The 56,300-nt window shown below is 54.8% G+C and carries 55 protein-coding genes and 2 pseudogenes (1 of these 57 running past the window's edge); 22 read left to right on the top strand and 35 right to left on the bottom strand.

The annotated features are described in order from the left end of the window. Together dut and coaBC are read right to left on the bottom strand one after the other, a co-directional pair. Nucleotides 1-106, bottom strand: partial view of a dUTP diphosphatase gene (gene dut / locus ACWYRJ_RS06155; RefSeq protein WP_008502691.1) — the 5' portion only. It extends 353 nt beyond the left edge of the window; only the first 106 of its 459 coding nucleotides appear in the window; its start codon is at nt 104-106; the stop codon falls past the left edge of the window. Then, nucleotides 84-1,295, bottom strand: coding sequence for a bifunctional phosphopantothenoylcysteine decarboxylase/phosphopantothenate--cysteine ligase CoaBC (gene coaBC, locus ACWYRJ_RS06150; protein ID WP_223582511.1), 1,212 nt, complete (start codon nt 1,293-1,295; stop codon nt 84-86). Before coaBC ends, dut begins: the two co-directional genes overlap by 23 nt. Before the next feature lie 172 nt (nt 1,296-1,467). On the opposite strand from coaBC, the gene radC reads away from it, so the two are divergent. The 4 genes from radC to mutM all read left to right on the top strand — a co-directional run bounded on the left by radC (nt 1,468) and on the right by mutM (nt 3,663). Beyond that, nucleotides 1,468-2,136, top strand: coding sequence for a RadC family protein (gene radC / locus ACWYRJ_RS06145; RefSeq protein WP_143344485.1), 669 nt, complete (start codon nt 1,468-1,470; stop codon nt 2,134-2,136). A 218-nt stretch (nt 2,137-2,354) separates the two neighbouring features. Beyond that, nucleotides 2,355-2,591, top strand: coding sequence for a 50S ribosomal protein L28 (gene rpmB / locus ACWYRJ_RS06140; protein ID WP_002436699.1), 237 nt, complete (start codon nt 2,355-2,357; stop codon nt 2,589-2,591). A 22-nt stretch (nt 2,592-2,613) separates the two neighbouring features. Next, nucleotides 2,614-2,781: a 50S ribosomal protein L33 gene (gene rpmG / locus ACWYRJ_RS06135; protein ID WP_003024094.1), complete on the top strand. Its 168-nt coding sequence runs from the start codon at nt 2,614-2,616 to the stop codon at nt 2,779-2,781. Nucleotides 2,782-2,853: 72 nt separating this feature from the next. Then, nucleotides 2,854-3,663 carry a bifunctional DNA-formamidopyrimidine glycosylase/DNA-(apurinic or apyrimidinic site) lyase gene (gene mutM / locus ACWYRJ_RS06130; RefSeq protein ID WP_223580875.1) on the top strand — a complete coding sequence of 270 codons (810 nt, stop codon included), beginning with the start codon at nt 2,854-2,856 and terminating at the stop codon, nt 3,661-3,663. Between the two features lie 2 nt (nt 3,664-3,665). On the opposite strand, the gene coaD is transcribed toward mutM, so the two are convergent. The 7 genes from coaD to rfaQ form a co-directional block, all read right to left on the bottom strand. Further along, on the bottom strand, nt 3,666-4,145 hold the full coding sequence (gene coaD / locus ACWYRJ_RS06125) for a pantetheine-phosphate adenylyltransferase (RefSeq protein WP_111964298.1): 480 nt from the start codon (nt 4,143-4,145) through the stop codon (nt 3,666-3,668). 3 nt (nt 4,146-4,148) lie between these two features. Then, complete coding sequence (locus tag ACWYRJ_RS06120; RefSeq protein WP_149367273.1) at nt 4,149-4,919, bottom strand: glycosyltransferase family 2 protein; 771 nt, start codon at nt 4,917-4,919, stop codon at nt 4,149-4,151. Continuing rightward, nucleotides 4,919-6,193 carry a lipid IV(A) 3-deoxy-D-manno-octulosonic acid transferase gene (gene waaA, locus ACWYRJ_RS06115; RefSeq protein WP_029740803.1) on the bottom strand — a complete coding sequence of 425 codons (1,275 nt, stop codon included), beginning with the start codon at nt 6,191-6,193 and terminating at the stop codon, nt 4,919-4,921. Before waaA ends, ACWYRJ_RS06120 begins: the two co-directional genes overlap by 1 nt. Nucleotides 6,194-6,260: 67 nt before the next feature. Beyond that, nucleotides 6,261-7,250, bottom strand: coding sequence for a glycosyltransferase (locus tag ACWYRJ_RS06110; protein ID WP_455507573.1), 990 nt, complete (start codon nt 7,248-7,250; stop codon nt 6,261-6,263). An 11-nt stretch (nt 7,251-7,261) separates the two neighbouring features. Further along, on the bottom strand, nt 7,262-8,362 hold the full coding sequence (locus ACWYRJ_RS06105) for a glycosyltransferase (RefSeq protein WP_223580886.1): 1,101 nt from the start codon (nt 8,360-8,362) through the stop codon (nt 7,262-7,264). Between the two features lie 2 nt (nt 8,363-8,364). After that, the gene (locus tag ACWYRJ_RS06100; RefSeq protein ID WP_455507572.1) at nt 8,365-9,492 is read right to left on the bottom strand and encodes a glycosyltransferase family 4 protein; all 1,128 of its coding nucleotides are present in this window, start codon (nt 9,490-9,492) and stop codon (nt 8,365-8,367) included. Next, a complete protein-coding gene (gene rfaQ, locus ACWYRJ_RS06095) occupies nt 9,489-10,559 on the bottom strand; it encodes a putative lipopolysaccharide heptosyltransferase III (RefSeq protein WP_455507571.1) in 1,071 nt (356 codons plus the stop codon). The genes ACWYRJ_RS06100 and rfaQ overlap by 4 nt, the downstream gene beginning before the upstream one ends. Nucleotides 10,560-10,709: 150 nt before the next feature. Between rfaQ and ACWYRJ_RS06090 the strand changes: the two genes are divergently transcribed. Next, nucleotides 10,710-11,666 (top strand): polysaccharide deacetylase family protein, encoded by a 957-nt coding sequence (locus tag ACWYRJ_RS06090; protein ID WP_115876706.1) that lies wholly within the window; start codon nt 10,710-10,712, stop codon nt 11,664-11,666. Nucleotides 11,667-11,689: 23 nt separating this feature from the next. Here ACWYRJ_RS06090 and ACWYRJ_RS06085 read toward each other — a convergent pair whose 3' ends face one another. Genes ACWYRJ_RS06085 through rfaD form a run of 6 tightly spaced genes read right to left on the bottom strand, consistent with a single transcriptional unit; the run spans nt 11,690 to nt 17,884 of the window. Continuing rightward, nucleotides 11,690-12,901 (bottom strand): O-antigen ligase family protein, encoded by a 1,212-nt coding sequence (locus ACWYRJ_RS06085; protein WP_111964304.1) that lies wholly within the window; start codon nt 12,899-12,901, stop codon nt 11,690-11,692. Next, nucleotides 12,889-13,797 carry a glycosyltransferase family 2 protein gene (locus ACWYRJ_RS06080; protein WP_249576491.1) on the bottom strand — a complete coding sequence of 303 codons (909 nt, stop codon included), beginning with the start codon at nt 13,795-13,797 and terminating at the stop codon, nt 12,889-12,891. Before ACWYRJ_RS06080 ends, ACWYRJ_RS06085 begins: the two co-directional genes overlap by 13 nt. Nucleotides 13,798-13,802: 5 nt before the next feature. After that, the gene (locus ACWYRJ_RS06075) at nt 13,803-14,912 is read right to left on the bottom strand and encodes a glycosyltransferase family 9 protein (RefSeq protein WP_149367268.1); all 1,110 of its coding nucleotides are present in this window, start codon (nt 14,910-14,912) and stop codon (nt 13,803-13,805) included. Nucleotides 14,913-14,915: 3 nt separating this feature from the next. Continuing rightward, nucleotides 14,916-15,899 (bottom strand): lipopolysaccharide heptosyltransferase RfaC, encoded by a 984-nt coding sequence (rfaC, locus tag ACWYRJ_RS06070; protein WP_455507570.1) that lies wholly within the window; start codon nt 15,897-15,899, stop codon nt 14,916-14,918. Nucleotides 15,900-15,902: 3 nt separating this feature from the next. Then, entirely contained in the window at nt 15,903-16,949 is a 1,047-nt protein-coding gene (gene rfaF, locus ACWYRJ_RS06065; protein ID WP_032661897.1) for an ADP-heptose--LPS heptosyltransferase RfaF, read from the bottom strand. 2 nt (nt 16,950-16,951) lie between these two features. Further along, nucleotides 16,952-17,884 (bottom strand): ADP-glyceromanno-heptose 6-epimerase, encoded by a 933-nt coding sequence (rfaD, locus tag ACWYRJ_RS06060; RefSeq protein ID WP_008502707.1) that lies wholly within the window; start codon nt 17,882-17,884, stop codon nt 16,952-16,954. Between the two features lie 215 nt (nt 17,885-18,099). On the opposite strand from rfaD, the gene kbl reads away from it, so the two are divergent. Together kbl and tdh are read left to right on the top strand one after the other, a co-directional pair. Next, the gene (kbl, locus tag ACWYRJ_RS06055; protein ID WP_115876700.1) at nt 18,100-19,296 is read left to right on the top strand and encodes a glycine C-acetyltransferase; all 1,197 of its coding nucleotides are present in this window, start codon (nt 18,100-18,102) and stop codon (nt 19,294-19,296) included. Between the two features lie 9 nt (nt 19,297-19,305). Further along, nucleotides 19,306-20,334, top strand: a complete 1,029-nt coding sequence (gene tdh, locus ACWYRJ_RS06050; protein ID WP_111964308.1) for an L-threonine 3-dehydrogenase — start codon at nt 19,306-19,308, stop codon at nt 20,332-20,334. Between the two features lie 27 nt (nt 20,335-20,361). Here the strand turns inward: tdh and ACWYRJ_RS06045 are convergent, their stop codons facing one another. Beyond that, nucleotides 20,362-21,276: a hypothetical protein gene (locus tag ACWYRJ_RS06045; protein WP_111964309.1), complete on the bottom strand. Its 915-nt coding sequence runs from the start codon at nt 21,274-21,276 to the stop codon at nt 20,362-20,364. A 15-nt stretch (nt 21,277-21,291) separates the two neighbouring features. Next, nucleotides 21,292-22,497 (bottom strand): glycosyltransferase, encoded by a 1,206-nt coding sequence (locus ACWYRJ_RS06040; protein ID WP_223580892.1) that lies wholly within the window; start codon nt 22,495-22,497, stop codon nt 21,292-21,294. Between the two features lie 205 nt (nt 22,498-22,702). On the opposite strand from ACWYRJ_RS06040, the gene ACWYRJ_RS06035 reads away from it, so the two are divergent. Then, nucleotides 22,703-23,503, top strand: a complete 801-nt coding sequence (locus ACWYRJ_RS06035) for a glycosyltransferase family 2 protein (protein ID WP_455507569.1) — start codon at nt 22,703-22,705, stop codon at nt 23,501-23,503. Between the two features lie 3 nt (nt 23,504-23,506). Here the strand turns inward: ACWYRJ_RS06035 and ACWYRJ_RS06030 are convergent, their stop codons facing one another. The 3 genes from ACWYRJ_RS06030 to gpmM are packed head-to-tail and all read right to left on the bottom strand — an operon-like array spanning nt 23,507 to nt 27,280. Next, nucleotides 23,507-24,439, bottom strand: a complete 933-nt coding sequence (locus ACWYRJ_RS06030) for a divergent polysaccharide deacetylase family protein (RefSeq protein WP_455507568.1) — start codon at nt 24,437-24,439, stop codon at nt 23,507-23,509. Between the two features lie 3 nt (nt 24,440-24,442). Then, nucleotides 24,443-25,702 (bottom strand): murein hydrolase activator EnvC, encoded by a 1,260-nt coding sequence (gene envC, locus ACWYRJ_RS06025; RefSeq protein ID WP_245405367.1) that lies wholly within the window; start codon nt 25,700-25,702, stop codon nt 24,443-24,445. 33 nt (nt 25,703-25,735) lie between these two features. Next, nucleotides 25,736-27,280, bottom strand: a complete 1,545-nt coding sequence (gene gpmM / locus ACWYRJ_RS06020; protein ID WP_133293523.1) for a 2,3-bisphosphoglycerate-independent phosphoglycerate mutase — start codon at nt 27,278-27,280, stop codon at nt 25,736-25,738. Nucleotides 27,281-27,526: 246 nt separating this feature from the next. Between gpmM and ACWYRJ_RS06015 the strand changes: the two genes are divergently transcribed. From ACWYRJ_RS06015 to cysE, 5 genes are all read left to right on the top strand, one after another. After that, nucleotides 27,527-27,958 (top strand): rhodanese-like domain-containing protein, encoded by a 432-nt coding sequence (locus tag ACWYRJ_RS06015; protein ID WP_023309913.1) that lies wholly within the window; start codon nt 27,527-27,529, stop codon nt 27,956-27,958. An 11-nt stretch (nt 27,959-27,969) separates the two neighbouring features. Next, complete coding sequence (gene grxC, locus ACWYRJ_RS06010) at nt 27,970-28,221, top strand: glutaredoxin 3 (protein ID WP_023309914.1); 252 nt, start codon at nt 27,970-27,972, stop codon at nt 28,219-28,221. 32 nt (nt 28,222-28,253) lie between these two features. After that, a complete protein-coding gene (gene secB / locus ACWYRJ_RS06005; RefSeq protein ID WP_003860835.1) occupies nt 28,254-28,721 on the top strand; it encodes a protein-export chaperone SecB in 468 nt (155 codons plus the stop codon). After that, a complete protein-coding gene (gene gpsA, locus ACWYRJ_RS06000; protein WP_115876693.1) occupies nt 28,721-29,740 on the top strand; it encodes an NAD(P)H-dependent glycerol-3-phosphate dehydrogenase in 1,020 nt (339 codons plus the stop codon). The genes secB and gpsA overlap by 1 nt, the downstream gene beginning before the upstream one ends. Before the next feature lie 74 nt (nt 29,741-29,814). Beyond that, complete coding sequence (gene cysE / locus ACWYRJ_RS05995) at nt 29,815-30,636, top strand: serine O-acetyltransferase (protein ID WP_008502718.1); 822 nt, start codon at nt 29,815-29,817, stop codon at nt 30,634-30,636. Here the strand turns inward: cysE and trmL are convergent. The 9 genes from trmL to ACWYRJ_RS05950 form a co-directional block, all read right to left on the bottom strand. Continuing rightward, the gene (trmL, locus tag ACWYRJ_RS05990) at nt 30,633-31,106 is read right to left on the bottom strand and encodes a tRNA (uridine(34)/cytosine(34)/5-carboxymethylaminomethyluridine(34)-2'-O)-methyltransferase TrmL (protein WP_021242431.1); all 474 of its coding nucleotides are present in this window, start codon (nt 31,104-31,106) and stop codon (nt 30,633-30,635) included. The two genes, cysE and trmL, sit on opposite strands and share 4 nt — an antisense overlap. Nucleotides 31,107-31,151: 45 nt before the next feature. Then, on the bottom strand, nt 31,152-32,492 hold the full coding sequence (locus ACWYRJ_RS05985; RefSeq protein ID WP_223580902.1) for an MFS transporter: 1,341 nt from the start codon (nt 32,490-32,492) through the stop codon (nt 31,152-31,154). Between the two features lie 185 nt (nt 32,493-32,677). Further along, a complete protein-coding gene (gene lldD / locus ACWYRJ_RS05980) occupies nt 32,678-33,865 on the bottom strand; it encodes an FMN-dependent L-lactate dehydrogenase LldD (RefSeq protein WP_149367261.1) in 1,188 nt (395 codons plus the stop codon). Continuing rightward, the gene (lldR, locus tag ACWYRJ_RS05975; protein ID WP_455507567.1) at nt 33,862-34,635 is read right to left on the bottom strand and encodes a transcriptional regulator LldR; all 774 of its coding nucleotides are present in this window, start codon (nt 34,633-34,635) and stop codon (nt 33,862-33,864) included. The genes lldD and lldR overlap by 4 nt, the downstream gene beginning before the upstream one ends. Then, complete coding sequence (gene lldP / locus ACWYRJ_RS05970) at nt 34,632-36,287, bottom strand: L-lactate permease (protein ID WP_455507566.1); 1,656 nt, start codon at nt 36,285-36,287, stop codon at nt 34,632-34,634. The genes lldR and lldP overlap by 4 nt, the downstream gene beginning before the upstream one ends. A gap of 271 nt (nt 36,288-36,558) precedes the next feature. Beyond that, nucleotides 36,559-36,921 carry a YibL family ribosome-associated protein gene (locus ACWYRJ_RS05965; RefSeq protein ID WP_095441432.1) on the bottom strand — a complete coding sequence of 121 codons (363 nt, stop codon included), beginning with the start codon at nt 36,919-36,921 and terminating at the stop codon, nt 36,559-36,561. 58 nt (nt 36,922-36,979) lie between these two features. After that, nucleotides 36,980-37,570 (bottom strand): mannitol operon repressor MtlR, encoded by a 591-nt coding sequence (gene mtlR / locus ACWYRJ_RS05960; protein ID WP_115876689.1) that lies wholly within the window; start codon nt 37,568-37,570, stop codon nt 36,980-36,982. Beyond that, nucleotides 37,567-38,715 carry a mannitol-1-phosphate 5-dehydrogenase gene (gene mtlD / locus ACWYRJ_RS05955; RefSeq protein ID WP_455507565.1) on the bottom strand — a complete coding sequence of 383 codons (1,149 nt, stop codon included), beginning with the start codon at nt 38,713-38,715 and terminating at the stop codon, nt 37,567-37,569. The genes mtlR and mtlD overlap by 4 nt, the downstream gene beginning before the upstream one ends. Nucleotides 38,716-38,814: 99 nt before the next feature. After that, entirely contained in the window at nt 38,815-40,722 is a 1,908-nt protein-coding gene (locus ACWYRJ_RS05950) for a PTS mannitol transporter subunit IICBA (protein WP_455507564.1), read from the bottom strand. Between the two features lie 657 nt (nt 40,723-41,379). Between ACWYRJ_RS05950 and ACWYRJ_RS05945 the strand changes: the two genes are divergently transcribed. The 6 genes from ACWYRJ_RS05945 (at nt 41,380) to aldB (ending at nt 48,532) form a co-directional block, all read left to right on the top strand. Beyond that, nucleotides 41,380-41,736, top strand: a complete 357-nt coding sequence (locus ACWYRJ_RS05945) for a DUF3302 domain-containing protein (RefSeq protein WP_024906600.1) — start codon at nt 41,380-41,382, stop codon at nt 41,734-41,736. 2 nt (nt 41,737-41,738) lie between these two features. Beyond that, nucleotides 41,739-42,875 carry an HlyD family secretion protein gene (locus tag ACWYRJ_RS05940; RefSeq protein WP_455507563.1) on the top strand — a complete coding sequence of 379 codons (1,137 nt, stop codon included), beginning with the start codon at nt 41,739-41,741 and terminating at the stop codon, nt 42,873-42,875. A gap of 90 nt (nt 42,876-42,965) precedes the next feature. Continuing rightward, nucleotides 42,966-43,574, top strand: a complete 609-nt coding sequence (locus ACWYRJ_RS05935) for a glutathione S-transferase (protein WP_455507562.1) — start codon at nt 42,966-42,968, stop codon at nt 43,572-43,574. 103 nt (nt 43,575-43,677) lie between these two features. After that, the gene (selA, locus tag ACWYRJ_RS05930) at nt 43,678-45,063 is read left to right on the top strand and encodes an L-seryl-tRNA(Sec) selenium transferase (RefSeq protein WP_455507561.1); all 1,386 of its coding nucleotides are present in this window, start codon (nt 43,678-43,680) and stop codon (nt 45,061-45,063) included. Continuing rightward, on the top strand, nt 45,060-46,907 hold the full coding sequence (gene selB, locus ACWYRJ_RS05925) for a selenocysteine-specific translation elongation factor (RefSeq protein WP_455507560.1): 1,848 nt from the start codon (nt 45,060-45,062) through the stop codon (nt 46,905-46,907). Before selA ends, selB begins: the two co-directional genes overlap by 4 nt. Before the next feature lie 86 nt (nt 46,908-46,993). After that, complete coding sequence (aldB, locus tag ACWYRJ_RS05920; RefSeq protein ID WP_127729157.1) at nt 46,994-48,532, top strand: aldehyde dehydrogenase AldB; 1,539 nt, start codon at nt 46,994-46,996, stop codon at nt 48,530-48,532. Here the strand turns inward: aldB and ACWYRJ_RS05915 are convergent. Further along, the gene (locus ACWYRJ_RS05915; protein ID WP_111964325.1) at nt 48,529-49,494 is read right to left on the bottom strand and encodes a LysR family transcriptional regulator; all 966 of its coding nucleotides are present in this window, start codon (nt 49,492-49,494) and stop codon (nt 48,529-48,531) included. The genes aldB and ACWYRJ_RS05915 overlap by 4 nt on opposite strands. Before the next feature lie 117 nt (nt 49,495-49,611). On the opposite strand from ACWYRJ_RS05915, the gene ACWYRJ_RS05910 reads away from it, so the two are divergent. The 3 genes and pseudogenes from ACWYRJ_RS05910 (at nt 49,612) to ACWYRJ_RS05900 (ending at nt 51,084) form a co-directional block, all read left to right on the top strand. Continuing rightward, nucleotides 49,612-50,352 carry a MipA/OmpV family protein gene (locus tag ACWYRJ_RS05910; RefSeq protein WP_455507559.1) on the top strand — a complete coding sequence of 247 codons (741 nt, stop codon included), beginning with the start codon at nt 49,612-49,614 and terminating at the stop codon, nt 50,350-50,352. 85 nt (nt 50,353-50,437) lie between these two features. Next, nucleotides 50,438-50,625, top strand: a pseudogene (locus tag ACWYRJ_RS05905) (IclR family transcriptional regulator domain-containing protein); the annotation flags it as partial. A 3-nt stretch (nt 50,626-50,628) separates the two neighbouring features. Next, complete coding sequence (locus ACWYRJ_RS05900; protein WP_111964327.1) at nt 50,629-51,084, top strand: 4Fe-4S dicluster domain-containing protein; 456 nt, start codon at nt 50,629-50,631, stop codon at nt 51,082-51,084. Here the strand turns inward: ACWYRJ_RS05900 and ACWYRJ_RS05895 are convergent. From ACWYRJ_RS05895 to ACWYRJ_RS05875, 5 genes and pseudogenes are all read right to left on the bottom strand, one after another. Continuing rightward, on the bottom strand, nt 51,068-52,786 hold the full coding sequence (locus ACWYRJ_RS05895) for a ShlB/FhaC/HecB family hemolysin secretion/activation protein (protein WP_249576505.1): 1,719 nt from the start codon (nt 52,784-52,786) through the stop codon (nt 51,068-51,070). The genes ACWYRJ_RS05900 and ACWYRJ_RS05895 overlap by 17 nt on opposite strands. A 90-nt stretch (nt 52,787-52,876) precedes the next feature. Further along, the gene (locus ACWYRJ_RS05890) at nt 52,877-53,713 is read right to left on the bottom strand and encodes a collagen-like triple helix repeat-containing protein (protein ID WP_223580912.1); all 837 of its coding nucleotides are present in this window, start codon (nt 53,711-53,713) and stop codon (nt 52,877-52,879) included. Nucleotides 53,714-53,742: 29 nt separating this feature from the next. Next, entirely contained in the window at nt 53,743-54,045 is a 303-nt protein-coding gene (locus ACWYRJ_RS05885; RefSeq protein WP_115876677.1) for a hypothetical protein, read from the bottom strand. Between the two features lie 317 nt (nt 54,046-54,362). After that, nucleotides 54,363-55,619 (bottom strand): valine--pyruvate transaminase, encoded by a 1,257-nt coding sequence (gene avtA, locus ACWYRJ_RS05880; protein ID WP_455507558.1) that lies wholly within the window; start codon nt 55,617-55,619, stop codon nt 54,363-54,365. Nucleotides 55,620-55,814: 195 nt separating this feature from the next. Continuing rightward, nucleotides 55,815-56,300, bottom strand: a pseudogene (locus ACWYRJ_RS05875) (alpha-amylase); the annotation flags it as partial.

Genomic DNA, 56,300 nt, shown 5'->3' with positions numbered 1-56,300 from the left:
AGGCGCGCAGGTCAAGACCGGCAGAGCCGGAGGTGGCATAGGTTGGCAGCGGGAATTGCTCGCCAACACGCGGGTCCAGAATCTTAACGTCGATTTTTTTCATCATAACGGGTAACGATCTCGTCCAGTAATTGTTGGCCCAGGAGTTCCTTGCGCTCAAGCGGTAAGACTTTATCTCCATCCTGCCAGAAAAGGTGCAGTGCGTTGCTGTCGCTGTTAAATCCCTGTGTGGCCAGCGATACGTCGTTCGCGCAAATCAAATCGAGGTTTTTGCGGGTGCGTTTTTGCCGGGCATATTCTTCCACATTATTCGTTTCTGCGGCAAACCCAACAACGTATGGACGATGGCTTTTTAGTGCGGCGACACCGGCAACGATGTCCGGGTTTTTCACCATTTTTATTGTTAATTCATCGCCTTGCTTTTTAATTTTAGCCTCGGCGATCGTCTCGGCACGATAGTCTGCAACGGCTGCACAGCCGATAAAAATCTGCTGGCTTTGAGCATGTGCCTGCACGGCGGCTTCCATCTCCAGCGCGGTGGTAACGTCAATTCGCTTCACAAACGCAGGGGTAGGCAGCGATACCGGGCCGCTCACCAGCGTGACGTTCGCGCCGCGCTTCGCCGCTGCGGCGGCAATGGCAAAACCCATCTTACCGGAGCTGTGATTGGTGATATAGCGCACCGGGTCCAGCGGTTCGCGCGTAGGGCCCGCGGTAATCATGATGTTGAGATGTTGCAGATCGTTGACAGGCGAAAAATGGGCGGCGGCCATATCAACAATCGTCAGCGGATCAAGCATGCGACCCGGGCCAACGTCGCCGCAGGCCTGGCTGCCGCTGTCCGGTCCCCAGATAAGCAGTCCGCGTGAGGCCAGCGTCTCAAGATTGTGCTGGGTGGCCACATTACGGTACATCTGCTGGTTCATAGCAGGAACGACGGCAACAGGCGCAGGCGTGGCCAAACAAATGGTGGAAACCAGGTCGTTTGCCATACCGGCTGCCACCCGAGCGATTAAATCGGCCGTGGCGGGGGCGAGGATAACCAGGTCTGCCCATTTACCCAGTTCAATATGGCCCATCGCGGCTTCGGCGGCCGGATCGAGCAGGCTGTCAGAAACCGGGTATCCTGAAACGGCCTGCAGGCTCAGGGGAGTGATAAAGGCTTTACCGCCTTCGGTTATCGCGACCCGCACGTCAGCCCCTCGCTCGCGCAGGCGACGCACGAGGTCCGGCGCTTTATAAGCAGCAATGCCGCCGCTCACGCCAAGAACGATTTTTTTACCGGCCAGGCTCATCATGATTCTTTCCTGTTGGGTTTCACCAGAGAGCAGGCATTTTATCACAATCCCCAAAGCGGGGTGATTTTGTCCTTCGGCCACTTTGCGAGCCGCTACGCAAGAACGCAATGTGGTCGTCGAGCGACGGATTGGCCTGTGGCAGCATGAGGTTAAAAAAGGGAGAAAGGGCATGGAAGAAAAGGATGAGGAGCTGCTGCCGCGCGAAAAACTGCTGCGCTATGGCGTCACCCTGTTAAAAGACGATGAACTGCTGGCGCTCTTTTTACGTACCGGAACGCCCGGAAAAACGGTATTTACGCTGGCAAAAGAGCTGATAGCACATTTCGGTTCGCTGTACGGTTTACTGACCGCCGATCTGGCGCAGTTTAAGCACGTAGAGGGGATCGGCGTGGCGAAATATGCCCAGTTGAGGGGAATAGCTGAACTTGCCCGCCGTTTTTATAATGTCCGCATGGAGAAGGAAGATCCGATCCTGACGCCAGAAATGACGCGTGAATTCCTGCAAAGTCAGTTAACCGATATTGAACGCGAGATCTTTATGGTGATCTTTGTCGATAACAGAAATCGAGTGCTTAAACATAGCTGTCTCTTTGCGGGCACATTGAGCCACGTTGAGGTGCATCCGCGTGAAATTGTGCGGGAAGCGATAAAAGTGAATGCAGCGGGCGTGATCCTCGCGCATAATCACCCCTCTGGCTGTGCAGAACCGAGCAGAGCTGACAAAGAAATCACCGAACGCATTATCAAATGCTGTCAATTCATGGACATTCGTGTGCTGGACCATCTGATAATTGGCCGCGGTGAGTACATTTCTTTCGCAGAACATGGCTGGATTTAGGCTATTTCTCGCGATCCATCGGGATCTTTGTCTGTTCGGGACTTGAGCACACCGCCGAGTCAGCGTATACTACGCCACCTTTGAGAATCTCGGGTTTGGCATTTGGGCCTGGCAATCGAGAGTTCACTTAGAACTATGCGATGACCGGGCTGTAAAGCCTGACGAGGCGCCGATACCCCATACGAAGCTCGAGCTAATTTGATTTTTGGAGAATAGACATGTCCCGAGTCTGCCAAGTTACTGGCAAGCGTCCGGTGACCGGTAACAACCGTTCCCACGCACTGAACGCGACTAAACGCCGTTTCCTGCCGAACCTGCACTCTCACCGTTTCTGGGTTGAGAGCGAGAAGCGTTTTGTCACCCTGCGCGTATCTGCTAAAGGTATGCGTGTAATCGATAAGAAAGGCATCGATACAGTTCTGTCCGAACTGCGTGCCCGTGGCGAAAAGTACTAAGTACTTAAAGAGGAAATAAATCATGGCTAAAGGTATTCGCGAGAAAATCAAGCTGGTTTCTTCTGCTGGTACAGGTCACTTCTACACCACCACGAAGAACAAACGTACTAAGCCGGAAAAACTGGAACTGAAAAAATTCGATCCAGTTGTACGCCAGCACGTACTGTACAAAGAAGCTAAAATCAAATAATTTTAGTCTCCTTGTAACGAAAAACCCCGCAACTGCGGGGTTTTTTGCATTCTGTATCTCAACGGAGGAACCATGCCTGAATTACCTGAGGTAGAAACCAGCCGCCGCGGTATTGAGCCCCATCTGGTCGGCGCGACGATTCTTCACGCGGTGGTCCGCAATGGACGTCTGCGCTGGCCGGTGTCCGATGAGATCCACGCGTTAAGTGACAAACCCGTCCTGAGCGTACAGCGTCGCGCGAAATACCTGCTGCTGGAGCTGCCCGACGGCTGGATTATTATCCACCTGGGGATGTCCGGGAGCCTGCGTATTCTTACCGAAGAACTGCCGGCGGAAAAGCACGACCACGTCGATCTGGTGATGAGTAACGGCAAAGTGCTCCGTTACACCGACCCACGGCGCTTTGGCGCGTGGCTGTGGACGAAGGAGCTTGAAGGGCATAACGTGCTTGCGCATCTGGGCCCCGAGCCGCTCTCAGACGCGTTTAACGCGGAATACCTCAAGGCAAAGTGTGCGAAGAAGAAAAGCCCGATTAAGCCCTGGCTGATGGATAACAAGCTGGTGGTCGGCGTGGGGAATATCTATGCCAGCGAATCGCTGTTTGCAGCCGGGATCCATCCCGATCGGCTGGCCTCTTCGCTGTCGGCGGAGGAGTGCGAGCTACTGGTCCGGGTGATTAAAGCCGTATTGCTGCGCTCGATTGAACAGGGGGGAACAACGCTGAAGGACTTCCTGCAAAGTGACGGCAAGCCGGGCTATTTTGCCCAGGAGCTGCAGGTCTATGGCCGTAAAGGCGAACCGTGCAGAGTCTGCGGCACGCCAGTGATTGCCACGAAGCACGCCCAGCGCGCCACGTTCTACTGCCGTCAGTGCCAGAAATAGGGCTACTTGAGCTTTTCCATCAACGCCTGGTGGACGTTAACCGGCAGGAAATGGGTTACGTCCCCATGATGGCGCGCCACCTCTTTTACCAGCGTGGACGAGATAAACGACCACTCTTTGGAGGGCATCAGGAACACGCTTTCCAGCTCCGGCATCAGGTGGCGGTTCATGTGCGCCAGCTGCATCTCATACTCGAAGTCTGCTACCGCGCGTAAACCTCGGATCAGAATATTGGCCTGCTGAGCGCGGGCGAAGTTAGCCATCAGATCGCTAAACCCGACCACCTCAACATTCGGTAGGTGCGAAATGGCATCGGTGGCGAGCTGCACGCGCTCGTTGAGATCAAACATCGGCTTTTTGCTGGGGCTGGCGGCAATGGCCAGGATCACCTTATCGAACATGCTCGCCGCACGGGTGATGATATCAAGATGACCGTTGGTGATCGGATCGAAGGTACCCGGATAAATCGCTTTTGTGCTCATGGCTCACGTTTTCTCTGAGTAGCCGCGGCAGAGCGCCCACAGCTCGGTGTATTTGTTGAAAGTATACTGGGCATTTACTACCGCGAGTAACCAGCCCTGCTTACCGTCCAGCACGCCACCACGCAGCAGCAGCGTTTTCAGAAACGCGCCCAGCGTATGGGTGAAGATACCCGTCAGCGAGGCCTTCTTGCCGCGCTGGTGACGCTCCTGCGCCCATGCGGTGGCATAGTTAAGCTGTTTACGCTGGAAGCTCGCGAAATCACGGCAGGTCAGGTGCAGCAAATCGCCCGTCAGGGGGATGACCTGGGCGCTATCGCAGCTCAGGGATTCATGAACCAGATTGTCGTTGTACTGATACCGCTCGCGCTCGTAGAGGCGCATCACGCGATCGGGATACCAGCCGCTGTGGCGCATAAAACGGCCAAGGAAGTAGTTGCGGCGGGCAATGCTGTATACGGCGCCAGGCTGGGGCGAAGAAAGCACCGCCTGAATGGCCTGCTGAAGCTCCGGCGTGATGCGCTCGTCAGTGTCGAGCATCAATACATAATCACCGGTGGCATAGCCCTGCGCGCGCTGGCGCTGGATGCCATAGCCTTGCCAGTCCGTATCGGTAAAGACTTTTGCGCCCGCAGCCCGGGCAACGTCTACCGTATCATCCGTACTTCCGGAGTCGAGCACGACAATCTCGTCAGCCCAGGCAACCGACGCCAGGCAGTCCGGAAGCAGGTCGGCGGCGTTTTTGGCGATCATCACGACCGACAGACGCGTTGACATTAGTGGCTCCGCTGAGGCAGATAAGGTTGCAGAAGCTGCAGCAGACGGGTCAGTGCGCCCTGGTTCTGGTGCAGCACTTCGACGGCATGGCGGCCGTACCACAGGCGATAATCTTCGTCAGTCAGAAGGGTCGATACCTCTTTGACCACCGAATCCGCATCGGTCACGGTAATTAAACCATCGGCCTGCTGTAATTTCGCGCAGATGTCTTTGAAGTTAAACGTGTGCGGTCCCATCAGCACCGGAATGGCGTGGGCTGCCGGCTCCAGCGGGTTATGACCGCCGCGCTCGACCAGGCTACCACCGACAAACGCGAGGTCAGCAATGCCGTACAGCAGCATCAGCTCGCCCATCGTATCGCCAATCACCACCTGGGTGCTGCCGGAAGGGATTTCACCGCTGCTGCGCAGCGTGAAGCTGAAGCCGCCTTTCTGGACCATTTCACGGGCATCTTTAAAACGCTCCGGATGGCGAGGCACGAGGATCAGCAGTAAATCAGGGAATTTTTCCAGCAGCTTGCGGTGAGCCTGCAGGATGATCTCTTCTTCGCCATCATGGGTACTGGTTGCAATCCAGACCTGACGACGTGGAGCCCACTGGCGACGCAGCGTGATGGCGCGAGCGGCGAGTTCAGGGGTAACGGAAATATCAAATTTCAGGCTTCCCGTTACCGCAAGCTGGTTGCGTTTCAGGCCCAGAGAGATAAAGCGTGCTGCATCTTCTTCATTCTGCGCGGCAATCAGCGTGATCTTACTGAGCAGGCGGCGCATAAATTTGCCCAGCTTGCCGTAGCCTTTCGCCGAGCGCTCTGACAGGCGCGCGTTGGCAATCACCAGCGGAATTTTACGGGCATGCAGGGCGGAAATCATGTTCGGCCACAGTTCGGTTTCCATCACGATCACCAGCTTCGGGCGCACGGTGTTGAGGAAACGATTCATGGCGCAGGGCAGATCGTAAGGCAGATAAACATGCTGCACGTCTTTACCGAAAGCGGATAACGCGCGCTCCGAGCCGGTTGGCGTCATCGTCGTGACGGTGATTGGCAGTGAAGGGTAGCGGTGACGCAAGGCGCGAACCAGCGGGATCGCCGCCAGCGTTTCACCAACAGAAACAGAATGCAGCAAAATACCGTCCGGTACGACTTTATTGCGGCAGAAGCCATAGCGTTCAGCCCAGCGTTTGCGATACGCAGGCGCTTTCCGGCTACGAAGCAACAGTCTCAGCCACACCAGTGGCTGAATGATGTAGAGCAGAGCGGTATACAACAATTCCAAGCGATTATCCGTTTTTTTTAGTTTCGGCGGGCAAATTCTAAGCATTTAGGCCAGGTAAAGCTATCTCTTATGCCAGATACCGTTTCAAACGGAAATAACGTCTACCCAGCCGCCAGCGCAGACGCGGACTTTTTGCACTTTTCCAGATGAGTTTCCAGATGCCTGTTTCGAAGAATTCTTTAATAATCATTGATTTCTTCTTCTCATCCTTCATGTTGTCGAAGGTGTGAATAATTCCCAGCCCCTCTTTGGCAATTTGCCAGTGGCAGGCAGGGATCCCTTTTACCTTATCCGGGTAACGCTGATTAATGGCGTCGAGCATCTGCAGGATTTTCATGTAGTGACGCGCGGAACGAATCAGCGTGTCGTCATTGTCCGGCATATGGGATACCGATGCAGAGTGAATGTAGTAGTCGTAATAACGTTCACTGGTGTACTGAACCCGCTCTGCCGCGAGCAGCACTTCGGTGGTCCACGGAATATCCTGATGGCGCAGGCCGGGTTCAAAATGGAAGCTGTGTTTACGGATAAAGTCGTGGCGATAGATGTTCAGCCAGGTGACGTGAAGGAATTTGCGAGAATCCAACGCCATTTTTAACCACGCAGGGCCAGCCATGACCCCTGTCGAAGCCAGTTTGTCTTCAGGAAAAATCGGGCGCGAGGGCTTCTTGTTATTCTCCCAGACGTAGTTCCCGTTACAGGTGGCGACATCCAGATCCTGCGTGACGGCCATATCCAGCAGGCGCTGGTACATGCCTGGTTTAAAGACATCATCAATATCCGGGAAAGAGAGATATTGACCCGTCGCAACGGCCAGACCGGTATTACGCGTGATGGATACACCCTGGTTTTGCTGTTCTATGACCTGCATCTGCGGCAGTTCTTCTCGCCATTTCTCGACGATCTCCATCGAGCGGTCAGTAGAGCCGTCATTGACAATGATGACTTCCATGCTGTCGATGCGTTGATTGACAAGGCAGGTAAAGAACTGATCCAGGAAAGCTTCACCGTTATAAACGGCAACCACCACGCTTAACAATGGGGCAGAATTTTGCATAAAAAACCTGATTATTTTTGATTGTCGACCAGAGCAATATATTGCTGGCAAATGGCACTGATACCGAACGACGCGATGGTTGCATCGCCAACGACCGGCGGGGCGGTATAAATATCCGCCAGCGTTTTTGCAAGTGACTCGTCATTTAACTCTGCCAGCCCGCGCGCTAAAGCCCCGGTAAGGATTTCGGCAGGGCCTCCTGGGCAATTTGTACTGACCGGTGGCGTCTGGCAGATAATGGCTTCGACCAGCACATTACCAAAACCTTCGCAGTCAGAACTTAACACTAAAAGGCGTGCCCCTTTAATCCAGGGATAGGGATTGGACTCGAACGGGCGGAAAACCGTTTTGTTTTCAATGCCCAAATCGCGGGCAAGCTGCTTGAGTTTTTGAATTTGAGCGTCAGATCCATTGCCCATCATGACCAGCGTTGTGTCAATTTTACTCAGGGCGAACGCACGTAAGAGACGGTCGTGGCGTTTGTGCTCATGGAAGCGGCCAACATGAATGATGTAATCCTTTCCCTGCATCTCGAAGGGCGCATCCGCCAGACGCTGAATTTCAGGAATATCGAAAGGATTATGGATAACCGCTTTGCGTCGAAGATTGAGTGCCAGCGTCTCGGAAAGATCGTTCAACACGGCGCCTGAGACGGCGACGACGTTGCGGTTTTCGTAGGTATGACGAATTTTAAGATGTTTAAACCAGCGCGAAAGCCCGCTGCGATGGCGAAGATAGGAGAACGAGAACATGCCATGCACGCAGAACCAAACTTTGTTACGTTCAAGGGCGCGGCAGTGCGCCACAATCCGGTCTGTTTTGTGCAGATGAGAGAACACCACATCAAATTTGCCGCTGCGTTCAGCCCGCTCAATAGCTTGATCCAGCAATTGGGCGCGGCGTGGAATTTCCGTCAGCTTTCGCCACGGTTTTTTACATGTGTCCTGAACAACCTGATAATCGATGCCCTCCGGGATGGCGTAGTCGCACACTTTCCGCAGAGAGAATAGAGAGACCTGATGCCCCATATCTATTAATCCGCGGGAGAGTGTAAGAACCGTTTTTTCAGCTCCTCCACCGGGTAAACCATCAATAATCATTAGGATGCGCATTTTTAATCCAGTAATTTTTGATAAAGCGTAATAAGCTGACTTGACAGTTTTTCGGGAGTGGCGTCTTTTACACGTTCACGTGCTGCTCGTCCCATATTGTTATTTTTTTCCAGTGAAGGGATAGCGGCTACCGCTTCCTTCAATGTACTGATATCAAGCGCGTCACAATAAAATCCGTTCTGGCCTTGTTGAATAAACTCTGCACCACCGCAACTCTCTGAAGTAATGACGGGCAAGCCGCAGGCCATCGCTTCAAGAATAACGTTAGGAAAGGGATCATACAGCGTTGGTAACAGTAAACCATCGGATAGCTGATAAAAAGGCAGAGTTTCTTTTTGCACCCCCAGGAAACAGATTTGCCCCTCGCAGCCTAACGAACGGGCGAGGTCGCGATAACGATTTTCTGCTTTATCTTGTCCAACCACAATCAGCCAGGCCGATGTTCCAGCAATAGCGCGTATGGCGCTCGCCAAGCCTTTTCGTTCAAACCCTGATCCTACAAAACAGAACACCACCGCATTGACCGGCAAACCAAATTGTTGGCGCAAAATCGCACGTTGCGTCTCCTGGGCCGGAACGAATCGGCTGGAATCAATAGAATTATAAATCACATGGATTTTATTTGCGTCAATATCAAAGTCTTCAACGATTTCGCGTTTGATCATCTCCGCATTACAAATTACGGCTTTTAACTCAGGTGCCTGATACATGTCCCGTTCCGCACGCATCACGTAGCGGTGATAGCGGTCATACATCAGCATTTGCGCACGCCAGGCAGGTAAAATGCGCGCGCGCTGAAGCAGCCAGCGACGATGCACTCCATCACCCGCGCGATAGATATCACAACCCGGGATGCGCTCATGGCTTTGAACAATATCAAACTGCTGTTGCTGCCACAGCGCGCGCGCGGCTTGTGCAAACCCGCGTTCTCGACTGATGCGGCCCCATTTTTGAGGGTTGCAAATGTGGATATGCCAGTCGTCTTGCTTCTCTCCCTGCCACTCACGCGTGATGACGTTGAGTTCAAGGTTCTGATTGCTCAATGCGGTGAGAGCTCGCGAAACGAAGCGCTCTGCCCCGCCATCAGGGCGATATTTTTGGCGAACAATGGCCAGACGATGGTTTTTCATGACAGATATCTCCTTGCAGCGGAGACGACTCCATCAACAGGAATGGCATCGAGATAGCGTTCTTTCGTTTTAGTATCAATGGCATCCGGATCGGGCAGCGGGCCGTAATCGCCGGCCCAAATCACTTCCCCTTTAACCTGCCACGGTGACCAGAATGTCAGTTTTGATGGACCAAACAATGCCACGCAGGGCGTTTGCAGCGCGGCGGCCATATGCATTGGAACGGAGTCAACGCCAATAAACAGAGAGGCATGATCGATAAGCGAAGCCAGTTGACGCAGCGTCAACTGGCCTGCCAGCGAAACCACGCCGGTTTTGGGTGCGGCAGCGAGAATGCGATCGATCATCGCCAGCTCTTTTTTATCCGGCCCCGCGGTGAGCACAATCGTATGACCATCCTGCTGCAGTGCAGTCATGGTTTGCGCCATCTTGTCTTCGCTCCAGCATTTAAAGAACCAGCGGGACGTCGGCTGGATCACAATATAGCTGTCGCCCACACCCTTCTGCGTCAATCTTTGACGGGCATGATCCCAGTCTTCTTCGGTATAGGCCATGGTTACGGCAGGCTGTGGCGCGATCGGCAATGGTGCCAAAATGGAGAGATTCTGTTCGACCGTATGCAGGGATTTATGGCCGTCGACAGAGACCAGGTCGGTATGACAAAAACGCCAGAACGCACTGTTGCGTTTGTTAAACGCGAATCCGAGGCGAACGGGGGCACCGGTGAAACGGGTAACGATCGCGCTACGCCATTGATCGGCAAGGTTAATCACCAGATGATAATGCTGATTTCTTAACGCACACAACAACTGCCACTCTTTTTGAAGATGCTTTAGCGTGCCCAGCTGTTTCCATTTGCGATCGATTCCATAAATTGTACCGATCGCTGGATGCGCGGCGAGCATATCGCGCGTTTCTTCATACAGCAGGACATCAATCTGCGCCTGCGGCCATTTTTGACGTAACGAATCAATGACGGGAGTGGTCAGCAACATGTCGCCATGATGGCGGAGTTTGATAAGTAAAATGCGTAAATCAGGTGTGTCAGGTAAGTTATTCATCATCATCTTATCGGCGTTGTACTGATGGCAATTCTAATAGACCTGTTAGCGACTTGCACTCTTTCTCCATAATCTCAGTAATTTCCCTGGAAGGGTTTACTCATGCTTTGGAGAGTGCGTAACATAGCGCTAACTTTCCTGTCTTGCGGACTCATTATGAACAAACCAGCGTTTATCATCACAATTGATACTGAGGGCGATAATCTCTGGCAAAATCACCGCGTCATTAAAACGGAAAATGCGCGCTATCTGGCGCGTTTCCAGACGCTTTGCGAGCGTTTCGGCTTTAAGCCCGTGTGGCTGACCAATTATGAGATGGCGATCGAGCCCGTTTTCATCGAATTCGCAAGGGACGCGATCGCCCGCGGTCAGGGGGAGGTGGGAATGCACCTCCACGCATGGAATAGCCCGCCGGAACACGATCTCACGGGAGATGACTGGCGCTGGCAGCCTTATCTGATTGAATTTTCCGATGAGATGATGCGCGAGAAAGTGCTGTTCATGACCCGACTGCTGGAAGAGACCTTCCAGACCAAAATGTTAAGCCACCGTGCCGGACGTTGGGCATTTGACAGTCGCTATGCAAAATTGCTCGTTGAACTGGGTTACCAGGTTGATTGCTCCGTGACGCCACGCGTGAACTGGCGCAATGCGAAAGGCTCCCCGCAGGGTAATGGCGGAACGGATTATCAGCATTTCCCCGACCACGCCTATTTCATGGACTTAGACAATATTTCCCGGGCAGGTAATAGTCCATTACTCGAAGTGCCGATGAGCATTCAGTATAAGCACCCGGCGTGGTTGAACACGTTCAAACAGGGTTACGATCGGCTTCGGGGTAAATACCGTTCCCCGTCCGTCAACTGGCTAAGACCGTCCGGTGGGAATGCGGCGCAAATGATTCAGGTCGCACAGCAATGCCTTTCTCGAGGAAGTGAGTACGTGGAGTTTATGCTTCATTCGTCGGAATTTATGCCAGGCGGAAGTCCTACTTTTAAAGATGAGGCAGCGATAGAAGGGTTGTATCAGGATTTAGAAACGCTCTTTGGCTGGTTATCCGATAAGACGGTAGGGATGACGCTGGCGGAGTTTTATCAATACAAGAAAAAATAATGCCCGCGAGGCGGGCACTATCATTAACGTTGCCTGGTTTGCGAAAAAGGTGTACTCAGCGCAAACACGGTGACAAAGAAAATTAAGGCCTCTGAACTCAATAGTATGACGTCCGTCATGCCGTAGAGTAATAAAAGAAGCAGGGTCGTCAGCAGCAGACCATTTTTGTTTTTTAGTGCGTAAGCGAACATCGATATATAGGCAAAGAGTAATATCGCTAGCCCGGGGATCCCTTGCAGTGAATATTTTTCAATAAACTCATTGTGCAGATGCACTTTGATAAACTCGAGTGCGGCCGCAAGATGTGGATGCCCATTTTTCACATATTGCTGTGTCCATACTTCGCGGTCTTCAACTGATTGCCCTAAAGGATGGGCAAGTCCGTTTTGAATACCCACACTCCACATAGAGAAACGTGCGCCGAGCGAGGTTGCATCATTACCTTTTTGGTAATTTTCAACTTCAATTTGTGTTTGTTGTATCTTTGGTAAAATTAATGGCTTGTAGCTAACGACAACAATGCCCGCCACAATGCATAAGAAAATCAACGTTGATTTAAGGTGTATTCTTCTGAAGTGGTAGAGCGTGAGTATAATCGCCAGGAGTAAATATAATCCCATTGCGGCACGCGTGCCCGTTAGAAGAATGACAAAGTAAGAGATTAAGATAATGAGTCCTGCGGCTACATACAGTTTTATATTTTTTTGTAGATAAAGGCTGTATACAAACGCCAGTGACAGTACAGAGTAAACATAGGCCGACACGGTTGCACGGTTTATGGCCATCTCGATACGCCCCATACCCTGTGATGCTTGCCATAAGCCATAGCCAGTAGCAAGAATAAACCCAGCACCAGAAGCGTATAAGAAATATTTCTGGAAGGATGCTTGATCAATGTAAGACTTAAACCGGTCAAGATAGAATATAAGGATACTCGCCAGAATCAATTTTTTACTTGCACCGAGATAGTCGCTATAAACGTTCAAACCCTCACTATGATACTCATACACCATATACCAGCTAAGATTAAGCAACCCGATTAATAAAATCGGCAATGCGATAGTAAAAGGGCGCACTGTGATCTTTTTATATTCGCAAGCTAAACCGATGATGCTGGCATAAATTGCAATATAGAAAAACTCGCGCTGCTTCCCTGAACTCAGCAGCGCCAGCGCAAGCGAAATAAGGCTCAAAATCAGCGTAAGCTGATAAAGCCGCAGTTTTACTTTTTCCATAATGCCTCAATGACCCTTTTTTTGTAGCTGAAACGTACATCTCTGGAGAAGAAAAAAGAGAAAGAATAAAGAGCGTTTACCCGCTGCTTAACCAGTTTGAGTTGCTGGTCAGTCAGATGCTTGCGGTGGTTACTGTAAATATCAAACCAGTGACAATTCACAAGGTGTCTAAATGATGGCGGAAATGTTTTTTCCATCTGTAGTGTGCATTCAACCAGCATAGCGATTTTACTGGCGTCGAGTCGACTCGACAAACTGTCGCTACGTTTAATGTAATAATAGTGTCCCTGACGCTGATAAACTATTTTACTCGATTGCATCAGCATGCCGGGAAATACGGCGAAATCTTCATAGCAGATCATCGAAGGAATCGGGTTGTTTGCATACAATTTTCGATGCATGAATTGCCCGATGAGATGTGCCTGAAAATCTTTGTGCTGCAGGAACCGCTTTATTGCTTCATGCTGTGACAAAGCAACAGGAGAGAAATCCTGCCAGTCGGCGGTGATTTTCTTAGTGTCGCGAATTTCCAGCAGGCGCGTCAGTAACATATCAGGGTGTTCTTTTTTGAGAAAGGCCACTGCGTCCCTGATGCTGCCTGGTTTCAATCGGTCATCGCTATCCAGCATGGTAATATATTCACCTGAGGCCAGCGAGAGGGCACTGTTTCGAACATGACCTACGTTACGGTACTCAACGTATCGGGATTGGGCATTCGGAAACGCTGGCAGCCATGCTTCAATAATATCCTGCGTTGAGTCATTGGAGCTGTCGTTAAAGATAATGATCTCTACATCGTTGCCCGCACCATCAATTGCGTTTTGCAGGCTTTCCAGGGTTGCGTGAAGCGTATCTTTAGCGTTATGCGCGGCAATAATGATGCTTAGAAAAGCCATAGTAATTATTTTCCCTGAGCATCAAAGGAGTATGCGGTTGCGTTAGTTGTTGATAACTCGCAAATAAAATGTTTGAGGTCACGTAGCGATTCTTCAGTTACAGCGAAGAGTTCTTCTCTGCTCTGTGAGAAGTAATACCGTGTTTCAAAAACGTATGAGCAAATGTTGTCATCATTTCCAATTAGCAATACGTTGCCCAGCGGACGCTGTTCATAGTGGCAACAAGGCCCGAACAATAGGATAACTGGCACCCCAACGGCATCGGCGATGTAAACATTCCCCGAGTCAGAGGCAATATAACAATCCATTTTAGAAATGGCCCACGGCAGCTCTTCAAGCGAGATTTTGCCAATCAGATTAATAAAGTTGGGCAGTTCACCATAAGCGCGGGTGATATCGTCCATCCACGATTGTTCATTTGGGGCGCCAAAAACATAAAATTCGCAAGGCAGGTCAGCGAGACGATCGGCAATTTGCTTCCAGATGACCGGCGGAACGGTTTTCGCTTTATTCCCGGCGGCTACGCTGATGCCAATGCGTATCACGCCGGGTTTATCAAGGATTGCCGGATAGGTTGCGGGTTTGAAAAGTGGCTTTGTGGCGTGCTTTGGCGAGTCTTGCCAGGTTAAGGTGCGATCGGCCAGTTTGAGATAGTTCGTGACCGAAAGAGTCTTCTTACCATGTTCAACAATACCGTCTGCCGTGGCATAGAAAATACCGTGATACCATCTGCGCGTGTAAGTGCTTAAAAACTGTTTGTTTTTAGCATTACACACGGAGGCGAAAAAGAGATTTACGCTGTTAGGTTGCAGGAGATAGACATTGTCATAGCGATTCATGATCCGGCAGGCAAAGACCAGTTTTCGCCACAGGTTACGCTTATGCTGCTCGATGAAAAAAATTTCATCGATCGTCTCATCATGCTTCGCCAGCGCACCCACGCTACGACTGATGAGTACGTCGCTTTTTTGAAGGTATGCCAGAAGGGGCGTTGCATTAACAAAATCGCCGATTTTAGCTGTCTGGATGACCAGGTTTTTACCTGTCTCTTTGCGGAACAGCTTTCGGATAACCTTCACCGGAAAAAGTAAAATCAGCAGAAATACGTAACTCATGCGTTAGATATCCCTGTTGGAAAGCCAACGGCTGCCCTGTAAAAATGAAAAAATAGCATCTGCGCTGATATCCTTCGTTTGCTGGGTCGGGCTGACCATCTGATGCTGGTTCTTACCGTAACCCCCGATCAATCCGGGATCGGTCGGACCAAAAATCGTAATATTCGGACGATCCAGCGCCGCGGTTAAATGGCTTAAACCGGTATCAACGGAAACAACAGCATTCGCCCCCGCCAGCTGTGCAGCAACCTGCGCCAGCGTGAGTTTCGGCAATACCTCGACGTGCGAAAATCCTGCAGCCAGACGCTCTGCACGCCGCCGCTCATGTTCAGCGCCCCAGGGCAGTTTAATATGGATGCCGGTAGGTTGCATTAGTTCAATCAGGCTTCGCCAGTGCGTTTCCGGCCAGTGTTTATCGTCGCGAGTTGTGGCATGCAGGAACACAAGATAAGGCTGAGCACAGGGATCTGTATTGCGCAAAAAGTGCTGTGCAATGGCGTAGTCGCCCTGGGTTTCCGGTTTGGCATAGCCCAGGCTTTTTGCGAAAAGCTCGCGGGTACGTTCGACGGCATGCTGTTGCTTTGCGATGTAGTGGCGGCGGTTATAGAACAGGCTCGCCAGCGGTTCGCGGGCGGTGTGCCAGTCCATGCCGTGCTTTATGCCGCGTGCCAGACGCGTCACCAGCGCAGCGCTTTTCACCAGCCCCTGGGCGTCGATGATAGCGTCGTAATATTGTGCCTGCACCGCCTCACGGAAGGCTTTGCGTTCGGCTTTAATTGGCGCGGAGAACCACGCTTTGCGCCAGCGGCGAATCGCCACCGGGATCACGCGGTCAACCGCTTCATGCCAGGTGGGGATCTGTGCGAAACCTTCTTCCACTACCCAGTCAAAACGAATGCCGGGAATGGCCCGCATGGCGTCCGTCAGTGACGGCAGCGTATGCAGAACATCGCCCATCGAAGAGGTTTTAACGATCAGTACCCGCATTCGTTATCCTTCTTCGCTCAGCAGCAGTTCGTTAAGTTCTTCGAGAACGCGCTCTGGGGTAATGTCGATCAGGCTCTGATGATAGCCTTCTGCGGCATCGCCTTTGCGCACTTTGTGGTAGCCGGTGATCAGGCGAATGACGCGCGCTTTATGAGAAAGCGGGGGCGTGAAGTCCGGGCTACTTGGGCCATACAGCGCCACAAGCGGGCGGTTGAGCGCGGCAGCGACGTGCATCAGGCCAGAATCGTTACTTACTACAGCCTTACAGGCGGCAATCAGAATAACCGCCTGTTCAAGCTGCGTTTCTCCCGCCAGGTTGCGGCACCAGGCCTGCTGTTCATTACTCAGCGTCGCGAGAATTTCGTTGCCTGCCTCGTGGTCCTTTGCCGAGCCGAACAGGACAATCTGGTAGCCTTCGTCAATCAGCTGTTTCGCCAGCTCCGCATAATGATAGTGCGGCCAGCGTTTTGCCGGGCCGAACTCGGCGCCAGGGCAAAAGCCAATCATCGGGCGTTCAGACGAAAGACCAAACGCGTTACAGGTCTGGGATTTTTCACCGTCGTTAACCTGAAGCTGTGGCCAGAGCAGCGGCTGCGGCAGGTCTTTCGCACTGCGCATCACGCCTTTGTCATAGGCCAAAGCCACGTAGCGTTCCACCATCAGCGGCCAGGCCTCTTTATCCAGCACCCGTGCATCGTTCAGCAGGCCGTAGCGCATTTCGCCGCGCCAGCCGGTACGGTGCGGTATCCCCGCAAAAAAGGGCACCAGGGCGGATTTAAAGGAGTTTGGCAGGACATACGCCCGATCGTAGCGCTTCTCGCGCAGGCTATGTCCGAGTTTGCGGCGTTCGCCGATTTCCAGCGCCCCGTGGCCAAGCGGCATCGGGATGGCTTCATTCACTTCCGGCATACGCGACAACAGAGGACGGCACCATGCAGGTGCCATCACGTCGATTATCGCCTGGGGATAGCGCGCCTTGAGCGTGCGATAGAGACTTTGCGACATCATCATGTCGCCCACCCATGACGGGCCGATCACCAGAATCTTCATACTTACGCGTCGCGGTTCAGCCAGGCCATATATTCCGTTACGCCTTCGGCAACGGTCTTGAACGGCTTGTCATAACCCGCTGCGCGCAGGTTAGTCAGATCGGCCTGCGTGAATGCCTGATAACGGCCTTTCAGCTTGTCAGGGAACGGAATGTACTCAATGCTGCCTTTTTTGTGATACGCCAGCGTGGCGTCAGCCACTGCCTGGAAGGACTCCGCGCGGCCGGTCCCCAGGTTGAAGATGCCGGATACGCCGTTTTCCCAGAACCACAGGTTCACTGCGGCAACGTCGCCTACGTAGACGAAATCACGCTTAAAGCCGTCACTGCCTTCGAACAGTTTCGGACTTTCACCGTTATTCAGCTGGGTGTTCAGGTGGAACGCTACGCTTGCCATACTGCCTTTGTGGCCTTCGCGCGGTCCGTAGACGTTGAAGTAACGGAAGCCTACGATCTGCGAGTTCGCTTCCGGCAGAACCTGACGCACGTACTCGTCGAACAGAAACTTAGAATAACCGTAGACGTTCAGCGGCTGTTCATACTCGCGGGACTCGATGAAGTCCGAGGTGCGGCCGCCGTAGGTTGCAGCAGAGGAGGCGTACAGGAACGGAATTTCACGCTCCAGGCAGTAGTGCAGGATCTCTTTGGAGTACTGATAGTTGTTGTCCATCATGTACTTACCGTCCCACTCGGTGGTGGAAGAACATGCACCTTCGTGGAAGATGGCTTCGATCTCGCCGAACTCTTCGCCTGCCATAATCTGGATAAGGAAGTCTTCTTTATCCATGTAGTCAGCGATGTTCAGATCCACCAGGTTGACGAACTTGGTGCCGTCTTTCAGGTTGTCAACCACCAGGATGTCGGTGATGCCTTTGTCATTGAGGGCCTTAACAATATTGCTGCCGATAAAGCCCGCGCCGCCGGTAACGATGATCATAACTGTAACCTTTGAAGTGTGGAGCCCGGGGACAATCCCGGACGCTAATGTCTCTATCATATCATTAGTATGGCTGCCCTTCAGCCATTCACCTTCACAGCGCAGGGGTACGCGTGATTTATGCTGCAAAAACGACAAGAGATGACGTGTCATCTCGTCATGAACTATAGGTTTGGGTAATATGTCCCGAAATTTGCCGAGTCTGGAGAATTGCAATGCGTGGTGATTTTTACAAACAGTTAAACAGCGACCTCGACACCGCACGTGCGGAAGGGTTGTTCAAGGAAGAGCGTATTATCACGTCTGCCCAGCAGGCGGACATCACCGTTGCCGACGGCAGCCATGTGATCAACTTTTGTGCGAACAACTACTTAGGTCTCGCAAATCACCCTGAGCTGATTGCCGCTGCAAAAAACGGCATGGACACCCACGGTTTCGGCATGGCCTCCGTACGCTTTATCTGCGGTACGCAGGACAGCCACAAGCAGCTTGAGCAAAAGCTGGCGAGCTTCCTCGGAATGGAAGACGCGATTCTTTACTCCTCCTGCTTTGACGCCAACGGCGGTCTGTTTGAGACCCTGCTCGGTGCAGAAGATGCGATTATCTCCGACGCCCTGAACCACGCTTCCATCATCGACGGCGTACGCCTGTGTAAAGCGAAGCGTTTCCGCTACGCCAACAACGATATGGTTGAGCTGGAAGCGCGCCTGAAAGAGGCTCGTGAAGCGGGTGCTCGCCACGTGCTGATCGCCACCGACGGCGTGTTCTCCATGGACGGCGTGATCGCCAACCTGAAGGGCGTGTGCGACCTGGCGGATAAATACGACGCGCTGGTGATGGTCGATGACTCTCACGCGGTCGGTTTTGTCGGCAAAAACGGCCGCGGTTCCCACGAATACTGTGACGTGATGGGCCGCGTGGACATCATCACCGGCACGCTGGGCAAAGCGCTCGGCGGCGCGTCCGGCGGCTATACCGCCGCGCGTAAAGAGGTGGTTGAGTGGCTGCGTCAGCGCTCCCGTCCGTATCTGTTCTCCAACTCCCTGGCGCCGGCGATTGTTGCCGCCTCCATTAAAGTGCTGGAGATGGTGGAGTCCGGCGCTGAGCTGCGCGACCGCCTGTGGTCCAACGCCCGTCTGTTCCGTGAAAAAATGAGCGCCGCAGGGTTTACCCTGGCCGGTGCCGACCATGCGATCATTCCGGTGATGCTCGGCGATGCGGTCGTCGCGCAGCAATTTGCCCGCGAACTGCAGAAAGAAGGGATTTACGTCACCGGGTTCTTCTTCCCGGTGGTGCCAAAAGGTCAGGCGCGTATCCGCACCCAGATGTCTGCGGCGCATACGCCTGAACAAATTGAACGTGCGGTAGAAGCCTTTACCCGCATTGGTAAACAGCTGGGCGTAATTGCCTGAGGACGTGTGATGAAAGCGTTATCCAAACTGAAAGCGGAAGAAGGGATTTGGATGACCGACGTGCCGGAGCCGGAAGTCGGTCATAACGATCTGCTGATCAAAATTCGTAAAACGGCTATCTGCGGTACTGACGTTCACATCTATAACTGGGACCAGTGGTCGCAGAAAACCATCCCGGTACCGATGGTTGTCGGTCACGAATATGTCGGCGAAGTGGTGGGTATCGGCCAGGAAGTAAAAGGCTTCAAAATTGGCGACCGCGTCTCCGGTGAAGGCCATATTACCTGCGGCCACTGCCGTAACTGCCGCGGCGGGCGTACTCACCTGTGCCGTAATACCATCGGCGTGGGCGTGAACCGTCCGGGCTGCTTCGCGGAATATCTGGTGATCCCGGCCTTTAACGCGTTCAAAATCCCGGACAATATTTCTGACGATCTGGCCTCCATTTTCGACCCGTTCGGCAATGCGGTGCACACGGCGCTCTCCTTCGACCTGGTTGGTGAAGACGTGCTGGTCTCCGGCGCGGGCCCAATTGGCATTATGGCGGCAGCCGTGGCGAAGCACGTGGGTGCGCGCAACGTTGTGATCACCGATGTGAACGAATACCGTCTGTCGCTGGCGCGCAAAATGGGCGTCACCCGTGCGGTGGATGTCTCGAAAGAGAGCCTGAGCGACGTGATGGAAGAGCTGGGCATGACCGAAGGCTTTGACGTGGGTCTGGAGATGTCCGGCGCGCCACCGGCGTTTCGCACCATGCTCGACACCATGAACCACGGTGGCCGTATTGCGATGCTGGGTATTCCGCCATCGGATATGTCCATCGACTGGAACAAGGTCATCTTCAAGGGACTGTTCATTAAGGGCATCTATGGCCGCGAAATGTTCGAGACCTGGTACAAGATGGCGGCGCTGATCCAGTCCGGTCTGGATCTGTCCCCGATTATCACTCACCGTTTCTCCATCGATGAGTTCCAGCAGGGCTTTGACGCGATGCGTTCCGGCCAGTCAGGGAAAGTGATCCTGAGCTGGGATAAGTAATCAAAAAGGGGCCTGAGGCCCCTTTTTTTATTGATTCTTTTTCTCTTCGTCCGTCAGGTAGCGCACCTTGCGGGTGTAGTCCTGACCTTTGAACAGCAGTTTGTTATCCGGTGATTCAAGATATTTTTGCCATTCTGAGAGAGGGAAACCGCCGTGCGCGCCAATCACCTCTTTCGGAACTACGGCTTCCTGCCCGCCGATCTTCTTGGAGACCGGCCAGTTCATCCAGTCACCCAGGTTAACCGTTTTTAAATCCAGCATGTCCAGCAGCGCGGCGAGCGGCAGCTGATCGGTCGGCGGCTGCGTGTCGTCCATCAGTTCCCAGGTATCCTGGAACAGCGTCAGCCACAGCGGGCAGATACGGCGCCAGGTTTTTTTAGTTGCCGCAAGAAACGCGCCGTTAACGTGATCGACCAGATAAGGGCGCACCGTCTCCTTGTAATACGCCGGCACTTTCTCCGCAGGCGCACCGTCCAGCTTGGCAATCATTTTACCCTGACGGAAGCTGGAGTAGATGTGCATATCGGCCATGTTGATCTCTGGCATCTTCAGCAGATTGAGATCGGAATCGATCATCAATATCCCTTCACCGCGAGCCTGTAGCGGGGCGTTAAGCTTCACCAGACGGCTGAGGTAGATCTGCTTATAGCGGTAACTTTCCTCACGAACGGGAAGGTTAAGCGTCACTACGCGGGTTTTAGGCGGCAGTATCCCAAAGGCGGATTCGGGTTGATCGCTGACGATGACGATTTCGCTCACCCCGGTGGCATAACGTTCCGCGAAGGTGGCAGAGAGTAATGCTTCTTCGACGAAATCTGCGCCGGTACACGGAATCACAATAGAGTCCACCGCAGCAAGCGCGCCCGTCACGGGAAGAGAGCTGTAAGGAATGTTGTGTCGCCCGGTGATATGACGATAGCGAGCATTAAGAAATTTAAACATAGTTATCTCGTTTGGTCAGCGCGCGCCAAGCACGGCTTCGACACCGCTGACGTAGTTTTCAATGGCGTAGTTATGACAGACGTTCTGGTAAGCAGCTGCCGCCAGTCGAGCCCGCAGTTCCGCGTCTGCCCAGATATTGTCCAGATGTTGTGCAAGTTGTGAAACATCGCTCCAGGGGAAGAGCAGACCTGTCGAATCATGGTCAATCAATTCTGCCGTGCCGGTCACCTGAGAGCCAATCACGGGGATATTGAGAAGCATCGCTTCCAGCACCACGCGCGGTAGCCCTTCGCTTTTTGAGGCGAGGATAAAGGCGTCAAACGTAGCGAGGTAATCAAACGGGGTGTTCTGAAAACCGGTGAAGATGACGTGATGTTCAATTCCCAGCGCTCGGGCCTGTTCCGCTAAAGCGCGGCGTTCGGCACCTTCGCCGACCAGCACCATTTTCCATTTCGCCTGCGGATGCTTCTGGCTGAACTGTGCCAGCGCCTCCAGCGTGTGGTGGTTGGCTTTGCGAGGGATTAAGGATCCAATACTGCCGAACACAAACGTGTCGTCATCGATATTCAGGCGCTGGCGCATCGCACTTCGGTCAGGCAAAGGCTGGTGGATGTCGATGGCATTATTGACCGTCGTACACAGTTCGGGCCGGACGCCATGCTGAAGTAACACGCGTTCAACGCCGTGCGAGACGGCGATGATTTTTGTGGCATGGGCATTAACCAGCTTTACCAGAGGTGGGGTCAAAACAGGTTCAATGCGGCAGTGTTGGATCACCCGCGCCTGCAGGTTCGCCGCCGCCAGATAGCCTTCTTCATTTGAGCCCGGTTGGTTATTCATATAGAGCGTATCGAAACCGCCCTGCGAGAAAAGAGTTTCGATCTTGCTGACGTTAGGCCTGATGCGCCACATAATATCCACGTGACGCGTTAATGCCTTGCGGGCGCTGCGTGAGAAAAACAGCAGGCTACGCCCAGCTTCCTTCAACAATTTGGCCCAGACCGGCTGCGGACGTTGAGGGATCACGATGAGCGGGATCCCGATGCCGTTGAGCACCTGGCCAATCGTCTCACCTTCGGCACGACTATAATCACTGTAAAAACAACAGGTAATATCGAATTTATCGCGATTGATTCGCTTCAGGAGCTCAAGCATACTGTTGGTGCCTCCCCCCCATTCTTTACCCGTATCCAGGAGGAGAATTTTACTTTTGTGCGGCATGTCTGAATCCGTGTGCTACCCTTCATCTGACAGCATTATAAAGAATCTGTTGAAATAAAATAGATTTTTCTATTTTATTGCGCTTCAGGATTAGAGAAAATTTCAAGCGCGTTTATTTTAAAAGTGTGATTCAGGACTTTAACCATCTCTACTCATTTATATAGTATTAATAATATTAATTTAGGCTGCTATTGAGAGTGGGAAAATGTTTAAAATAACGGTCTGCTTATTAACGTTTAATTCTGAGAGATTGTTGCATGATGTTATTCCGCCTCTTTTAAAAATAGCGGATGAAATGGTCGTGGTCGATTCTGGCAGTACGGACAAAACACGATATATTTGTGAAAGCTTTGGACTGCTCCCGGTCTATAAAAAATTTGGCTGGCATGGCGAGCAGATGAACCATGCCATATCCTTAGCCAGCAATGACTGGGTCCTGTGCATCGACAGCGACGAAATTCTTGATCAGGAAACGGTTAATGCCATTTTAAGGTTAAAAGCAGGTGATGAGCCTGAGCCCGGAACGGCATGGCGAATATGCCGCCACTGGTTTGTTCTGGGTGAAGAAGTCCGGACGATTTATCCTGTTTCATCCCCTGATTATCCTGTGCGTCTTTTTAACCGTAAACAGTCCCGGTTTAATAACCGACCGGTAGACGATCAGGTTGAAGGTTTTCTCCGTTGTGAACGTATTCAGGGCTATGTAAAACATGATACGTTTCCCACGCTGCACGAGCTTTTTAATAAATTAAATTGTTATACAACCCGCCTGGTTCAACATCAAAAAATACGGCCCTCTGTTGGGCGCGGCGTAATCAGCGCCATCGGTGCTTTTTTCAAATGGTATCTTTTTAGCGGCGCCTGGCGTAAGGGCAAAGTGGGGGTGGCAACGGGACTGTATGCCACAGCCTATAGTTTTTTGAAGTATTTCAAATCCTGGTATCAGCATCAGGAAAAAAAAGAGTCCGTTGCTAACGAGCAGACGGACTCACAGATTGCGAAATAGGCGTCAGGCTTTCTTGCCCCATCCCTGCCACTGCTGCTGGACGTATTTCACCAGCGTACTGTTACTGATGCTGTCTCCGATGACGGAGAAGAAGCGTGTCGCATAGACCGGTTCAAGCGGCTGCTTCGATACACAGCGCTTCACGCCGCGGAACGGATTACGCGGCGCTGTCGGGACGGGCTGCGCAGAATTCGGTGTAGAGGTATCCACCTGCGGCTCGTTCAGTAGATCGCTCGGACGTACGAGCGTGATATCGGAAGGCAAGGTCGGCAGCATCTGCTGCAGGACGCGAACGGTAGACGGGTGGGGGTGACCGATGGCGATGGCTGAGCCATTGCGGCGGGCCAGCTGTACCGCGCGATTAAACTGCATGCGGATATCGGCTTCGTTCTGGGTATCATCCAGGAACACCTTGCGCTTAATCACCTTTACGCCCGCTCCCTGAGCGGCACGCATCGCCTGGCTGTTGCCGATGGTCATGCTGTCGAGGAAGTAGAGGTTGTAACGCTCCAGCGCCTGCATCACTTTGAGCATACCGTACAGGCTTGACGTCATCGCGCTGCCCATATGGTTGTTCAGCCCTACGGCATACGGCACTTTGTTGTAGGCGTCACGGATGATGCGCTCGATTTCCTCGCTGCTCATGTCCGGGCGCAGGGTATCTTTTTCCAGCGGCTGCTTGCTGAGAGGTGCCATTGGCAGATGGATCAGCACCTGATGGCCGCTGCTGTGTGCTTTGGTCGCCATCTCACGCGCGTGGGGCGCATTTGGAAGGACGGCGACAGAGATGGCCGACGGCATCGCCAGCACCTGATTTTCATAGTGCGGACGATAACCGAAGTCATCAATCACGATAGCGAGTTTACCTGCGTATACCGGTACAGCCAGCGCCAGCGCGCTGACGACGGAGAAAACCATTCGACGAAATTGAAGCAAAACTTATCTTCCCAACCACGGCTGTGGATTGACCGCCTGACCCTGGCGACGAATTTCGAAATAGAGTGACGGGCGGCCCTGACCGCCACTGCTGCCCACAAGGGCGATGGGTTGGCCGGCGCGCACCTGCGTGCCGACGCTGACCAGCGCGCTCTGGTTGTAGCCGTAAAGGCTCATATCACCTTTACCGTGTTCGACCACCACCACCAGTCCGTAACCCTGCAGCCAGTCGGCCAGAATCACGCGGCCATCGGCGATGGCTTTCACTTCGCTACCTTCAGACGCACCGATAACGATCCCTTTCCAACGTAGCTCACCCTGCAGCTGTTCGCCATAGCGATGCAGAATTGAACCACGAACGGGCCAGAAAGCCTGGCCGCGAGGAGAACCCAAACCGCCAGTACGCGACATCAGGGAACGTTCGCTCTCGCTTGGCTTGTAGGTGGTGCCTTTGCGGGACGCTTCCTGCTGCTTGTCGCGAACGGCCTGCGCCTCGCGCGCTTCTTTTTCGGCACGCGCTTTCGCCGCGGCTTCCGCACGGGCGATGCTGTTACGCAGTTTTGATTCGTTGGCGCGCATTTCGCTGAGCTGGCTCTGTCCTTCCTGAATAGAGGACTCAAGGCCGGAAAGGGTTTTCTTACGCTCGTTGCGCGCCTGCTCGAGCTTCGCCTGCTGGGCCTGCTGATCGTAGAGCAGCGTCTGCTGCTGGCTCTGCTTCTCTTCCAGCTCGGCTTTTTGCGTGGTGACCTCTTCGCGCGTCTGCTTCAGTTGCGCGATAGTCTCCTGACGCGCCTGGTTGAGATAGCCAAAGTAGGCCTGCAGGCGCTGGCCGCGCTGGCTCTCTTCGCCGCTGAGGATCAGCTGGAGTCCGGTATGTTCACCCTGGCGGAATGCGGCATCAAGCTGTGCGGCAAGATTGCGCTCCTGCGCATCGCGCTGGCGTTCCAGTTTGGCAATCGACGCGTTCATCTCGTCGATCTGCTTGTTCAACTGGGCAAGGGTGTTTTGCGTTTCACGGAGTTTACGCGCGGCGGCGGAGATCGCCTCTTCCTGTTGCTTTAGCTGGGCAAGAAGTGCGGATCGCTGCTGTTGCTGCTGGCGTACCGCACGCTCTTTGGCGGCGATATCGGCCTGAATGGATTTCAGCTGGTCGCGGTCATCCGCGTGGGCGGATGCGGCGCACAGCAATACGCCAGCGCTGAGTGCGCTGGCGTAAAACAGAGGTCTGACTGATAACCTAAGCGGCTTCACGACCCATGTGATTGAAAAAATCGCCTTTCCCCTCATGGGGAGCGATTATTCCACGATGAACAGCGGCTTACCAGTCATCTCTTCAGGGATCGGCATCCCCATCAGCGACAGCATGGTTGGCGCGATGTCAGAAAGCTTGCCACCCTCCACTGCTTTCAGTGATTTATCACCCACATAAATCAGCGGAACGGGCAGGTTGGTGTGGGCGGTATGCGCCTGGCCAGTCGCCGGGTCGCGCATCTGTTCAGCGTTACCGTGATCTGCGGTGATCAGCAGCTGGCCGCCAACGGATTCAACAGCTTTCGCAACCTGATCAACGCAGTGATCCAGTGCTTCAACCGCTTTCACTGCCGCTTCCATCACCCCGGTATGACCCACCATGTCGCCGTTCGGGTAGTTACAAATGATGGTGTCGTATTTACCGCTCTCGATGGCTGCAACCAGTTTTTCCGTCAATTCTGCAGAGCTCATTTCTGGCTGCAGATCGTAGGTGGCGACTTTCGGTGAGTTGATCAGAATGCGGTCTTCGCCTTTGAACGGTTCTTCAACGCCGCCGTTAAAGAAGAAGGTCACGTGTGCGTATTTTTCAGTTTCGGAAATACGCAGCTGCGTTTTATCGTTCTTCGCCATCCACTCACCGAAGGTGTTTGCCAGCGAGGCTGGTGGATACGCGCATGGGGCTTTGATGTCTGCCGCGTATTCGGTCAGCTGGATGAAGTCGATGTTTACCACTTTCTTGCGGGCAAAACCGTCGAAGTCGCTGTTGACGAAAGCACGGGTGATTTCGCGCGCGCGGTCAGCGCGGAAGTTCATGAAGATCAGCGCGTCGCCATCTTCCATGGCGGCGTCGGCCTGACCTTCAGCGCGAATGACGGACGCTTTGACGAATTCGTCGTTTTCATCACGAGCATAAGCTGCTTCCAGCGCTTCAACGGCGGTCGCGAACTGGAACTCACCTTTTGCCAGGGTCAAAAGGTCATAGGCCTGTTCAACGCGATCCCAGCGGTTGTCGCGGTCCATGGCGTAGTAACGGCCAATAATGGATGCTACGCGGCCTTTACCCAGCGCGGCGAATTTGTCTTCGAAGGCTTGCAGAGAGCCTTTTGCGCTGCGTGGTGGCGTATCGCGACCGTCCAGGAAGGCGTGCAGATAGATTTTTTCCGCCCCGCGTTCAGCGGCCAGTTCAACCATCGCCATGATGTGATCTTCGTGGCTGTGCACGCCGCCAGCAGAGAGCAGGCCCATAATGTGTACAGCCTTGCCAGCGGCAACGGCTTTATCGACCGCGCCAGACAGCGTTGGGTTGGAGAAGAAGGTGCGTTCTTTGATTTCAACGTCCAGACGCGTCAGGTCCTGATACACAATACGCCCGGCGCCCAGGTTTACGTGACCGACTTCGGAGTTGCCCATCTGGCGGTCCGGCAGGCCCACTTCCAGGCCAGACGCGTCAATCAGCGTATGTGGACGTTTTGCCCACAGGGCATCCATGACCGGGGTTTTGGCGTTGAAAATAGCGTTATCCTGGCTATCTTCACGGTAGCCATAACCATCCAGAATCACCAGTACCATAGGTTTTTTAGAAACCGACATTGCGACAACCTCATGCTCAAGAGTCAAAATTTGCGTAATTTTACTACAGCTGAATCGATCAAATAGCCGCAGAAGATCAAAGAAAGCGCAGTGGCAAGGTGCCCTCCAGACCATTTTGAGGCATTTTTTTAGGTGGCATGCCGCAGAAAATGGATTAGGTTATGGTCGCTGGCTGTATTTGCCAGAACGCACAGGTATACTCCTGTCCTGGTTTTTTTATCAATTAGTCGGGAGTAGTTACCCTCCATGCAAGAAATTATGCAATTCGTTAGCCGCCATCCGGTTCTGAGCATCGCGTGGATTGGCCTGCTGGCTGCTGTGCTGTTCACCACATTTAAGAGCCTGACGTCTAAGATTAAGGTTATCACCCGTGGTGAAGCGACGCGTCTGATTAACAAAGAAGATGCCGTCGTTGTCGATCTGCGTCAGCGTGACGATTTCCGTAAAGGTCACATTGCGGGCGCAATCAACCTGTTGCCAGCTGAAATCAAAGCGAACAACGTCGGTGAGCTTGAAAAACACAAAGCCCAGCCGATTATCGTTGTCGATGCGACCGGCATGCAGGCACAAGAATCTGCCAGCGCGCTTCATAAAGCAGGCTTCGAAAACGTAACTGTGCTGAAAGAAGGTATTTCCGGCTGGAGCGGGGAAAATCTTCCTTTGGTGCGCGGTAAATAAGGAGTTCAGTCATGGCCAATATTGAGATCTATACCAAAGCGACGTGTCCGTTCTGCCATCGTGCGAAAGCGCTGCTGAACAGCAAGGGCGTCACGTTCCAGGAACTGCCGATCGACGGTGACGCGATTAAACGCGAAGAGATGATCAAACGTAGTGGTCGCACGACGGTTCCGCAGATTTTTATTGATGCGCAGCACATTGGCGGCTGTGATGACTTGTATGCGCTCGACGCCCGTGGTGGACTCGATCCGCTGCTGAGCTAAGAGACTTTAGGACAATTAAAAAGGGTATTTCCATGTCAGAACAAAACAACACCGAAATGACTTTCCAGATCCAGCGTATCTACACCAAGGATGTCTCTTTCGAAGCGCCAAATGCGCCACACGTTTTCCAGAAAGATTGGCAGCCAGAGGTTAAACTTGATCTGGATACCGCATCTACCCAACTGGCAGATGACGTGTATGAAGTCGTGCTGCGTGTGACCGTTACCGCATCCCTGGGTGAAGAAACTGCATTCCTGTGTGAAGTACAGCAGGGCGGCATCTTCTCTATCGGCGGTATCGAAGGCAACCAGATGGCACATTGCCTGGGTGCGTACTGCCCGAACATTCTGTTCCCGTATGCGCGTGAATGCATCACCAGCCTGGTTTCTCGCGGTACATTCCCGCAACTGAACCTTGCGCCAGTTAACTTTGATGCGCTGTTCATGAACTATCTGCAGCAGCAAGCTGGCGAAGGTGCTGAACAACATCAGGATGCCTGATGAGCACTGTTAATGCGTCAATGACTGTGATCGGTGCCGGCTCATACGGCACCGCTCTTGCCATCACGCTGGCAAGAAATGGTCACGATGTGGTCCTCTGGGGCCACGACCCAAAACATATCGCAACGCTGCAGCGCGATCGTTGTAACGTCGCGTTTCTCCCGGACGTTCCGTTCCCTGACTCCCTGCACCTTGAAAGCGACCTTGCGACCGCGCTGGCGGCCAGCCGCAACATTCTGATTGTGGTTCCGAGCCATGTCTTTGGCGACGTGCTGCGTCAGATTAAGCCGTTGATGCGCCCGGATGCGCGCATTGTCTGGGCGACTAAAGGACTGGAAGCAGAAACCGGACGCCTGCTGCAGGACGTTGCCCGTGAAGCGCTGGGTGATGAGATCCCGCTAGCGGTCATCTCCGGCCCGACCTTTGCCAAAGAGCTGGCCGCTGGCCTGCCGACGGCGATTTCGCTGGCCTCAACCGATCGGGCCTTCTCCGACGATCTTCAACAGCTGCTGCACTGCGGCAAGAGCTTCCGCGTCTACAGTAACCCCGATTTTATCGGCGTGCAGTTGGGCGGAGCGGTGAAGAACGTGATTGCGATTGGTGCCGGGATGTCCGACGGCATTGGTTTTGGTGCCAACGCGCGCACGGCGCTGATCACCCGCGGTCTGACCGAGATGTCCCGCCTGGGCGAAGCGCTGGGTGCCGATCCGGCCACCTTTATGGGAATGGCTGGCCTGGGCGACCTGGTGCTGACCTGTACCGACAACCAGTCTCGTAACCGCCGTTTTGGCATGATGCTCGGACAGGGCAGCAATGTGAAAGACGCGCAGGAGAAGATTGGTCAGGTGGTGGAAGGCTACCGCAATACCAAAGAAGTCCGCGAGTTGGCGCACCGTTTCGGTGTCGAAATGCCAATAACCGAGGAAATTTATCAGGTATTGTATTGCGGAAAAAATGCGCGCGAGGCAGCATTGACCTTATTAGGTCGTGCGCGCAAGGACGAGCGCAGCAGTAACTAGTCGGAACCGTTGTCACCTGAATGACCCAGCCAGCGCAGAACTGGCTGGTCATTAACTATCGTCTGGAGTAAGCAATGCCGTGTGAAGAACTGGATATCGTCTGGAACAACATTAAAGCCGAAGCCCGGGCGCTGGCCGACTGTGAGCCTATGCTGGCCAGTTTCTACCACGCAACGCTACTCAAGCACGAAAACCTCGGCAGCGCGCTCAGCTATATGCTCGCCAACAAGCTGGCATCCTCAATAATGCCTGCTATCGCTATCCGTGAAGTGGTGGAAGAGGCTTACGCCGCTGACCCGGAAATGATCGCCTCTGCCGCCTGTGATATCCAGGCCGTGCGCACCCGTGACCCGGCGGTCGATAAATATTCTACGCCGCTGCTGTACCTGAAAGGCTTCCACGCCCTGCAGGCGTACCGCATTGGCCACTGGCTGTGGAATGAAGGCCGCCGCGCGCTGGCGATCTTCCTGCAAAACCAGGTTTCCGTGACGTTTCAGGTTGATATTCACCCGGCGGCGAAGATTGGCCGTGGGATCATGCTCGACCACGCCACCGGGATTGTTGTCGGGGAAACGGCAGTGATTGAAGACGACGTCTCGATCCTGCAGTCGGTTACCCTGGGCGGTACCGGCAAAACCAGCGGCGATCGCCATCCGAAAATTCGTGAAGGGGTGATGATAGGCGCGGGTGCCAAAATCCTCGGCAATATCGAAGTCGGACGCGGCGCGAAGATCGGCGCAGGTTCCGTGGTGCTCCAGCCTGTGCCACCGCATACTACCGCCGCTGGCGTACCGGCGCGCATCGTCGGTAAGCCAGACAGCGACAAGCCGTCCATGGACATGGATCAGCACTTCAACGGCATTCACCATACCTTCGAGTATGGCGACGGCATTTAACTTCTGAGAATGGCGCCCGGATATCCCAGCTGGCGCCATGCTTCATACACCACCACCGACACCGCGTTCGACAGGTTCATGCTGCGGCTGTCCGGCATCATCGGAATACGGATTTTCTGCTCAGCGGGCAGGGCATCCAGAATCGTGGCCGGCAGGCCGCGGGTTTCCGGGCCAAACATCAGATAGTCACCTGCCTGATAGCTTACGGCGCTGTGCGCTGGCGTGCCTTTGGTGGTCAGGGCGAACATGCGCTGCGGCTGCTCGGCTTCCAGAAACGCGGCGTAATCGTGGTGGCGAATAACGGCGGTAAATTCATGGTAATCCAGCCCTGCGCGACGCAGACGTTTGTCGTCCCACGTAAAGCCCATTGGCTCAATGATGTGCAGACGAAAACCGGTGTTTGCACACAGGCGGATGATATTGCCGGTATTCGGCGGAATTTCTGGTTCGAATAAAACGATGTTAAGCATGCAGCCCCCTTAATTGCGGGGGCAGGATAGCAGAAAAGAGAGCAACTACGCGACGCCGGGTTCCTGCGAGCGGCTATACAGCATTTTGTAGACGGTTGCCGCGGCGGCCACCAGAGCGGGTACGCTGAGGATCATTAAAATACTGTCCGCCTGCCACTGCATCGAAAGAAGCTGGGCGCTGGTCATGGTTCCCGCCACGCCGCCAAAGCGGCCGATCCCCTGCATCCAGGCGATGCCCGTCGCGCGGCACTCGGTAGGGTAAAAGGTGGCGGCCAGGGTTTGCATGCCCGACTGCGCGCCGTTCATCGCGATCCCCATCAGGAAGATCAGCCCGCCAAACAGGGCGATATGATTATGCTCCATGCCGAGTAGCAGGATCAGCCCCATCGTCAGGATAAACCCGCCCGCGACCACCTTGTGCGCTTCCCAACGGTCCATCATCCAGCCCGCGAGCAGGATCCCGGCCGTGCCGCCGAAGGTGAACAGCGAGGTGAGCCAGGCTGACTCCGCCAGCGCATAACCCATCCCCTGCATTAGCGTCGGCATCCAGCTCAGCAGGACGTAGTAAATCACCAGCCCCATAAAATAGGTCACCCACAGCATCAGGGTGCCGGGCAGCCAGGGCATCGAAAACAGCTGCGACACGCTTCCTTTTTTAGACGCGACTTTCTCCTCCGCCAGGAAAAAGCCCGTGACGCTATCCAGCGTGCTGCGGGCGAACCGGTTGGCGATGCGGCGGACCTGCATGACATCTCTTCCGCGCTGCACCAGAAACTTCACCGACTCCGGCAACAGCAGCGCCAGCAGCAGCGTTAAAACCAGCGGCGCAATCGCGCCGGTCAGCAGTACGCTTCGCCAGCCGTGATGGGGGATAAGCCAGGACGAGATCGCGCCGCCGCCCGCCGCACCCAGAGGGAAGCCGCAGTACATGGTGTTAATCGCCATGGCGCGACAGCGCTGGGGGGCAAACTCGGAGATAAGCGTAATGGCGTTGGGCATCGCAGCTCCGAGCCCGAGCCCCGTCAGGAAGCGCCACAGCGTCAGGGTATTCAGACTTTGCGCCCAGGCCGTCCCCAGGCTCGCCAGGCCGAAGAACAGGCACGAAAAGACCAGCACGCGCTTGCGCCCCATCCGGTCCGATACCGGACCGGCGATCAGCGCACCCAGCGACAGCCCCAGCAGCGCCGCGCTCAGCACCGGCCCCAGATCCTGTTTATGAATCCCCCATTCTGCCGACAGCGTAGGCGCGATGTAGCCCATCGCCGCCGTATCAAAGCCATCGATCGCCAGAACCAGAAAGCCCAGCACAATGAGCAGCCAGTGAAATCCTGAAAAGCGACTTTCATCGATCACCTGCTGAATATCCACTTTACCTGAATAGTTCATACGCTCCCCTCTGATGTGATGTTGTTTTTGTGTTCTTGTATTTGCTTGTCTATACAATTGCGGGCGGCAGGTGTATGTCAAATTTTCTTATTAAATATGTTATCTGGATGTTATTTTCGGCATAAAAAAAGCGCCCGAGGGGAAGATCGGACGCGTGAGAAAGGGGTGTTAACGAGGGGAAGAATTTAAGCCGCGTTTCCCTGAGCAAGGGGAGCCAGCGCCGCCGGTAACTTGCTTAACTCCTGCACCAGGGAGTCTCTGCTGATTTCGCCGATCGTTTTCGCACCGGTCAGCGTCATCGCCACCTTCATCTCTTTTTCGATCAGGTTGAGCAGATTCGCCACGCCTGCCTGACCGGCCGTCGCCAGGGCGTACAGATAAGCGCGTCCCAGCAGCACGCTGTCGGCACCCAGCGCAATCATGCGCACCACGTCCAGCCCGTTGCGGATCCCGCTGTCGGCCAGGATGGTAATATCGCCCTTCACCGCATCGGCTATCGCCGGCAGGGCGCGTGCGGAGGAGAGCACCCCGTCAAGCTGACGTCCGCCGTGGTTAGAGACCACAATCCCGTCAGCGCCAAAGCGTACCGCATCGCGGGCATCTTCCGGGTCGAGGACCCCCTTGATCACCATCGGGCCGTCCCAGAACTCGCGGATCCACTCCAGGTCTTTCCACGAGATCGACGGATCGAAGTTGTTCGCCAGCCAGCCGATGTAATCCTCCAGCCCGGTCGGTTTGCCAAGGTAGGCCGAGATATTCCCCAGATCGTGTGGACGACCGTTCAGGCCGACGTCCCACGCCCACTGCGGATGCGTTACCGCCTGCCAGTAGCGGCGGAGCGCCGCATTTGGGCCGCTCATGCCGGAGTGGGCATCACGATAGCGCGCGCCGGGGGTCGGCATATCGACGGTAAAGACCAGCGTGGAGCAGCCCGCCGCTTTGGCACGCTCGAGCGCGTTACGCATAAAGCCGCGATCGCGCAGGACGTACAGCTGGAACCACATCGGGCGTTTGATGGTTGGGGCGACCTCTTCAATCGGACAAACCGAGACGGTAGAGAGGGTAAACGGAATGCCTTTGGCATCCGCTGCAGCGGCGGCCTGCACTTCGCCACGGCGGGCATACATACCGCACAGGCCTACGGGCGCGAGCGCGACGGGCATGGAAAGCGTTTCGTTAAACAGTTTCGTCTCAAGGCTCAGGTCAGACATATTCTTCAGCACGCGCTGGCGCAGAGCCACCTCCGACAGATCCTCCACGTTGCGGCGCAGGGTGTATTCGGCATACGCCCCGCCGTCGATGTAGTGGAACAGGAACGGGGGCAAAATGCGCTGCGCCGCGGCGCGATAGTCACTGGCTGCTGAAATAATCATGCTTTGTTCTCCCTGGAAATATCACTGTCGCCAGGCAGACGGGTAATACGCGCCTGTCGGGCCTGGTCTTCATCGAATCGTTTGATGGTGGTATGCACGAAACCGAGATGCGCCATCATTGCTTTGCGCGCGGCTTCGGCGTCACCGGCCAGAATGGCGTTGAGCACCGCCTCGTGCTGTTCGGTCAGTTGGGCAAACACCGGCGGAACCAGATACATGCGCTGGCGGCTCTGCTTCACGGAGGATTGCAGCAGGTCGAAAAACCCGCGCATGGTCTGGAGCAGCACCACATTGTGCGACGCCTCGGCAATCGCAAGGTGAAAACGGACGTCCGCCTGGGAGGCGATATCCGGGTCGCTGCTTTGCGTGGCCTCAAAGCAGGCGATGAGTTTCTCTTTGTCGGCGTCGGTTGCCCGCATGGCCGCGTGCCAGGCGGTACTGGTTTCGATGGCGTGACGCGCTTCAAGGATGTCGAAGCTGTAGTCCGGGTCGTTCTCCATCAGCGTTTTCAGCGGCTGAACGATGTTTTGCTCGGACCAGTCGTCATTCTGCCAGCGCACAAAGGTGCCGCCGCCGCGACGGCTTACCAGTACCCCTTCGCTGACCAGCGTCGCCAGCGCCTCGCGCAGTGAATTACGCGACACGCCAAGCTGGGCGGCGAGCTGGCGTTCGGCGGGCAACTTCATGCCCGCTTCCAGCTGTTGTTCTTCAATCAGCGCCCGCACGCGAGAGGCAATCTCGTCGGACAGGCGTCTGGGCATCACTATCATGGGATCATCCAGGTTAAGACATAGGCCTGCAGGGTGGTGATCACCCCGACCATGCAGGTGAATATAAGGCTGTGTTTCACGGTAAAGCGGAACAGATCCGACTCTTTACCGACCAGTCCCACCGCCGCACAGGCAATGGCAATGGACTGCGGGGAGATCATTTTCCCGGTCACGCCGCCCGTCGTGTTTGCGGCCACCAGCAGGACGTCCGACACGCCAATCTGCTGGGCCGCCGTGGCCTGCAGTGCGGCAAACAGGGCGTTAGACGAGGTATCGGAACCGGTCAGGAACACCCCCAGCCAGCCGAGGAACGGCGAGAAGAAGGTGAAGGCGTGGCTGGTATGTGCCAGCGCCAGTGCCAGCGTCGATGACAGTCCGGAGTAGTTCGAGATAAACGCGAACGCCAGCACCATGCCGATGGAGTAAATCGGCAGCATCAGCTCTTTAACGGTCGCCGCAAAGGTCTGTACCGCAGCCGCAGGCTTCATGCGCAGCCACACCACGGAAAGAATAGCGGCAAACAGGATGGCGGTCCCGGTGGCGGAGAACCAGTCGAATTTATAGACCGCGGCATACGGCGTGGCGGCGTGCACTACCGGCGGCATACGGGCGACCATCTTGTCGAGAAACGGCACGGAGATATTAATCACCATGTCGTACAGCGCGCCGCCAGGGGCGAACAGAGCTTTAAACGGCGGGATGCTCCACAGCGTAACCGTGGCGGTCAGGAACAGGAACGGCGACCAGGCGCGGATCACCTGGCCTGCGGTGTAGCCGGTGCGGGCCAGCGTTTGATCGACCTGCGAGGCGCCCATGTCGGCGAAGCGGAAAATACGGACCGGCTGCCAGCGTTTCAGGAACAGCGTCAGGCAGACCAGAGAAACCAGCGAAGAGATGATGTCCGGCAGCTCCGGGCCAAGGAAGTTCGAGCTGAGGTACTGGGCGATAGCGAACGAACCGCCCGCCACCATCACCGCAGGCCAGGTCTCCTTCACGCCGCGCCAGCCGTCCATAATCGCCATGATCCAGAACAGGACGATAATGGTCAGGAAGGGCAGCTGGCGGCCAACCATCTGGCCGATCTCGAAGCTGTCCAGCCCGGTGACCTGCCCGGCCACCAGAATCGGAATACCCATCGCGCCAAACGCAACCGGTGCGGTGTTCACAATCAGGCACAGGCCCGCGGCATAGAGCGGGTTAAAGCCCAGACCCACCAGCAGCGCGGCGGTGATCGCCACCGGTGCGCCAAAACCTGCCGCGCCTTCCAGAAACGCCCCGAAGGAGAAGCCAACAATCAGCATCTGCAGGCGCTGGTCCGGCGTGATGGAGAGAATCGACGAGCGGATAATGTCGAACTGCCCGGTTTTCACCGAGATTTTATAGACAAAGACCGCCGCGATGATTATCCATGCAATCGGCCACAGGCCGTAGAAGAAACCGTAGACGACGGAGGCCAGCGCGCGATCGACCGGCATTTTGTAGAAGAACAGCGCCACCATCAGGGCGATGGCAACGGTATACGTCGCGGCGAGGTAGCCCTTCAGCTTGAGCTTAATCAGCGCAAAGAAGAAGAACATGATCGGAAACGATGCGATCAGGCTCGACAGCCAGATATTTCCAGCCGGGTCGTAGTTTTGTTGCCAGAGGCTCATGCAGGTCTCCTGGGGACCAGACAGCCTGCGCTGCGGGTGAGTCTCCGCTCAACTCTGCGTCACAGGTTGTGTAAAAGTGGTCCTGCCAATGTTGTGTTGTAGGGTTAATGACAATGAATGGTTAACCAGATGTTATGAGCTAGCAATGGTTTTGTGAGCGGAAATAATGGAATTGTGAACAGGGGGAGGATTGATTGCGCTATTGGTTGGACCAATTCACGCGAAGGGGAAAAGAGTAGGCCGGGTAAGCGCAGCGCCACCCGGCATGAAATCAGAACGCGGTCTTACAAAAGCCCGTCATCTCTTTCAGGCCCATTTCGCGGCCAAGCTCGGTCATCGGGTGAACCACCACCAGACCACGGACGCTTTTCTTCAGCTTGCCCATATCAGCCTGCTCTTTTTTGGTGATCGCACGGCGGTGCGGCATGTTCATCAGCTTCTGCGCTTCTTTGCTAAGCTTCTGGCCCTTGACTTCGCGCAGGCGCTCGATTTCCGCTTCCAGCTTCGCGGCCTCTTTCTCAAGCTCGGCGTATTTCTCGGCGGAATCGACCAGCGACAGACCCGCCATCTGGTGGCGGATCAGATCCAGGCGGTCGCTCAGGCGTTTAATTTCGTTCTTTTCGACTTCTTTCATGACAAATAACTCTGAAAACGGGGAATTTACAGCGAAGGATACACCAATGTGAGCAGGCTTACTTCTGAAACGCTTTTTTTAAGCTGATTCGGGAAATCAGCTCAGTCAGGGAGAGAACCATCGTGGATCGGACAACCTGTTGATAACGCAGCTTTTGCATCGCGTAGAGCTCAGGGTCGCTGTTATCAAAATGGGGAGCAGGGGGCAGCGCGGTAACGCAGTGCAGCTCGCCGAAGGGCCCCAGAATCTCATCGTCGGTAAAGGTGTACTCGTTACCGTCATGATTGAGCTCTTCTCGCAGCGCCATTAACAGCTCCGCATCTTCATACTCTTGTCGGTTCAGCACGCCAAGACCATAAATCAGCTTCAGACGCACGGATAGATCGCCCAGCGGTCCGTCTCCGTCCAGTAACGGTTCTACAGCATATTTTACCGCGTAGTCGTCTTTGCGAAACACCTGAAGCACCAGGATATTCACCGCCTCGGTTAACAGCTCGACGGCGGCAATCAGGAAACTTCGTACGGTTTTGCCAGCATTCAGACGCTCAAGCACACGATTTTCAAAGGCCTGGGTTTGTTCCATTATTGCCTGCATATCTGACAATCTGTAATCAGGGCGCAGGATTACCTGCGCCGCATTCTGCATCATTTGGTTGCGTTGTATGCGTTAACCGCCTCCGCAACCACGTCGCTGTTGGCGTCCAGACCGGAAATCTGCGCCAGCGCAGCCTGCGCGCCTTTATCATCAATCAGCTGAGCCAGCTCAATCGCCTGTGGGTCCTGCTCGCTGCGGTAGTGCATCGCTGCGGCAATCCCTTTCACCAGGTTGGCATGCGGCAGGCCGTATTCCAGCGTGCCCAGCAGCGGCTTAATCAGGCGATCGCCCGCGCTCAGCTTACGCAGCGGCTGGCGGCCCACGCGCTCAACGTCATCTTTCAGATACGGGTTTTCAAAGCGACCGAGGATTTTCTGGATGTATGCTGCGTGTTTCTCAGCATCAAAACCGTAGCGTTTGATTAGCACCGCGCCGCTCTCTTCCATTGCCCCTTTTACCACCGCGCGGATCTTCTCATCGAGGATCGCGTCACGAATGGTCTGATGACCGGCCAATTTTCCGAGGTACGCGGTTATAGCATGCCCGGTGTTCAGCGTGAAGAGCTTGCGTTCGACAAATGCCATCAGGTTATCGGTTAATTCCATTCCCGGAATAGTCGGCAGGTCACCTTTAAACTGGGTTTTATCGACGATCCACTCGCTGAAGGTTTCCACGGTCACTTCCAGCGGGTCGTTGGTAGCGGATTCGGAAGGCGGAACGATGCGATCCACGGCGGAATCCACAAAACCCACGTGCGCTTCAACCCAGGCTTTGTCTTCGTCTGCCACCGCGTTAAGAACGTGGCCTTTCAGCTGCGTAGTGCCGCGCACCATGTTTTCACAGGCGATGATGTTCAGCGGGGTGTCGATGCCCTGCGCTTTACGTTTTGCCAGGCCTTTTGCAACCGCAGGAGCGATGCGCTCAAGGACGACCGGACCCACGGCGGTGGTGACCAGATCGACGCTGGCGATCAGGTCAATAACGTCTTCACCGATGCTGCTGACCGCGTTGACGCCGGATACCGTCTCAACCTGCTCGTTTTCGCCCACCACATGGACCTGATAGCTATGACGGGCATTCAGGGCATCCAGGACAACCTGATTCACATCGGCGAATGTCAGAGTAATGCCCGCGTCAGCAAGCAGTTTACCGATAAAACCACGACCGATATTACCTGCGCCAAAATGTAATGCTTTCATAGTGTTAACCTTCATCAATGTTTTTACCCGAGAGGGCTGGGGTGAGGAACGTTTTCCCCCTCACCCTAGCCCTCTCCCCGGAGGGAGAGGGAAGAGAACTTATTTGTTAAGCAGAGCCAGCACTTCTTCCACGCTGGTGGTATTGGCCAGACGCTCAATGACGGATTCATCATCCAGGGCGTTGGTCAGGCTGGTAATCACCTGAATGTGCTCGTTGTTGCGAGCGGCGATACCAATCACCAGACGGGCGATGTCGTCTTCTTCTTCACCGAAGCGCACGCCCTGCGGGTACTGACAGAATACGACGCCGGTTTTCAGGACGCGATCTTTCGCTTCAACCGTTCCGTGCGGCACCGCGATGGATTCGCCCAGGTAGGTTGGCGTCAGTTTTTCGCGTTCCAGCATCGCGTCGACATATTCAGGCTGAACGTAGCCGCCTTTCACCAGCTGCTCACCGGCAAAGCGAATCGCTTCTTCTTTGGTGGCCGCGGTACGACCGAGGAAAATATTCTCCGCACCCAGCTTAAACAGATGAGCATTGCTCTCGTCAAAGCTGTCCTGCAGGCTGGAGCGCACTTTCACTTCGTTTTCTTCGTGACGCTGCGCGGCCACCAGACGTTCGGTCAGGCTGGTGTACAGGCCGCTGTCGAGGAAGTTGGTCAGCGAAATGTGCTGTGCCTGCGGCACCTGGCGCATGGCGCGTTCGGTCAGATCGCGGTGCGTGATGACCAGGTCAACATCCGGCGGCAGGCTGTTAATGGCGCTGTTGGTCACGGAGATGTTGGTCAGGCCCGCATCCTGCACTTTCTTACGCAGCACGCCTGCTCCCATCGCGCTGGAACCCATACCGGCATCACAGGCAACGATGATTTTACGCACGTGGCTCAGGTCGTTAGAGACATCACCTGCTGCCAGTGGGGTCGCGCCTTTGGATTCGGCTTTCATGTCGTGCATACGACGGGTCGCCGCTTCGATGTCATCATCTTCTTTCACCTTGCTGGTTTTCAGCAGGATAGAAGAGACCACGAAGGAGACGGCCATTGCCGCAAAAATAGCCGCGAGGTTCGCGAAGTAAGCGCCTTTTGGCGTCATCGCCAGTACCGCCAGGATAGAACCCGGAGAGGCCGGAGAAACCAGACCGCCGCCCAGCACGCTCAGGGTGAACACGCCGGTCATACCGCCGAGGATAACGGCCAGGATCAGACGCGGGTTCATCAGCACGTACGGGAAGTAAATTTCGTGGATACCGCCCAGGAAGTGAATTATCGCCGCGCCGCCAGCAGACTGTTTAGCGCTGCCACGGCCGAAGAAGATGTACGCCAGCAGAACGCCCATACCTGGACCCGGGTTAGCTTCAATCAGGAAGAAGATAGACTTGCCGAGATCGTGAGACTGCTGGATACCCAGCGGCGAGAAGATGCCGTGGTTGATGGCGTTGTTAAGGAACAGGATTTTCGCCGGTTCAACGAAGATAGACGCCAGCGGCAGCATCTCGTGCGCCACCATGAAGTTAACGCCTGCCGCCAGAATTTTAGACAGCACTTCAACCGCAGGGCCAATGCCGAGGAACGCCAGAATGGCGAGGATCATCCCGATGATGCCCGCAGAGAAGTTATTCACCAGCATTTCGAAGCCGGATTTGATCTTACCATCAACCCAGACGTCGAATTTCTTAATCGCCCAGCCGCCCAGAGGACCGGCAATCATCGCACCGAGGAACATCGGCATATCTGCACCGACGATAACGCCCATGGTTGTGATGGCACCCACTACGCCACCACGGTCACCGCCCACCAGACGACCCCCGGTGAAACCGATGAGCAGCGGCAGGAGATAGGTAATCATTGGGCCAACAAGTTTCGCCAGCGTCTCGTTAGGCAACCACCCTGTCGGAATGAACAATGCGGTGATGATACCCCACGCGATAAACGCGCCGATATTTGGCATCACCATGTTGCTGAGGAAACGACCAAAGCTTTGAACTTTGATCTTGAAATCGGATGACATAAAACACCCCTTCTTCTGTTTACGCTAAGGCTTATGGCCCGAGGTTTATTGTTAATGAGGCGGCAGAGGTAGCCGGGCCCTGTTCTGATGCTGTGAAATCTGGCACTGAATCGTTCAACTGTCCAGACAGTGAAAATTTATGTGATTCATGTCACGTAAATGTAGGGGGTGAGGATATCTATGAGGTGATCTGAATCACAAAAACGATGGGCAAAAAAAATACGATGGCGAGAAAAAAAGCAAAACACACCCTTTTGTGTGATTGTTGTCACGTTTTGTTATGGCGTGTTTGTTTCTGGATTGTGACTGATTTCACAAAATATTTTTATGCAGATTTCTCCGCCTGTGATCGACGGCAAACTCTGCATAGCGATTCAGCGCCAGGATGATATGGCACGACACGATAAGCTAAAAAACCACTTTTTATGTGTGGTATGGCGAAAAGTTAAAAGGTGGATTACGCTCATATTGTAAGGTTAAGTCTATTATTATTCAGGATATATTTTGACACGCTTATAAACTTGCATGGAGATATTATAAAAACCCATACTCCCCGGCTCGGAAATAATAAGCACAACCCCGTGTTTATAAAAAATTAATTAGGTTGCGTACCGTTTTATTAATTTAATGAGTTGACGTTGTTTAAGTGAGGAGAATATGTTTCTCAACTATTTTGCGCTGGGCGTATTGATTTTTGTATTTCTGGTTCTCTTTTATGGAATCATCGCTATCCATGACATCCCTTATAATATGGCCAAAAAGCGTAACCACCCGCATGCCGATGCCATTCATACGGCAGGCTGGATTAGCCTGTTTACGCTTCATGCCATCTGGCCATTCCTGTGGATTTGGGCCACGCTGTACCGTGAAGATCGCGGCTGGGGTATGCAAAACCACATCACAAAGCCTGATGAGGTTCCGGGCATGGATGCGCTGGCCAAACGCGTGGCCGAATTAGAACAAAAGCTGGCCGCGGTAAAGCCTGCTGCTGATAAGAACACGCTGGAGCGCTAATCATGGATCTGTTGATTATTTTGACCTACGTGGCATTTGCCTGGGCCATCTTTAAAATATTCCGAATTCCGGTCAACCAGTGGACGCTTGCCACCGCAACATTAGGCGGCGTATTTATTGTTGCCGGACTTATTCTGTTAATGAACTATAACCACCCGTATACCTTTACGGCGCAAAAAGCGGTTATTTCTATTCCGATTACGCCGCAGGTTACCGGGGTGGTCAGCGAAGTGACAGATAAAAATAACCAGCTAATTAAAAAAGGCGAAGTGTTATTTAAACTTGATCCGGGCCGCTATCAGGCGCGCGTCGACAGACTCCAGGCCGACCTGGTAACCGCGACGCACAATATCGACAATCTGAAAGCGCAGCTGTCGGAAGCGGTTGCCAATACCACGCGCGTCTCCGCTGAGCGCGATCGCCTCTATAAAGATTATCAGCGCTACCTGAAAGGCAGCCAGGCGAAGGTCAATCCGTTCTCTGAAAGCGATATTGATAACGCGCGGCAAAACTATCTGGCGCAGGACGCCATGGTGAAAGGCTCCGTGGCTGAACAGGTGCAGATCCAAAGCCAGTTAGACAGCATGGTGAACGGCGAGCAGTCGCAGATTGCTTCGTTACGCGCCCAGCTTGCCGAAGCCAAATACAACCTGGATCAGACCGTGGTGCGTGCGCCGAGTGATGGTTACATCACCCAGGTGCTGATACGTCCGGGGACCTATGCCGCCGCGCTGCCGCTGCGTCCGGTGATGGTCTTTATCCCTGAACAGAAGCGTCAGATTGTGGCCCAGTTCCGCCAGAACTCGCTGCTGCGTCTGAAGCCGGGCGATGAAGCGGAAGTGGTGTTTAACGCGCTGCTGGGCCAGGTGTTCTCCGGGAAGCTCACCGCAATTCTGCCTGTGGTACCGGGAGGAACCTATCAGGCGCAGGGCGCGCTGCAGTCTCTGACGGTCACACCAGGTACGGATGGCGTGCAGGCCATCATAGAACTGAGCCCTGACGCTGAAGTCGATGCCCTGCCGGACGGTATCTATGCCCAGGTGGCGGTCTATTCGGACCATTTCGCCCACGTCTCGGTGATGCGTAAAGTACTGCTGCGCATGACCAGCTGGATGCACTACCTCTATCTCGATCACTAATCCTTCCAGGGCAGGAATGCGACATGCAGACCTGCCCTTTTTTCATCGCTTGATCCATACTGACTTTTTTCCGGCATCAAGGATCAGGCAATGAAACTCATCGGCAGCTATACCAGTCCCTTCGTGCGAAAAATCTCGATTCTCCTGCTGGAGAAGGGGATTGAATTTGAATTCGTGAATGAACAGCCCTACAACGCGGAAAACGGCGTCGCGCAGTACAACCCGCTGGGGAAAGTCCCGGCGCTGGTAACAGATGAGGGAGAATACTGGTTCGATTCCCCGATTATTGCGGAGTATATCGAGCTGCTGGGCGTTGCCCCGGCAATGCTGCCGGCTAACCCAAAAGCGGCGCTGGCGGTGAAGCAAATTGAAGCCCTGGCCGACGGTATTATGGATGCGGCATTAACCTCCGTACGGGAACAGGCAAGGCCCGCTGCCCAGCAGTCGGAAACGGAACTGTTACGCCAGCGGGAAAAAATCAGCCGCAGCCTGGACAGGTGTGAACAGCTTATCCGGGAGGGAAAGATCGACACCGACAGCCTGAACCTGGGGACCATCGCCATCGCCTGCGCGATTGGCTATCTCAACTTCCGCCACGTCTCCCCGGGCTGGTGCGTCGACCGTCCGCTGCTGGTGAAGCTTGCAGACACGCTGTTTAGCCGCGAGAGCTTTGCCCGTACAGAACCGCCAAAGGCTTGACGCGGGTTATAACACTTCGGCGTCGGAGGCGGTACAATCCCTCTACATGTTAACTCCCTCTCCCGTCGGGAGGGGGGAAGATATTTACTCGCCAGGCGCTTTCATGACTACTCATCGTTCGCTGTACAGCCAGATCCCCGCTACCGACCGTCTCCTTCGCGAGCCCCGCATTCATGCTGTTGTTGAGCGCTTCGGCCATACCGCGACGGTGGAAATGTTACGCCTGCTTCAGGACGAAGCCCGCTGCGCGATTCAGGCAGAAAACGCCTTGCCCGACTGGTGCAGTGCGTGGGAGCAGGAAGTTGAACAGCGGCTGGATGAGAAGGCGCAAAGCGCGTTACGCCCGGTGATTAACCTGACCGGTACCGTACTGCATACCAACCTCGGGCGAGCCCAGCAGGCGGAAGAGGCCGTTGCCGCCGTCGTGCAGGCCATGCAAGCGCCTGTAACGCTGGAGTACGATCTGGACGGCGCCGGACGCGGGCATCGCGACCGCGCGCTGGCGGAGCTGCTGTGCCGGCTGACCGGCGCGGAAGATGCCTGCATTGTGAATAACAACGCCGCAGCGGTGCTGCTGATGCTGGCGGCCACCGCCAGCGGCAAAGAGGTGGTAGTGTCCCGCGGCGAGCTGGTGGAGATTGGCGGGGCGTTTCGTATTCCTGACGTGATGCGCCAGGCGGGCTGTACGCTGCATGAGGTGGGTACCACTAACCGTACTCATGCGAAAGACTATCGCGCGGCGGTAAATGAAAATACCGCCCTGCTGATGAAGGTTCACACCAGCAATTACCATATTGAAGGCTTCACCAAAACGGTTGAAGAGGCGGAGCTGGCGGCGATTGGGCGCGAACTGAACATACCGGTGATTGCCGATCTCGGCAGCGGCTCGCTGGTGGATCTGAGCCTTTACGGGCTGCCAAAAGAGCCGATGCCGCAGGAGATGATTGCGGCGGGCGTTAGCCTGGTCAGTTTTTCCGGCGACAAACTGCTGGGCGGGCCGCAGGCCGGGATTATCGTCGGCAAGCGCGAGCTCATTGCGCAGCTGCAGCAGCATCCGCTCAAGCGCGCCTTGCGCGCCGATAAAATGACGCTTGCCGCGCTGGACGCGACGCTGCGGCTCTATCTCCACCCGGAGAAACTGGCCGACCGCCTGCCCACGCTGCGTCTGTTAACCCGTGATGCCGCCTCGATTCGCGCCCAGGCTGAACTTCTGCTGCCGCGCGTCGCCGCGCACTACCCCGATTTTGACGTTCGCATTGAGCCCTGCCAGTCGCAGATTGGCAGCGGTTCGCTGCCGGTGGACAGGTTGCCGAGTGAAGCGCTGACGTTCACGCCGCGTGACGGGCGCGGTAGCCATCTTGAAGCCCTGTCGTCACGCTGGCGTGGCCTACCGACGCCGGTTATCGGGCGGATTTACGATGGCCGAATGTGGCTGGATCTGCGCTGCCTTGAAGATGAAGAGCGATTTCTGGAGATGTTGTTGAAATGATTATTGCCACCGCCGGTCACGTTGACCACGGAAAAACCACGTTACTGCAGGCCATTACCGGCGTAAACGCCGACCGCCTGCCGGAAGAGAAAAAGCGCGGTATGACCATCGATCTGGGCTATGCCTACTGGCCCCAGCCTGATGGCCGCGTGCTGGGCTTTATTGATGTGCCGGGGCATGAAAAGTTTCTGTCCAACATGCTGGCGGGCGTGGGCGGCATCGATCATGCCCTGCTGGTGGTGGCCTGCGATGACGGCGTGATGGCGCAAACCCGCGAGCACCTGGCGATCCTGCAGCTGACCGGTAACCCGCAGCTGACCGTGGCGCTGACCAAAGCCGATCGCGTGGATGACGCACGCGTCAGCGAGGTGCGCGAAACGGTACAGGCGACCTTGCGGGAGTATGGTTTTTCCGATGCACCGCTATTTGTCACCGTGGCGACGGAAGGGCGCGGTATCGACGAACTTCGCCACCACTTACAGCAGCTTTCATCACGCGACCACGCCAGCCATCATCGTTTCCGCCTGGCCATTGATCGGGCGTTTACCGTAAAAGGTGCGGGGCTTGTGGTGACTGGTACGGCGCTGAGCGGCGAAGTGAACGTCGGTGATACGCTCTGGCTGACGGGCGTGAACAAACCGATGCGCGTGCGCGGGCTGCACGCACAAAACCAGCCCGCAGACCGCGCCCACGCCGGGCAGCGGATCGCGCTGAACATTGCCGGGGATGCGGAAAAAGAGCAGCTTAATCGCGGCGACTGGCTGCTGGCCGATGCCCCGCCGGAACCGTCTGAACGCGTCATCGTCTCCCTGCAGGCAAACGTGCCCCTGACCCAATGGCAGCCGCTGCATATTCACCACGCGGCCAGCCATATCACCGGGCGCGTGTCGCTGCTGGAAAACGATCTCGCCGAGCTGGTATTCGATTCACCGCTCTGGCTGGCAGACAACGATCGTCTGGTTCTGCGTGACATTTCTGCAAGGGAAACGCTGGCCGGGGCGCGCGTGGTGGCGCTTAACCCACCCCGACGCGGCAAGCGTAAACCTGAATATCTGCAGTGGCTGGCTGCTCTGGCGCAGGCCAGCGATGATAACGCCGCGCTGCGGGTACACCTCGATCGCGGAGCGGTGAGCCTGCGTGATTTTGCATGGGCACGCCAGCTGAGCGGGGAAGGCTTACGGCAGCTGACTCAGGAGCCGGGCTTTATTCAGGCTGGAGACAGCCTGCTCAATGCCCCGGTTGCTGCGCAATGGCAGCGTAAGATACTGAACACGCTTGCGACTTACCACGAACAGCATCAGGACGAGCCTGGCCCGGGCCGTGAGCGTCTGCGGCGCATGGCGCTGCCGATGGAAGACGATGCGCTGGTGCTGCTGCTGATTGAAAACATGCGCGAAAGCGGGGCGATCAAAAGCCACCACGGCTGGCTGCATCTGCCGGATCACAAGGCCGGGTTCACCGCCGAGCAAGAGGCCATATGGCAAAAAGCCGCCCCGCTGTTTGGCGATGAGCCGTGTTGGGTTCGCGATCTGGCTCGCGAAACCAACACCGACGAGCAGGTGATGCGCCAGGTATTGCGCCATGCGGCGCAGCAGGGGCTAATAGTCGCGATCGTGAAAGATCGTTATTACCGTAACGATCGTATTGTGGCGTTTGCCAACCTGATCCGCGAGCTGGATCAGGCGCGCGGCTCGACCTGCGCAGCGGATTTCCGCGATCGGCTGAACGTGGGCCGCAAGCTGGCGATCCAGATCCTGGAGTATTTCAACCGCATCGGCTTTACCCGCCGTCGCGGTAACGATCATTTATTACGCGATTCGTTATTATTTCCTGAAACTCCGTGACCCCCGTCGTAAACGCCGTTATCGGTTGGCGAGAAAATCGCCAGCCGGAACTACCCTTGTTGTACACCAACAGCAAGGAGACGGTCATGACAAACAATCCTCCCTCATCGCGTATCCAGCCCGGCGAGTATGGTTTTCCCCTCAAGCTGAAGCCTCGTTATGACAACTTTATTGGCGGCGACTGGGTAGCTCCCGTCGACGGCGAATACTATTCCAACCTTACTCCCGTTACCGGCCAGCCGCTGTGCGAAATTGCCAGCTCCGGCAAGCGTGATATCGACCTGGCGCTGGATGCGGCGCACAAAGCGAAAGAAAAATGGGCTCACACCTCCGTGCAGGACCGGGCGGCGATCCTGTTCAAAATCGCCGATCGGATGGAGCAGAATCTGGAGCTGCTGGCGACGGCTGAAACCTGGGATAACGGCAAGCCGATACGGGAAACGATGGCGGCAGACGTGCCGCTGGCCATTGACCACTTCCGCTATTTTGCTTCCTGCATTCGCGCTCAGGAGGGCGGGATCAGCGAAGTTGACAGCGATACCGTGGCGTATCACTTCCACGAACCGCTGGGCGTCGTCGGGCAAATCATTCCGTGGAACTTCCCGCTGCTGATGGCGAGCTGGAAAATGGCGCCCGCGCTGGCGGCGGGAAACTGCATTGTGCTGAAACCGGCGCGTCTGACCCCTCTCTCGGTGCTGCTGCTGATGGAAATCGTTGGCGATCTTTTGCCGCCGGGCGTGATTAACGTGGTTAACGGCGCGGGCGGGGAGATAGGGGAATATCTGGCTACCTCAAAACGGATCGCCAAAGTGGCGTTTACCGGGTCGACGGAGGTGGGCCAGCAGATCATGCAGTACGCCACGCAGAACATTATCCCGGTGACCCTCGAGCTGGGCGGGAAATCCCCGAACATCTTCTTCGCAGACGTAATGGAGGAAGAGGATGCCTTCTTCGATAAAGTACTGGAAGGGTTTGCGCTGTTTGCGTTTAACCAGGGCGAAGTCTGCACTTGCCCAAGCCGTGCGCTGGTACAAGAGTCCATCTACGAGCGCTTTATGGAGCGGGCGATTCGGCGCGTTGAGTCTATCCGCAGCGGTAACCCGCTTGATAACGCCACGCAGATGGGGGCGCAGGTCTCGCATGGACAGCTGGAAACTATCCTCAACTACATCGACATCGGCAAGAAAGAGGGGGCGGATATTCTCACCGGCGGGCGTCGTAAGGTACTCGGTGGGGATCTGCAGGACGGGTATTATCTGGAGCCGACGATCCTGTTCGGTCAAAACAACATGCGCGTCTTCCAGGAAGAAATTTTCGGACCGGTACTGGCCGTGACCACCTTCAAAACGATGGAGGAGGCGCTGGAGATTGCCAACGACACGCCGTATGGCCTGGGAGCAGGCGTCTGGAGCCGCAACGGTAATCTGGCCTATAAAATGGGCAGAGGCATTCAGGCCGGGCGCGTATGGACCAACTGCTACCACGCCTATCCTGCGCACGCGGCATTTGGCGGTTATAAGCAATCGGGCATCGGGCGTGAAACCCACAAGATGATGCTGGAGCATTATCAGCAGACGAAATGTTTGCTGGTCAGCTACTCCGATAAGCCGTTGGGGCTGTTCTAATCACCCAGCTCAGGCCGTCCATGCACGGCCTGAGCAATTTGCTGGCGCAGGCAGTTCAAAACCCCATCCAGTACGTATTGCACGCGCCAGGGCTGGTATTCGCGTTTGCGGAAGATGGCCGTCAGATCGAGCCACCACTCTTCCTGATGCGGGAAGCAGGGGACCAGCATCCCCTGCGTTAATTCTTTTTTCAGACTTTCTTTTGGTGCAAAAACAATCCCAAGATTATTTCTTGCCAGCTCCAGAGCCGTCTGCGTATTGTCGCAAATATAATTACCGGTCACCCGGTAGTCATGCACGTCATCACTGCCATGCACTCGGAAACGCCAGATGTTGGCATCATCAACCAGCATGGAATCAATGAGAATACAGGAGTGATTAATTAAATCTTCCGGTCCCGTTAACGGGTGTTTATTTAAATATTCCACGGTTGCGAAGGCCGTAACGGAATATTGTGTCAGAACGCTGGCAACCAGACTTTCGTCTTTTGGCTGCGCATAAGTAATTAAAATGTCGCAGTCATCCGGAAAGGAAACGCCTTCTGAAAATTCATTCCGGTCCAGGTTGTAGGTTTTCAAAGAGATGCGAATGTCACCGATGTCTTCTATCTGATGGATCACGTGTCGCGCCAGGTAGGTCACGATGCCGGTTGGGGCATAGATCGTCACTTTTCCGCGCTTTTCGTGCTTATAATCCGCAATGAAATTCACAAGCTGGCTGTTCTTATCCAGTGTTGCATTAACGTAAGGGAGCAACGCTTCACCAAACTGGGTCAGGGCAAGCTGGCGCGTGGTGCGCTCAAAAACCTTGAGTCCAACCCGCGTTTCAAAATCAGACAGATATTTACTGACGTTGGCCTGCGCCATGCCCAGCAGGGCGGCGGCATCACCAATGCTGTGGGTGGCTGCAATGACGGAGATAATTTTTAATTCGCGTGGCTTTAGCTGTAATGTACTCATCATGCACACCCATCTATATGATTTTATATATAATATTATATAAACCGCAGCGTTGCATTGGCAATTTTGTAACCATTATTATGCGCCTCGCTTGTTTGGCATTTAAATGGATTACATAGAATGACTATTAAATACAATTTACTCATCGCTGCCACGTTATTTGCATCAACGTCTGCCATGGCTGGTGATTTTTCACTTGGAGCGGGGGCTGTATTTAATGAGTCTCCTTACAAAGGCTATAACGAAAATACTACCGCAGTACCGTTAATTAGCTACGAAGGCGATCGCTTTTATGTTCGCCAGACCACGGGTGGATGGATCCTGTGGAAAGACGCAAAAAATGAACTCAGCCTGACCGCAACCTGGATGCCACTGCATTTCGATCCTGATGACAACGACGACCATCAGATGAAGCAGCTTGATGAGCGTAAAGCATCTGCGTTCCTCGGCGGGGCGTACTACCGTCACGAAAGCTGGTGGTCGCTGAAAGTGGCCGTTTCTGGCGATGCGATGGATGAAAGCGGCGGCGTGGTGGGCGAGGTATCGTACTTCCGTCCGATCAAAATGGAGCGCCTGACCCTGACACCTTCTGTTGGTGTTTTCTACAGCGACGAAAGCTATAACGACTATTACTACGGCGTATCCGGCAGCGAGTCTCGCCGCTCCGGACTGGATAAATACACCGCTGGCGACAGTTGGACGCCATACGTTGGCCTGGCGGCTAAATATCAGTTAACCCAGAATCTGTACCTCAACGCCAGCGCGGTTTACACCGTGTTGCCTGACGACGTGAAGAACAGCCCGATGATCGACCGCGATGACAGCTTCGCGCTAATGACCGGCCTGACCTGGCGTTTCTGATGCGGTAAAGCCGGGGGGCAGGTTCGCCTTACCCGGCCTACGATCGTGCCTGTCGAGCAGTTCCTGCTGCATATCCGGGATCTGAATCGGCCAGCATATGCCTCTCTACTGCTCCGCAATGGGCAAGATCTACATGGCGTTGAGATCCAACCTTTGACGCGGAACACCATCACTGAACTGAGCGCCATGTATGATGAGCTGGTGTTTGATATCCACGGCCGCGTTCCGTATGCGATCTCAAAAGAGCTGGGTTTTAACGTACGAGAGGCGTAACAGATGAACCGATTTATCATGGCGGATGCGGAAAAATGCATCGGGTGCCGCACCTGTGAAGCGGCCTGTGCGGTTGCGCATCAGGATGACTTCACCGCAGAGGCTTTTACCTCTCGCCTGCGGGTGGTGAAGGGGGACGCCTACACTACGGCTGTGGGTTGCCATCAGTGCGAGGACGCCCCCTGTGCCAATGTCTGCCCAACCCATGCCATCAGACGTACGGCAGGCGCCTGGCTTGTTGAGCAGACGCGCTGTATTGGCTGTAAAAGCTGCATGGTCGCCTGTCCATTTGGGGCGATGCAGGTACGGCTGGAGGGAAACAGGCCACAAGCGCTGAAATGTGATTTATGTGTGCAGCGCGAAGGCGGACCGGCCTGCGTGGAGGCCTGTCCAACCCACGCGCTGCGCTGCGTTGATCCTGCCAGTATTCGGGCTGAAAAGCTTACTGCATTTTATTGAAATTCCACGTAAACGTCAGGCTGTAGCGCCAGTCTCTGTTGCGACTGTCTGTCGGAACATCCCCGACGGGTCTTGCCGCCTCAACCGTGATGCTATAGTGGCGGGTATCGCCTACCATCACGCCGGCCGCCACTGACCCGAGCCGCTGATGAGGCAAGCCGGAGGTGTTAAACCAGGTTTGCGCGGTATCGGCCAGGATGTAGGGCTGGATAGTGGCAAGCCAGGTGCTCTCTTTTCGCATCTGCATATAGCGCAGTTCTACCTGCCCGCCGTAGCCGTAGTCACCGCTTGCTTCACTGTCCTGATATCCTCGGCCAAACCGCTGGGCTCCGAAACTAACGCGTTCGGGTTCTGGCAACGTGTTGTTTGACCAGTCCCCCTCCCAGGACGTTGATAGCCGCCATTTATCGGCAAACAGCCAGGCTGCGTCCAGATAGCTTTTCGTGAGCGTAAAATTAATATCGGGCCTGGGGGCCGAGACGATATCGGCACCCATCGCATCAATCCCCTGACGAACGTTGAGTCGGCCGCTGATGCTGGCGGTTGTGAATTGATGTGCACCGTTGATGCCGACTTCCAGGGCGGGATAACGCGCGTGCTGGTTGACGGAGTCAAGGCTATAGGTTTTGCCCTGCAGTCTGGCCTGCAGAGCGTAATCATCCTGGCGGTCGGTGTAATCAAAACCGCTGGTCAGATTAATTTGTGATTTTTGCGTCAGCAGCAGGGGATAGCCAAACGTCACGCCGCCGTTGTATTGCGTTGTTTTTTGCTTCGAATCGACGCTGATATTATTCGGCAAAGAGAGCAGGGGAGAAAAATCTCGCGGCTCTTCATGGTAATAGCTGCCTTTGAGCTGCATCGTCAGCCCTTCATCGTTTAAAAACTGCTGCCAGTTGAGCCCGACATAGTTTTTTCGCGTGTTGCTATCTAACGGCACAAGCGTGGCCACGCCAAGCTGATCGCCATAGCTTGTCATGTTGCTGAGTGTGCCGTTCAGCATCATTAAATCTTGCCCTTTACGGGTATCAATCGTCGAGGCGATATTCCAGCTCCGCTCCTGGTTGCCGGTTATTTGCATCGCCGCCGCGCCATAGATATTGGTTGGCAACTGCGCGTTAGCCGTAACCGGAACGTTCGGGGTGCGCGTCATCAGCTGGCTGTAGCGATCGAACGTATCCTGTGAAAGCGGTTTTTCCGCCATGATTTTTTCGGACAGACGTTTAAGACGTTCAGCGATGTGGGGGTTATTACTGGTGATGTCGCTATGAGCGACATAGCCTTCAACCAGAACAATTTTAATATTGCCCTGCTGGAAATTATTATCGGGCAGCCAGGCATAAGAGAGCGGAAAACCGTCAGCCTTGTAGCGCGCCGTAATATCGTTTACCAGCCCCGTGAGCGTTTTTAGTGGCACGGTTTTTCCGGCGTAAGGTCTGAAGGGCTGAAGTAATTCCTTCAAGGGATAACGCGTGCCGCCAATAAACTGAATGTGATTAATGGTAATGGGCGTTTCAGGCGTCAGCGTTGACTTCGGTTTTTCTATTTTGACGGTCGGCTGTTGAACGGCTTCAGTCTGTTCGGGGGCAACGTTACGAGAAACTTGTGCCGGGTTATCGGGGTTAATAATAGAGGGCAGAGTATCGGCGCGGGCCATGCTCAGCACAACCAGCCCCGTCAGCGAAAAAAGGAAGTGGTGTTTCATCGCGCAATCCCTGTTCGTCATCCCCGGTTGGGGTAAGTGTCGCTGAATAAAGCGCCCCTGAACCAGGGGCGCAGACAGGCAATAAAAGGATTACTGTTTTGGCGTCAGTAGACTCGAGGTTAACGTGTTGAGCCCGTTAATCGGGTTTGTCGTAGATGTGTTTTGGGTTGTGCCTGCATTGGCCGTTACACCCGCAGTCAGCGTATTGAGGGTGGTATTGACCGTTGTGCTCAGGCTATTGTTTGTGGCTGTCACATTGGCATCGGCCGTCAGAGATCCTGTGCCGCTGCCTCCGGTGGTTGATGTGGGTTTCACTAGCGTACCGCTATCCGTGACCGTCTGGCCGACATTTTGAACGACCTGACCGACACCGCTAAGCCCGCTATTGCTGCTGCTAATGTTGGTCCCCACGCCGCTGACGGTGCCACCCACCTGAGTCAGCAGACCGTTGACCGGTGTGCCGAGACCCGTTGTGGTGCCTACGGTTTGCGTCACGCCTTGTACTCCGCCCAGCGTCTTGTTAGCCAGGGTCGTGGTATCGGTTGTTACCTGAGTGACTGCGGGGCTGCTTACCGTGTTGGTGAGACCCGTGCCGGTGTTACTGACCAGTTGCCCGGTACTGTTTACCACGCTGCCCGTCAGGCCGGTTACGCCGCTGACCGGTGTTCCGGAAGTGGAACTCGCCAGACCCGTGCCTACCGTTGAAACGGTATTGCCGAGGGAGGTGACCGACGTGGTCACGCCTTTAACCGTTGTACCCACACCGTTCGGGTTGTTTGGATCGCCAACGCCAGTCGTGACGCCTGTCCCCACGGTGGACACGGCACTGCCAACACCGCTGACGGTGGTTGAAACGGTTGACGTGACGGGATTATTTGTAGGAAGCTGGCTTCCGAGGCCATCCACAGTGGATCCGACGCTGGTCACGGTTTTACCAGCATCACCCAGTATCGTATTTACGCCTGCGGTAGTTGTTCCTCCACTGCCCCCTGAGCCTGAGCCTGAGCCCGATCCTGAACCAGAACCCGTTCCGCCACCAGCGCCTGTCCCGGTACCTGAACCCGTTCCGGTGCCCGATCCGTTGCTGCCCGAACCGCCATTGCTCGCGGTTGTGCCACTTCCATCATCTGAGCCGCTGCTGCTTCCCGTTGCAGGGTTATTTTTGGCTGTTGAGTGAGATCCGCCACCGCTTCCACTACAGGCAGAAAGAGAGAACGCGAGCAGTACCGCAACAGCAATAGCGCTGATGCGACTAACATTATTAGGTAGCATATGAATACTCCACGCAAAAGAACGCCGAGCGGCGTATTAGTGAGTATATGCAGTATTTTTAAATATGCATGAAAGTGGCTGAAGAAGGTATTTTTCTTCGGTGTGGGTGGTTATTTAAAATAACAATAAGTTAGGGTGTTTAATCGGTGCTTAATTATTGAGAGAGTAGTTAGTGGGCGTAAATTAAAGGAATATTCCTAAGAAAACTCAATGGGGATGATAAATGAAACGCTACAGGATATATCCTTATTGTAAGATTCAGATCACGGAAAAATAAGGCTCTTCATTTGAAGAGCCTTATTATTTAACAATTGCCTTCGAGCCAGGCTTTTTCGATTTCTTCGGCGAGAATTTTAACCCCCGCTTCGATTTTTTCCGGGTCGGGGACGTAGTTCATGCGCATGCACTGATGGGTATGCGGCCATGGCTTATCCAGTCCCGGGAAGAAATAATCGCCCGGAACCATCAGTACGCCGCGCTTTTTAAGGCGCTGGTAGAGCAGTTCGGTAGTGATAGGCAAATCCTTAAACCACAGCCAAAGGAAAATCGCTCCTTCAGGCTTGTGGATCAGGCAGCGTTCTTCCGGCAAATAGCGGCGAATTGTCGCGATTGTTTCCTGAACTCGCTGGTAATAGAAAGGCTTAATCACGTCATTCGACAGACGCAGCAGATCCTTGCGTTTGATCATCTCGCACATCATCGCCGAGCCAATGCCGCCCGGTGAAAGGCTGATAATACCGTTCATATTGGTAATGGCGGTGATGATTTTCTCATTGGCGATGATGATGCCGCAGCGGCTGCCCGGCAGGCCCAGCTTAGAGAGGCTCATGCACAGGACAATGTTCGGGTTCCACAGCGGACGTGCTTCGCTGAAGATAATGCCCGGGAACGGTACGCCGTAGGCGTTATCGACTACCAGCGGAATGCCGTGCTGATTTGCCAGTGCATCCAGCTTCATCAGTTCGTCATCGGTGATCACATTGCCCGTTGGGTTAGTCGGGCGCGATACGCAGATCATGCCCGTCTCTTCACCAATATGCAGGTGTTCAAAATCGACGTGATATTTGAACTGGCCTTCCGGCAGCAGCTCGATGTTCGGGCGCGCGGAGACGAACAGATCCTCTTCCAGGCCGGAATCGGCATAGCCGATATACTCCGGCGCCAGCGGGAACAGCACTTTTTTGGTGGTGCCGTCGGCGCGACGCCCTGCGAACAGGTTAAACAAGTAGAAAAATGCGCTCTGGCTGCCGTTTGTTAGTGCAATATTCTGTGGTTCGATATCCCAGCCCAGCTCGTCACGCAGCATTTCGGCGAGGAGTGCCAGCAGTTCGGTTTTACCCTGCGGGCCGTCGTAATTGCAAAGCGCATCGGTTGCTTTGCCGCTTTCCAGCATCTGAGCGAGCAGCGTCTGGAAATAGGTCGTCATCTCCGGAATGTGAGCCGGGTTTCCCCCGCCGAGCATGATTGCGCCCGGTGTGCGCAGCCCGTCGTTGAGGTCCTCCATCAGGCGAGTAATGCCTGAATGGCGGGTAAATTTGTCGCCGAAAAGTGAAAACGTCATAGCAGGTGATCTGTCGAGCTTATTTTGAAAGTGGGTAACCATAACGCTAGCACCGTGTTGGTGCAAATCGGGTGGTGTGGTCGGATTTGTGGTTTTATAGGGCGGGAGTGGATTTGTGTAGTGAATAGTTCTGGTGGAATACCCCTACCCCGGCCCTCTCCCCAGAGGGAAGAGGGTTAGGGTGAGGGGTATGATCTACTGATTCCCCGCCCAGACGACCATCACCTTATCGCCATCATGTTCACGTACGAATCCATACCCCTCTTTCAGCGACAGCGTGGTTTGCTTGCCTTCACCAATCGCCGGGTGGCGGGCGCGGAACTGACCCAGCGTTTGCCAGTGGGCGACGGTTAAGGCCTGCTTGCCCGTGACGTCCTGCCAGTTCATATCCGAGCGGGTGCCCTGCAGCGGGTCGGAGCCTGTCGGCCCGAATGGACGCTCGGACTCATCCCCGTAATAGATTTGCACGCTGCCCGGTGCCAGCAGAAGCAGCTCCGCCGCGCGCGGGCCCCCTTCTCGGAACAGACGAGTATCGTGGGATGAGAGATAGCTCAGCACGTTGAAGCTTTGCAGCTTCTCCGCCATCTGCTGCCAGGTGAGATCCATATCGGCCAGACAATCCACCGCTTTTGCCGCCTGCTCCTGATAATCAAAGTTAATCATCGCATCAAAACCGTGGCG

It is taken from the genome of Enterobacter sp. (genome assembly GCF_977039595.1).
This window is presented reverse-complemented; position numbering and strand designations above follow the sequence as displayed.

Bases quoted from the DNA above. Each gene is read 5' to 3' on its own strand.
- ACWYRJ_RS06110 (WP_455507573.1), bottom strand. From the start codon at position 7,250: ATGCAAAATTCTGCCCCATTGTTAAGCGTGGTGGTTGCCGTTTATAAC.
- ACWYRJ_RS05935 (WP_455507562.1), top strand. From the start codon at position 42,966: ATGAAACTCATCGGCAGCTATACCAGTCCCTTCGTGCGAAAAATCTCG.
- ACWYRJ_RS06100 (WP_455507572.1), bottom strand. From the start codon at position 9,492: ATGAAAAACCATCGTCTGGCCATTGTTCGCCAAAAATATCGCCCTGAT.
- mtlD (WP_455507565.1), bottom strand. From the start codon at position 38,715: ATGAAAGCATTACATTTTGGCGCAGGTAATATCGGTCGTGGTTTTATC.
- secB (WP_003860835.1), top strand. From the start codon at position 28,254: ATGTCAGAACAAAACAACACCGAAATGACTTTCCAGATCCAGCGTATC.
- mtlR (WP_115876689.1), bottom strand. From the start codon at position 37,570: ATGATGCAGAATGCGGCGCAGGTAATCCTGCGCCCTGATTACAGATTG.
- ACWYRJ_RS05940 (WP_455507563.1), top strand. From the start codon at position 41,739: ATGGATCTGTTGATTATTTTGACCTACGTGGCATTTGCCTGGGCCATC.
- ACWYRJ_RS05885 (WP_115876677.1), bottom strand. From the start codon at position 54,045: ATGTTAGTCGCATCAGCGCTATTGCTGTTGCGGTACTGCTCGCGTTCT.
- ACWYRJ_RS06080 (WP_249576491.1), bottom strand. From the start codon at position 13,797: ATGGCTTTTCTAAGCATCATTATTGCCGCGCATAACGCTAAAGATACG.
- ACWYRJ_RS06035 (WP_455507569.1), top strand. From the start codon at position 22,703: ATGTTTAAAATAACGGTCTGCTTATTAACGTTTAATTCTGAGAGATTG.
- ACWYRJ_RS06090 (WP_115876706.1), top strand. From the start codon at position 10,710: ATGAACAAACCAGCGTTTATCATCACAATTGATACTGAGGGCGATAAT.
- rfaC (WP_455507570.1), bottom strand. From the start codon at position 15,899: ATGCGGGTACTGATCGTTAAAACCTCTTCGATGGGCGATGTTCTGCAT.
- tdh (WP_111964308.1), top strand. From the start codon at position 19,306: ATGAAAGCGTTATCCAAACTGAAAGCGGAAGAAGGGATTTGGATGACC.
- avtA (WP_455507558.1), bottom strand. From the start codon at position 55,619: ATGACGTTTTCACTTTTCGGCGACAAATTTACCCGCCATTCAGGCATT.
- coaD (WP_111964298.1), bottom strand. From the start codon at position 4,145: ATGAGCACAAAAGCGATTTATCCGGGTACCTTCGATCCGATCACCAAC.
- ACWYRJ_RS06120 (WP_149367273.1), bottom strand. From the start codon at position 4,919: ATGTCAACGCGTCTGTCGGTCGTGATGATCGCCAAAAACGCCGCCGAC.
- mutM (WP_223580875.1), top strand. From the start codon at position 2,854: ATGCCTGAATTACCTGAGGTAGAAACCAGCCGCCGCGGTATTGAGCCC.
- aldB (WP_127729157.1), top strand. From the start codon at position 46,994: ATGACAAACAATCCTCCCTCATCGCGTATCCAGCCCGGCGAGTATGGT.
- ACWYRJ_RS05900 (WP_111964327.1), top strand. From the start codon at position 50,629: ATGAACCGATTTATCATGGCGGATGCGGAAAAATGCATCGGGTGCCGC.
- rpmG (WP_003024094.1), top strand. From the start codon at position 2,614: ATGGCTAAAGGTATTCGCGAGAAAATCAAGCTGGTTTCTTCTGCTGGT.
- lldR (WP_455507567.1), bottom strand. From the start codon at position 34,635: ATGATAGTGATGCCCAGACGCCTGTCCGACGAGATTGCCTCTCGCGTG.
- gpmM (WP_133293523.1), bottom strand. From the start codon at position 27,280: ATGTCGGTTTCTAAAAAACCTATGGTACTGGTGATTCTGGATGGTTAT.
- ACWYRJ_RS05945 (WP_024906600.1), top strand. From the start codon at position 41,380: ATGTTTCTCAACTATTTTGCGCTGGGCGTATTGATTTTTGTATTTCTG.
- ACWYRJ_RS05950 (WP_455507564.1), bottom strand. From the start codon at position 40,722: ATGTCATCCGATTTCAAGATCAAAGTTCAAAGCTTTGGTCGTTTCCTC.
- kbl (WP_115876700.1), top strand. From the start codon at position 18,100: ATGCGTGGTGATTTTTACAAACAGTTAAACAGCGACCTCGACACCGCA.
- ACWYRJ_RS06045 (WP_111964309.1), bottom strand. From the start codon at position 21,276: ATGTTTAAATTTCTTAATGCTCGCTATCGTCATATCACCGGGCGACAC.
- ACWYRJ_RS06040 (WP_223580892.1), bottom strand. From the start codon at position 22,497: ATGCCGCACAAAAGTAAAATTCTCCTCCTGGATACGGGTAAAGAATGG.
- lldD (WP_149367261.1), bottom strand. From the start codon at position 33,865: ATGATTATTTCAGCAGCCAGTGACTATCGCGCCGCGGCGCAGCGCATT.
- rfaQ (WP_455507571.1), bottom strand. From the start codon at position 10,559: ATGATGATGAATAACTTACCTGACACACCTGATTTACGCATTTTACTT.
- rfaF (WP_032661897.1), bottom strand. From the start codon at position 16,949: ATGAAGATTCTGGTGATCGGCCCGTCATGGGTGGGCGACATGATGATG.
- selB (WP_455507560.1), top strand. From the start codon at position 45,060: ATGATTATTGCCACCGCCGGTCACGTTGACCACGGAAAAACCACGTTA.
- grxC (WP_023309914.1), top strand. From the start codon at position 27,970: ATGGCCAATATTGAGATCTATACCAAAGCGACGTGTCCGTTCTGCCAT.
- ACWYRJ_RS06105 (WP_223580886.1), bottom strand. From the start codon at position 8,362: ATGCGCATCCTAATGATTATTGATGGTTTACCCGGTGGAGGAGCTGAA.
- rfaD (WP_008502707.1), bottom strand. From the start codon at position 17,884: ATGATCATCGTTACCGGCGGCGCGGGCTTTATCGGCAGCAATATTGTT.
- radC (WP_143344485.1), top strand. From the start codon at position 1,468: ATGGAAGAAAAGGATGAGGAGCTGCTGCCGCGCGAAAAACTGCTGCGC.
- ACWYRJ_RS05915 (WP_111964325.1), bottom strand. From the start codon at position 49,494: ATGATGAGTACATTACAGCTAAAGCCACGCGAATTAAAAATTATCTCC.
- coaBC (WP_223582511.1), bottom strand. From the start codon at position 1,295: ATGAGCCTGGCCGGTAAAAAAATCGTTCTTGGCGTGAGCGGCGGCATT.
- rpmB (WP_002436699.1), top strand. From the start codon at position 2,355: ATGTCCCGAGTCTGCCAAGTTACTGGCAAGCGTCCGGTGACCGGTAAC.
- ACWYRJ_RS05895 (WP_249576505.1), bottom strand. From the start codon at position 52,786: ATGAAACACCACTTCCTTTTTTCGCTGACGGGGCTGGTTGTGCTGAGC.
- lldP (WP_455507566.1), bottom strand. From the start codon at position 36,287: ATGAGCCTCTGGCAACAAAACTACGACCCGGCTGGAAATATCTGGCTG.
- ACWYRJ_RS05985 (WP_223580902.1), bottom strand. From the start codon at position 32,492: ATGAACTATTCAGGTAAAGTGGATATTCAGCAGGTGATCGATGAAAGT.
- cysE (WP_008502718.1), top strand. From the start codon at position 29,815: ATGCCGTGTGAAGAACTGGATATCGTCTGGAACAACATTAAAGCCGAA.
- ACWYRJ_RS06015 (WP_023309913.1), top strand. From the start codon at position 27,527: ATGCAAGAAATTATGCAATTCGTTAGCCGCCATCCGGTTCTGAGCATC.
- selA (WP_455507561.1), top strand. From the start codon at position 43,678: ATGACTACTCATCGTTCGCTGTACAGCCAGATCCCCGCTACCGACCGT.
- ACWYRJ_RS05910 (WP_455507559.1), top strand. From the start codon at position 49,612: ATGACTATTAAATACAATTTACTCATCGCTGCCACGTTATTTGCATCA.
- gpsA (WP_115876693.1), top strand. From the start codon at position 28,721: ATGAGCACTGTTAATGCGTCAATGACTGTGATCGGTGCCGGCTCATAC.
- ACWYRJ_RS05965 (WP_095441432.1), bottom strand. From the start codon at position 36,921: ATGAAAGAAGTCGAAAAGAACGAAATTAAACGCCTGAGCGACCGCCTG.
- ACWYRJ_RS06075 (WP_149367268.1), bottom strand. From the start codon at position 14,912: ATGAGTTACGTATTTCTGCTGATTTTACTTTTTCCGGTGAAGGTTATC.
- ACWYRJ_RS06085 (WP_111964304.1), bottom strand. From the start codon at position 12,901: ATGGAAAAAGTAAAACTGCGGCTTTATCAGCTTACGCTGATTTTGAGC.
- trmL (WP_021242431.1), bottom strand. From the start codon at position 31,106: ATGCTTAACATCGTTTTATTCGAACCAGAAATTCCGCCGAATACCGGC.